We start from the raw sequence: 56,658 nt of genomic DNA on the forward strand, positions 1-56,658 counted from the left end.
GGCGGCCAAAGTTTTCCCGGTCAGGAAACGAGGGATGCGCGCCGATGGCCACGCCCGATGCCTGCGCCCATCGCACCGACTGCAGCATGGTCTGCGCGTCACCGGCATGAAAGCCACAGGCGATGTTGGCAGAACTGACCAGTTGCAGCAGTGCCTCATCGCTGGCGCAGCCCTCGCCGAGATCGGCATTTAAATCAATCTTCATTAAGCCCCCACATCATCTGATCCAGTGCGCGTTGCTGATGCTGGCGCGCCAGCATCGCCTCCGGCAGGGTGCAGTGAATAAAGTGAACAGGTTCACCCAGACGGATTTGCGCCAGGTGATAGAGATCGGCTTCGATAACCGAGGCAATGCGTGGATAGCCACCGGTGGTCTGGGCATCCGCCATCAGCACGATGGGCTGTCCGCTGGGTGGCACCTGAATCACGCCCGGCATGACGCCGTGTGACAGCAGTTCACGCGAATTTTCACGACTGAGTTGCCGCCCCTCCAGCCGGTAGCCCATCCGGTTACTTTGCGGGCTGAGTTTCCAGGCGGTGCGCCAGAATGCCTGCTGCGCGTCGCGGCTGAATTCGTGGTACTCCGGGCCGGGCAGCGCACGAATCCGGTTGCCCCACAGCAGTTGCCGCACCCCGGCTTTGCGGTCGAACGTCCGGGTCGGTTTGCCCAGCGGCAGGCGATCGCCATCCTGCAAGATTCGCCCTTTGAAGCCGCCAAAACCCGCTTTGAGATCGGTGCTGAGCGAGCCGAGCATCTCCGGCAGATCAAAACCGCCCTGCACCGCCAGATAGCTGCGCATGCCGCGCTTCGGCATTGCCAGCGAGAGTACCTGCCCTTTTTTTACTGCAGTGCGCCAGCCTGTCCAGACCGGCTGACCATCCAGCTCCGCCTGACAGCCCGCCCCCGTCAGCGCAAACCAGCCATTGCGGGTAAACTCCGCTTTAAACTGGCCCAGCACGATCTCCAGCACCGCGCTGTGGGGCGCATTGCCCACCAGCACATTGGCGGTAAACATAGCAGGATAGTCGAGCACGCCGCCGGGGCTGATGCCATACTGCCGCCAGCCAGTGCGACCGGCATCCTGAATCGTGGTGGCCAGTCCGGCTCGCAGAATGTTTAACATACGCCCTCCTGTTGCGGCACAAAGCGCACGCGGTCGCCGGGACGCAGCAACACAGGCGGTTGCTGGCGCGGATCGAACAGCGCGGTGGAGGTATGTCCGATCAGCTGCCAGCCACCGGGCGAGGCCAGCGGATAGATGCCGGTCTGGCTGCCACCGATGCCGACCGATCCGGCGGGCACCGCGACTCTGGGTTCAGCACGGCGAGGCGTGTGCAGACGGGAATCGAGTCCGCCGAGATAGGGGAAACCGGGCTGGAAGCCGATAAAAAACACCACATATTCGCTGCTGCTGTGCAGCTCAACCACCTGACGGGGCGTCAGTCCGGCATGTTCCGCCACTACGGTCAGATCGGGGCCAGTGGAGCCGCCATAGATCACCGGGATCGACACCTCCCGCGACGCGGGAAATTCCGCCTCACTCTCCTCCCACCAGCGCTGAAGACGCTCTATCGCATCCAGCGCATTCTGCTGGGGATCGCGCAGGATCAGGGTGATGTTGTTCATGCCGGGGATCACTTCCTGCACGCTCTCATGATCGCGCAGCCGCTGATTGAGTCCCCAGATGCGTTGCTGGCTCTCCAGTGAAACCGGCGGTTCCAGCTCCAGCACGACAGCGCGTTCCCCTGATAAATAACACCGTGCTCGTTGCAACCGCTACCTCCCGCTCAGTTGAGATCGCGCCTGACCGTGCCGCCAAAAGCAGCGGTTCGGCCAGTGCCTTATCTACATAAAGCAAACAGTTATGCGAAAGTGACAGGAAGATGTCAATCAATAAGCTCCGCTGCAGGCGCGCAGCAGCGTGGGTTCTCATCGAAGAATAAGGGCCTGCGCAGGCGTACAGCAGCAGGAATAGCGTCAGGAAATAAGGCCCTGCGCAGGTGCGCAGGACCGGGAAGGGCATCAGGCAGGGTTAGGAATATCGATGAAGGTTACGTCCAGATTGTGGTGCTGCGCCAGCCACTCGCCCAGCGCTTTTGCGCCGCCCCGCTCGGTAGCATGGTGCCCTGCGGCAAAGAAGTGCAGCCCCTGCTCACGCGCACTGTGGATGGTCTGTTCAGAAACTTCACCGGTAAGGTAAGCATCGACGCCTGCGGCCGCAGCCTGGTCGATAAAGCCCTGCCCGCCTCCGCTGCACCAGGCAATACGGCGAATCAGGGCCGGCGCGTTGTCACCGCAATGCAGCGGCTGACGTCCCAGCCGCTCCCCGATTCGGCTGGCCAGCTGTTCGCCGGAGAGCGGCTCTGCCAGTTCCCCATGGAAAACGAGCGGCATCACTTCACCCTGAATCTCAATATCCAGCAGTTTTGCCAGCTGCGCGTTGTTGCCCAGTTCCGGGTGCGCATCAAGCGGCAGGTGCCAGCCGTAGAGATTGATATCATTCGCCAGCAGGGTCCGCAGACGGCGGCGCTTCATCCCTTTAATCGCGGCCGGTTCGCTTTTCCAGAAATAGCCGTGATGGACAATTATCGCATCGGCCTCGCGGGCGACTGCCTCATCGAGCAATGCCTGACAGGCTGTGACACCGGTGATAACCCGCTTAACCTCACTGCGTCCCTCAACCTGTAAACCGTTGGGGGCATAATCGCTGAAGGTATGGCTGTTGAGATGCTGATTAATCAGCGCCTCCAGTTCGTAATGATTCATTCAGGCTCCTGCGAGGCCTCAGGCGGCGCTTTTGGCGCGCTCAAAGGCGTCTAATGTCTTTTTACGTGCAGCCTTATGATCCACGATTGGCGCCGGATAATCGAGTTTCTTATGATGCTTCTCCGCCCAGCGGTGCGGCTGGTGAATATCGCTGTCGGGGACATCGGCCAGTTCCGGCAGATAGTGGCGGATAAAATCGCCCTGCGGATCGAAGCGCTCGCCCTGGGTCGTCGGGTTAAAGATTCGGAAATAGGGTGCGGCGTCCGTCCCGGTTGACGCGGCCCACTGCCAGCCGCCATTGTTCGCCGCCAGATCGCCATCAATCAGCTGCTGCATAAAATAGCGCTCCCCTTCGCGCCAGTCGATCAGCAGATCTTTCACCAGAAAGCTGGCGGTGATCATGCGTAACCGGTTATGCATCCAGCCCATCTCCTTCATCTGCCGCATCGCAGCGTCAACGATCGGAAAGCCCGTTTTCCCCGCTTTCCAGGCGTCGAAATGGGCCTCATTGCGCTGCCATTCCACCCGGTGCGTCCAGTCAACAAAGGGCTTATGGCGGCACAGAGACGGATAGGCGACCAGCAGATGCCGGTAAAATTCGCGCCAGATGAGCTCATTCAGCCAGGTAAATGCGCGGCTGTTGTCCAGCGCATCGGGATGTTCATGCAGGACACGATGCAGACACTGGCGGGGTGACAGAACGCCTGTTGCCAGATAAACCGACAGACGGCTGGTCGCATCCAGCGCGGGCAGATCGCGTTTGTCGGGATAGTCCAGCACCGGCTGTTTAGCGAAGTGGCGCAGACGCTTCAGCGCCGCGGTTTCGCCTGGCGGAAAAAGATCCCGGTCAAACTCGCCTTTGGGGTAGTCAAATGCAGGAATTGCCTGAGTCTTCAGCGGTGCGCCTTCACGCGCTTTTGGCGCAGGGACGCACTCCGGCAATCCCTGCTGGAGACGTCGGACAAAGGCTTTGCTGAAGGGCGTGAACACCTTATACATGGAGCGGTCGCCGCTCTGTACGCTACCGGGTGCCAGCAGCAGACTGTCATCAAATCCCTGACAGATAACCCCCGCCTTGTCGAGACGCTTTTCAGCTTCTGCATCACGCTGACGCTCATTGACCTCATACTGATAGTTATAGAAAAGCTGGTCGACCTTCTGCTTTTCACAAAACGCTGCCAGAGCATCAATGCTGTCGCTGAAAGTGTTACACGCCTGGTAGTGCAGTCTGATGCCCCGCTCTGCCAGCGCATCCTGCACTTCCAGCAGGCTGGCGTGGATAAAGGCAGCCTGTTTAGGTGACATCTCATGCTGTTGCCACTGTTCCGGCGTCGCCATGAAGAGCGCAATGACGTTCGCCTTGCTGTCGCGACAGGCGGCGTGCAGCGCCAGATTATCGTTGATGCGTAAGTCGTTACGCAGCCAGACCAGATGGGTGGTCATACGCCTCCTGAATTACTGTCCGTAGCGTAAGCACAAGGCTTCGGGATAGGGGTCAAAATAACGTTGCTGAGCCAGCCACGGATGCGGGAACTCCGCCATGTAGTGCTTGAGGATGGTGATCGGCACCAGCAGCGGCTGTGTCCCCTGGCGATAGCGGTCAATCAGCGTGGCCAGCTCCTGACGCTGTGGCGAGCTGAGCTGACGGCGGAAATAGCCCTGCACGTGCATCAGGACATTGGTGTGATTGCGACGTGACGCGGGACGAGACATCAGCGCCATCATGCGGTTGCGGTATTCAAACGCAAAGGCGTCCAGCGAATCCCACTGGCTCATGGAAGCGACAAAAGGTCCCAGCTCGCGATATTTCTCCTGCGAGTGCGCCAGCATCATCAGCTTGTAGCGGCTATGGAAGGCGATCAGCCCGTGGCGGGTCAGTCCCTGTTGCCACATCTGATTAAACTCATGCAGCGCGCAGATGCGGCCGATGAAGTTTTCACGCAGCGCCGGATCGTGCAGGCGACCATCTTCTTCCAGCGGCAGCCAGGGCATTTCGCGCTGCAGAAATTCAGCGAAGATGCCGGTGCCGACTTTGCGGTTGTTGTTGGTGTCAGGTTCATAGACCCGCACACGCTCCATGCCACAGCTGGGGGATTTGGCACACAGGATGTAGCCCGAAAGATGATGCAGCGATTTTACCCGCTCTGCTGACCAGTCACGCATCTGGCGGGTGACTTCTTCCCCGCCATCTTTGCTGAAGCAGAGATGCAGCTCATCATCATCGCCCTGCTTCACCAGCCGTAATGCCGGACGCGGTGTAGGCAGGCCAATCGCCATTTCAGGACAGATCGGCTCAAAACGGACAAAGGGCGTAAGATCCTGGGTCGCAAAAGTAAGACGCTTATGGCCACCATCAAACCTGACGCTATCGCCGAGCAGGCATGCACTGATTCCAACGGGGATTTTATTGCTCATACTTGTACAACCTCTGAAATCTTGTAGAGGTTTAAGTGTAGCGTAAAATGGTCAGGAAGACAGCGTTAAAGCAACAGGTTGCTCTCATTATTGTAGAAAAAAAGTAAAAAAAAGCCCGGTCTGCTGACCGGGCCTGTTTGCTGACAGGAGGCTTTACCAGAAGACGCCGCCTGCTGCTTCTGACTGGGCCAGCCAGACCGGTTTGGCGCTGGTTTTACACCAGATGCGGTGCAGATAGCTGTAGAAACGGGCGCGATCCTGGCGAAAAAGCATGACAGGAAGCGCCATAACGCCGAGAAGAACCACCAGCGTGCGGCGTGCAATAATTTTGTAGCGTGGATAAGCCTGATACATGGTTTTTCCTCCCGGCGAGCGAAACGGTGCGAATGTGATCTGTGTCTGACTTTACGCCAGATTGTGTAATTTTACTACTCATCTGACCACTTAATTACCGCTATTTTTGCTGTTTAAGAATCAGCCTGTAATTAAGTTACAGATAAGTTACCTGCTGGTTACTAAAGAGGTGGAAGCAACTGATAGATGAAGCCGCCGGACGGCAGCCAGAAATATTGATAAAGTAGCGCTTCGGCACCCCGTTAAGGCAGGTATTGCGTGACCACGGTTTTGATCGTTGAAGATGAAAAAGAGATCCGTCGCTTTGTCCGGCTCGCACTGGAGAGTGAAGCCCTTAAAGTTTTTGATGCAGATACGCTGCAGCGCGGACTGATTGAGGCAGCGACCCGTAAACCCGATCTGGTTATCCTGGATCTGGGCCTGCCGGATGGGGATGGCACCGATTTTATCCGCGATCTGCGCCAGTGGAGCGCCATGCCGGTGATTGTGCTATCCGCGCGCAGTGATGAGCAGGATAAGATCGCGGCACTGGATGCCGGTGCGGATGACTATCTGACCAAACCCTTTGGCATCGGCGAACTGATGGCGCGCGTGCGGGTTGCGCTGCGCCGTCATAGCAGTCAGCAGCCCGACGCCCGGGTTCATTTTGCCGATGTCAGTGTCGATTTTGCCGCACGACGGGTGCAGCGCGGCGACAGTGAGGTTCACCTCACTCCTATTGAATTTCGCCTGCTGAGTATTCTGCTGAACAATGCCGGGAAGGTGCTGACACAGCGGCAACTGCTGAGCCAGGTCTGGGGACCGAATGCGGTGGAACACAGCCACTATCTGCGCATCTATATGGGACATCTGCGTCAGAAGCTGGAAGCCAACCCGACACAGCCTGCGCATCTGCTGACAGAAACCGGCATCGGCTACCGTTTTATGCCATGAAAAAAGGCGCCAGAGGCGCCTTCTGATACTGACAGAATCGGGCAGGTATCGCTGTAAGACGGAGCCTGCTCAGGGAACAGGGTCAGATCGGAAAGACGCAAAACCGTCATCCCTGACTGCTCGGCCCGCGCCTTCCCTGGCGCGGGACGCTTTCCTCTTCTGACCCTGTCCCCTGCGCATCAGGTTAATCCGTTGCGGCAGGATATGCCCTGATGCGAGTAAGGGAGCAGTCTGAGGCGCCCGCGGCGCCTTTTCATTGCCCGACGGATCAGGCGTTTTTCAGCACTTCGCTGACAATCTCTACTGCTTCTTTCTCGATCTGCGCGCGGTGTTCTGCGCCCAGGAAGCTTTCACAGTAAATCTTGTAGGCGTCTTCAGTGCCTGACGGACGGGCCGCAAACCAGCCATTCTCCGTCATCACTTTCAGACCGCCAATGGATGCGCCATTGCCCGGTGCTGCCGTCAGGCGAGCGGTGATCGGGTCACCTGCCAGTGTATCCGCGCTGACCATCTCAGGAGAGAGCTTCGACAGCGCCGCTTTCTGCGCGGAAGTCGCTGATGCCTGCAGACGGTTGTAGCTCGGCGCACCAAAGCGTGCAGCCAGCTCATCGTAATGCTGCTGAGGGTTTTTACCGGTCACGGCAGTAATCTCAGCCGCCAGCAGACACATGATGATGCCATCTTTGTCCGTTGACCACGGCGTACCATCGAAACGCAGGAATGAGGCACCCGCGCTCTCTTCGCCACCGAAGCCGAAGCTGCCGTCATACAGACCATCAACAAACCACTTGAAGCCGACCGGCACTTCCACCAGCTTGCGACCAATGTCATTAACCACACGGTCAATCATGGCGCTGGAAACCAGGGTTTTGCCGACGGCAACGTCCTGGCCCCACTGCGGACGATGCTGGAACAGGTAGTTAATCGCCACAGCCAGATAGTGGTTTGGATTCATCAGACCCGCCGGGGTCACAATGCCGTGACGGTCATAATCGGGATCGTTACCGAATGCCAGATCAAACTTGTCGCGGTAAGCCAGCAGGCCTGCCATGGCGCTTTCAGACGAGCAGTCCATGCGCACCACGCCATCTTTATCCAGATGCATAAAGCGGAAAGTCTGATCGACCGCGTCATTGACCAGCGTCAGATCCAGCTTGTAGTGTTCCGCAATGCGCTGCCAGTAGGCGATACCTGAACCACCAAGCGGATCAACGCCCAGCTTCAGGCCCGCTTTCTGGATAGCCGGGAAATCGATAATTTCGGCCAGGCCTTCAACGTAAGGCTGAATCAAATCTTTCTCGACCACATGACCGCTGGCCAGTGCCTGCTCCAGTGGCAGACGCTTAACCTCTTTCAGGCCATCTTTGATCAGCTGATTAGCGCGATCTTCCACCACTTTGGTGACGTTGGTATCAGCCGGTCCGCCATTAGGTGGGTTGTACTTGATGCCGCCATCTTCCGGTGGGTTATGGGACGGCGTAATCACGATGCCGTCAGCCAGCGGGCCACCCGATTTGTTGTGCTCAAGGATCGCATTTGAGATGGCAGGGGTCGGCGTATAGCCATTGTCCTGCTGCACAATCACGTCAACGCCATTCGCTGCCAGCACTTCCAGCACCGACAGGATTGCCGGCTCAGAGAGCGCATGCGTATCTTTGCCGACGTAGCAAGGCCCGGTGATGCCGTTCTTTTTACGCTCTTCCGCAATCGCCTGTGCAATCGCCAGAATGTGCATCTCGTTGAAGCTTTGACGCCCTGCACTGCCGCGATGGCCAGAGGTGCCAAATTTCACCGCATGTTCCGGGTTCGCCACATCGGGCTGCAGGACATAATATTGTGACGTTAATTGTGCAACGTTAATCAAATCGCTCTGCTGGGCGGGTTGCCCGGCACGTGGGTGATTGGCCATCGGCGCTGCTCCCTGACGCTTAAGTTTTAGATGGTGCCGCAAACTTTTTCGGTGAGTTCCGCAGGGAACTGCATCGACAGCATGATGTGTTCGATCATGCTGCATTTACGGCCGGTATTGGTGTTGGTGATCACCCAGTACGGCGTGCCGGGCACATGCTTCGGCTTAGTATGGGTGCCATTCTGCAACAGCGTATGCTCATCACCTGCAAAGTAGACGCGGGTGCGGCCCTGCAGCGATGCAGTGGCCTCAGCAAAGGCTGCGGTATCAAGACGATAGAGCGTTGACAAAACGAGCATAAAGCGATTGACCGCCCGCTTCTGCTCCGCATATTCATCGGAGAGCAGCAGCTCACGCATCGCGCGCACACGATCCTGCGGGCGCGAACCCACAGACGCAGACGGCGCCTCTTTCGCTGCATCTTTTGAGGCAGGCTGAGCCGGCGAAGCGGGTGCCGTCTGACCGGCCGTAAACTTCAGCATACGACGCAGAATGTCAGATGCGCTTTCACCAATGTGCTGCGTGTGGCTGGCAATATAACGGTAGAGCTCTTCGTCAACTTCGATCGTTTTCATCTTATTCCGTACGGTTCTTTCTCATGACAGAACCACCTCTTTCCTGAAAAGCCCTGAGTATAGTCAGACAATTCAACGGATGTGCGGGTTCTAACATGAGGATTATAAAGTTAAATTCAGGCGGGTTGTTAGCAATCAAACGGTTTACGGGCAAAAGTCAGAATATGTCCTAATGCCGCCGGAACCGGCGCGCCTGAAAAGGTGAAACCATGATAACCTAAGCTCAGGTCTCAAACTTAAGAACTTTGCTATGATTTTGAACGCCCGTCTGCAAACTGAACAATCCCCTGCTGATTCTCTGCCCATCCTGCTTATTCACGGTCTGTTTGGCAGTCTGGACAACCTCGGCGTGCTGGCCCGTGGCCTGAAAGATGCCGGGCCGCTGCTGCAGGTGGATGTCCGTAACCATGGACTCTCGCCGCGATCGGAGGAGATGAACTACGCTGTAATGGCGCAGGATATGGTCGATACGCTGGATGCGCACGGCATCGATCGCGTCGCGGTCATCGGTCATTCGATGGGCGGTAAAATCGCCATGACCATGAGCGCGCTGGTGCCGGATCGCATTGAGCGGCTGGTGATGATCGATATCGCACCGGTCGATTATCAGACCCGGCGTCACGACCTGATCTTTGCCGGTATTCGCGCCGTCTCAGAGGCAGGTGTGACGCTGCGCAGCGAGGCGGCCCGCATTATGCGGCCGGTGATTGAAGAAGAAGGGGTCATTCAGTTCCTGCTGAAGTCATTTCATGACGGGCAATGGCGCTTTAACGTGCCGGTGCTGTGGGATAACTACCCTACCCTTTCTGGCTGGCAGCCTGTTCCGGCCTGGCCTCATCCGGCTCTCTTTATCCGCGGCGGCGACTCCAGTTACCTGGATAACCGCTATCGCGATGCGTTACTTCAGCAGTTCCCGGCGGCGCAGGCCCACGTGATCGGCGGTGCAGGCCACTGGGTGCATGCTGAGAAGCCCGATGCCGTTTTGCGCAGTGTGCGGCGCTTTTTTGCGCTTTAAAAGCAAATAGATGGCAGTAAAGGTTTAGGATTGGCGTCCGGAGTAAGCGTGCAGTATGATGGCGCGCTAAAATTTTGCCGCAGGTCGATTTTTCTGCGGCAACGGCCAATAATTTATAATCTGCGCGGTGAGCGTCTGGCGCCCGCACCCATTCAGTTTTACTAAGCCATGGCAAAAGAACACACTGACCGCACGACGCTCGATCTGTTTGCTGATGAGCGCCGCCCGGGTCGCCCCAAAACCAGTCCGCTTTCGCGTGATGAACAGCTGCGCATCAATAAGCGCAATCAACTGAAACGTGACAAAGGGCGCGGACTGCGTCGTGTCGAACTGAAAATGAACAGTGAGGCCGTCGATGCACTCAATTCGCTGGCCGCGCAGCGTAATCTCAGCCGCAGCGAACTGATTGAACAGATGCTGCTGGCGCAGCTCAAACTGGATTGATGCGGGCAAATCGCACGCAGGAGCAAATGTCGAGGCTTTAACCGTTCCGCGGGTTTGTCTCGTCTGCTATTATTCGCAGAAATGTGCTGCGGCACACATCTCATTATCAGGATTTAAGAGGTTATTTTACTCATGGCACTCGTAGGCATCTTCTTTGGCAGCGATACCGGCAACACCGAAAACATTGCAAAAATGATCCAGAAACAGCTGGGTAAAGATGTTGCAGAAGTGCATGACATCGCGAAAAGTACAAAAGAAGACCTGGAAGCGTTTGATATCCTGCTGCTGGGCATCCCGACCTGGTACTACGGTGAAGCGCAGTGCGACTGGGATGACTTCTTCCCGACGCTGGAAGAGATCGATTTCAACGGCAAGCTGGTTGCCCTGTTTGGCTGTGGCGACCAGGAAGATTACGCTGAATATTTCTGTGATGCGATGGGCACAATCCGCGACATTATCGAGCCGCACGGCGCCGTTATCGTGGGTCACTGGCCAACAGAAGGCTACCATTTCGAAGCCTCAAAAGGTCTGGCTGATGAGACGCACTTCCTGGGCCTGGCCATTGACGAAGATCGTCAGCCTGAGCTGACCAGCCAGCGCGTCGATCAGTGGGTTAAGCAGATTTTTGATGAACTGCAGCTGAAAGAGATCATCGAAGCCTGATGCGCCCCGCCTCAATGTGAGCGCCAGCTCACATTGAGGCAATGGAATTTCCTATAGAAATAATAGCCACATTTTTTTAACTTTCTTCGTTTAATCTGTAGAATACCCGCATCGATCTTCCGCGTATTAGCTCAGGCGGTATGACGCAGTGATGTGCTGAAAGACCTCTGCCAGAATCCTCCCCGGCCCGGTGAAGCTTCCCCCATCGCCCATGATGATTCACGGCCCTCAGGTTTTCATTTCATCCCCTGAGCTCTATAATGAGACGCAAATGCGAATGAGCACAGATCGACATTCAAGGCGACAAGCCACAAAAGTGAATATTAGTAACAGGACAAAATCCGCATGACTGACAACAACACCGCATTAAAGAAGGCTGGCCTGAAAGTGACACTGCCCAGACTGAAAATTCTGGAAGTGCTTCAGGAACCTGAGTGCCATCACGTCAGCGCGGAAGATTTGTATAAACGCCTGATCGACATCGGCGAAGAGATTGGCCTAGCCACCGTTTACCGCGTGCTGAACCAGTTCGACGACGCCGGTATTGTGACCCGTCACAACTTTGAAGGCGGCAAATCCGTTTTCGAACTGACGCAGCAGCATCACCACGATCACCTGATCTGCCTGGACTGCGGCAAGGTTATCGAGTTCAGCGATGAATCCATCGAAACGCGCCAGCGTGAAATCGCGACCCGCCACGGCATCAAGCTGACCAACCACAGCCTCTATCTGTACGGACACTGTACGCTGGGCGACTGCCGTGAAGATGAGACCCTGCACGACCAGTAATCTGGCGGGCGGAAATAAAAAAACCGGTTACGTGACCGGTTTTTTTTCGTCTGTGCTCTGCTGAACCCTCAGGCCACCAGCGTCTCCTGCAGATAACGCCAGCGTGGATTCGAGCTGCTGCAATCCAGAATCGCCAGCGAAATACGGCTCTGGTTATTGCCATTCAGCATCTGCATTTCACGATACTGCACGGTGATCTCATTTTCGTGATGAGAGAGTATGACGTGCTCACAGGTCGCAATTCGCATCCCTTCCCGCTGCCCCTGCAGCTGTCGGAACAGCTCTTCGACCGCGTTAAGATCGTACTCTTTACCTTTTGGCGTCACCATGCGGAAATCAGGATGGAAAAAGGACATCATCAGCTCAAAGCTGTCATCCGATCCGGCAGGCTGATTAAAAATACGTTCAATGAGCTGATGTAAAACGACGACACTGTGTTTGGCTTCCTGAGCGAGGACTGGCATTTTTTTTCCTTATATAACCCGCTTTGCTACCTCTTAGAGCGCATAGCCTACCTGAAAGCGGACAATTCACATCCTGAAATTGATTAATTTTTTTAAACTCAGATTTCTCTCACAAGGCACTCTGAGCAGGATTTGCGTTAAGCCAGAATAAACGTCGGCAATTCTCAATACAGGGGCAATAAAAAAGGGCGATTAATCGCCCTTTTGTCATTTTATGAGGTCAGCCCTAAACGATTATTCGCCCGTTTTAGCCCAGGTGTCGCGAAGCCCCACGGTGCGGTTAAACACCAGCTGCGTCGGTTTAGAGTAAACGCTGTCGGCGCAGAAATAGCCCTCACGCTCAAACTGGAACGGGGTGGCCGCTTCCACATCGCGCAGGCTCGGTTCGACAAAGCCATTTTTGATGCTCAGTGAATCAGGGTTGATCACCGCCAGGAAATCTTCAGCCGCGGCCGGATTCGGCACGCTGAACAGCCGGTCATAGAGGCGGAACTCGGCAGGCTGCGCATGATCCGCAGACACCCAGTGAATCACCCCCTTCACCTTGCGGCCATCGGCCGGATCTTTGCTCAGGGTATCCACGTCGCTGGTGCAGTAGATGCAGGTAATGTTGCCCGCTTCATCTTTGGCTACCCGCTCTGCACGGATCACATAGGCGTTGCGCAGACGGACTTCTTTGCCCAGAACCAGACGCTTATATTGTTTGTTCGCCTCTTCGCGGAAATCTGCACGGTCAATCCAGATCTCACGGCTGAACGGCACTTCACGCGTGCCCATCTCCGGTTTACCCGGATGGTTAGGCATGGTGATGACCTCGTTGTGACCGGCGGGCAGGTTTTCGATCACCACTTTCAGGGGATCGAGTACTGCCATCGCGCGTGGCGCATTTTCGTTCAGATCATCACGGATGCAGGATTCCAGTGACGCCATCTCGACGATGTTATCCTGCTTGGTCACGCCAATACGACGGCAGAACTCACGAATAGAAGCCGCGGTGTAACCACGACGGCGCAGACCTGAAACGGTCAGCATGCGCGGATCGTCCCACCCTTCTACATGCTTCTCGGTCACCAGCTGAGTGAGTTTGCGTTTTGACATCACCGCATACTCCAGATTCAGGCGCGAGAACTCATACTGGCGCGGATGAACCGGAATCGTGATGTTGTCCAGCACCCAGTCATAAAGACGGCGGTTGTCCTGGAACTCCAGCGTACAGAGCGAGTGCGTAATGCCTTCCAGCGCATCGGAAATGCAGTGGGTAAAGTCATACATCGGGTAGATGCACCACTTGTTGCCGGTCTGGTGATGTTCCGCAAACTTGATGCGGTAAAGCACCGGATCGCGCATAACGATGAAGTTCGAAGCCATATCGATTTTGGCGCGCAGACAGGCCGTGCCTTCCGCAAAGCCACCGTTTCGCATTTTTTCAAACAGCGCCAGGTTCTCTTCCACGCTGCGATCGCGATACGGGCTGTTTTTGCCCGGCTCTTTCAGGGTGCCACGATATTCGCGAATCTGATCCGGGCTCAGCTCATCAACGTAAGCCAGCCCTTTGGTAATCAGCTCAACGGCATAGTTGTAGAGCTGATCAAAATAGTCTGATGAGTAGCAGACTTCACCGCTCCACTCAAAACCCAGCCACTGGACGTCACGCTTGATGGATTCAACGAATTCCATATCCTCTTTAACCGGATTGGTATCGTCGAAACGCAGGTTGCATTGCCCCTGATAATCCTGGGCGATGCCAAAATTCAGACAGATCGATTTCGCATGACCAATGTGCAGATAGCCATTGGGCTCCGGCGGAAAACGGGTATGCACGCTGCTGTGCTTACCGCTCGCCAAATCTTCGTCAATGATCTGACGAATAAAGTTAGTTGGGCGGGCTTCAGCCTCACTCATCTCAAAAATCCTCAATACGAATAACGGGTGATTTGTACCACGAAGTAACGGAGTATGATCCACAAAGCGTCTGAGGGAAACAACCGTTTGTTAAGCCTTTAAAACAAAAAAGGCAGGAATCGCTTCCTGCCTGTGGGGTTCTGTTGCGGGGATTAGCCTTTCACTTCATACAGCGGGGTTTCACCTGCGACGACCGGACCGTGGGCCAGGAGTGTCAGACCCGCGAAATCTTCGCTATTGCTGACCACCACCGGACTCACCATTGAGCGGGCATTCGCGTTCAGGAATTCAAGATCCATCTCCAGCACCGGCTGACCGGCTACCACGCTGGCTCCCTCTTCCGCCAGCCGGGAGAAGCCTTTTCCGTCCAGCGCCACGGTATCGAGTCCCATGTGAACCACGATCTCGACACCGTTGTCGGTTTCCAGACAGAACGCATGATTGGTATTGAAGATTTTCACCAGCGTTCCGGCAATCGGTGCCACAACCCATTTGTCGCTGGGTTTGATGGCCAGCCCGTCGCCTACCGCTTTGCTGGCAAAGGCTTCATCCGGAACCGCATCCAGTGCCACGACCTCTCCCGTTACCGGTGCCAGCAGCGTCGCAATAACGCGCTTCTCGCTGTTCAGCACGGCCTGCGGTTTAACCTCCGGCTCTGCCGCTGGCGTCGTACCGGAAGCAGCAGCAGCGACCGGGCCTTTGGCCAGCACTTTTTTCATGGCGGAGGCGATGCCTTCGGCCTGGGTGCCGACAATGATCTGCACGCTCTGTTTATTCAGACGGATAACGCCGGACGCGCCCAGACGCTTCGCCACGCTCTCATTAACCTGAGCGGAATCATTCACGTTCAGACGCAGACGGGTGATGCAGGCGTCAATGCTGGTCAGGTTAGCGGAGCCACCGACCGCACCGATGTAGCGACGTGCCAGGGATTCCGTGGCGCTTTCACCGTTATCACTGTTGTCCACGTTGACGTCATACCCATCGCTTTCATCACCGGCCACCGCCAGCTCGCGGCCAGGGGTCAACAGATTGAATTTTTTGATGGTGAAGCGGAAGACCACGTAATAGATAACGAAGAACACCAGCCCCTGCGGGATCAGCATGTACCAGTGGGTCGCCAGCGGGTTACGGGTGGAGAGGAACATATCCACCAGCCCGGCGCTGAAACCAAATCCGGCGATCCAGTGCATGCTGGCGGCGATGAAGACAGAAATACCGGTCAGTACAGCGTGGATCAGATAGAGCACCGGTGCCACGAACATGAAGGAGAACTCCAGCGGTTCGGTGATCCCGGTAAAGAAGGCGGCAAACGCAGCGGCCAGCATGATACTGCCCACTTTGACGCGATTCTCAGGACGCGCGCAGTGATAGATAGCCAGCGCAGCACCAGGCAGACCAAACATCATGATCGGGAAGAAGCCCGCCTGATAGCGACCGGTAATGCCCACGGTGGCCGACCCATCCGCCAGTGACTGTGCACCGCCGAGGAATTTAGGAATGTCATTAATTCCGGCCACATCGAACCAGAACACGGAGTTCAGCGCGTGATGCAGACCGACCGGGATCAGCAGACGGTTAAAGAAGGCGTAAATACCGGCTCCGACCGAGCCAAGCTTCTGGATATGCTCGCCAAAGCCTACCAGACCATTGAACACCACCGGCCAGATATACATCAGGATAAAGGCGACGAAGATCATCAGGAACGAAACGAGAATCGGCACCAGCCGGCGTCCGCTGAAGAAAGAGAGCGCCTTAGGCAGTTCGACGTGGCTGAAGCGGTTATAGACTTCTGCCGAGAGAATACCGACCAGAATGCCGACAAACTGGTTTTCGATTTTGCCAAAGGCAGCAGGCACCTGAGCCAAAGGAATTTTCTGAATCATTGAGACAGCGGCTGGTGAGCAGAGCGTGGTGACCACCAGGAAGCCGACAAAGCCGGTGAGGGCCGCCGCGCCATCTTTATCTTTCGACATGCCGTAGGCGATACCGATCGCAAACAGGACTGACATATGCTCAATAATCGCCGCACCGGACTTAATCAGCAACGCTGCCAGCGCGTTATCTGCACCCCAGCTGACGGGATCGAGGTAGTACCCTACCCCCATAAGTATCGCTGCCGCTGGCAGGGTGGCAACCGGCACCATCAGTGCCCGCCCTACCTTCTGTAAATAACTTAACATGGACCTTCCCCCTATGAGCCTGACTTGTCGCTTTGCGCCGCTTAATGTTGTTATGTCAGCTGCAAAGATTGTGAATACACTGCATGTCACGCAGCGAAGTGTAATGACAAATTAATTCGCCTCGCAAATTAAAACCCCGACATATGTGACTTTTATCACTAAAAAACATCGGGTCACACTGCAACATCTGGCTATGAATGCAAACTTATTTTATGATCCGAAATATCGAATTGCGCTCCGGCCGTGGCGAGAATAGAAAATCTGTTCAGGCTGATGATTTACGCAACGGTTCAGCGATCCCCTTTCCATTTCAAATGAGGTGAAACATGAGACTGATTCCTTTAGCGACGCCAACCCAGGTCGGCAAATGGGCCGCCCGACATATCGTTAACCGCATTAACGCGTTTAACCCGACGGCGGAAAAACCTTTTGTCCTGGGTCTGCCTACCGGCGGTACGCCACTGGAGGCATACAAACACCTGATTGATATGCACAAAGCGGGCCAGGTCAGTTTTAAGCATGTTGTGACGTTCAATATGGATGAATATGTGGGCCTGCCAAAAGAGCATCCGGAGAGCTATCACAGCTTCATGTATCGTAATTTCTTCGATCACGTTGATATTCAACCGGAAAATATCAACCTGCTGAATGGTAATGCACCCGATATTGACGCAGAATGTCGTCAGTACGAAGAGAAAATTCGCGCGCTGGGTAAAATTCACCTGTTTATGGGGGGTGTCGGTAACGACGGCCATATCGCCTTTAACGAACCGGCTTCATCGCTGGCTTCGCGAACCCGCATTAAAACCCTGACCCATGATACCCGCGTAGCGAACTCTCGCTTCTTCAACGGCGACGTTGACCAGGTGCCTAAATACGCGCTGACGGTCGGCGTCGGCACGCTGCTGGATGCAGAGGAAGTGATGATTCTGGTTACCGGCCATGTTAAAGCGCAGGCCCTGCAGGCGGCGGTTGAAGGCAACGTCAACCATATGTGGACCATCAGCTGCCTGCAGCTGCACGCAAAATCGGTGGTGGTGTGTGATGAGCCGGCCACCATGGAACTGAAAGTGAAAACCGTGAAATATTTCCGCGAAATGGAAGCGGAAAATATGAAAGGCGTGTAACAGAACATTGTCATGCCCTGCTGTTACGCTGCGTGACAGCAGGCCAGGACGGGAGAAGAGAGATGTACGCATTAATCAACGGTCGCATCTACAGCGGTCATGAGATTCTGGATAACTACGCGGTCGTGGTTGACGGGACGCAGATTGCGCACGTCTGCCCGCGTGAAGCGGTTGCGGCGGATGTTGAATTGCGGGATGTGGCGGGTGCCATCATTGCGCCAGGCTTTATCGATCTCCAGCTTAACGGCTGTGGTGGCGTGCAGTTTAATGACGACATTGATGCGCTCAGCGTTGAAACGCTGGAGATCATGCAGCGCGCCAATGAGAAATCGGGCTGCACCAGCTTTTTACCGACGCTGATCACCAGCAGCGATGCCCTGATGAAGCGGGCCATCGAAACCATGCGCGCCTATCTGCAAAAACATCAGCATCAGGCGCTGGGTCTGCATCTGGAAGGCCCGTGGCTCAGCAAGGCGAAGAAAGGCACCCACGATCCGGCGCTGATTCGCCTGCCGGATGCGGCGATGGTGCAATATCTGTGTGACAACGCCGATGTCATCACCAAAGTGACGCTGGCGCCGGAAAATGCCGGTCGCGAGGTGATTCGACAGCTGACTGACGCCGGGATCATTGTGTCTGCCGGTCACTCCAGTGCAACGTATGAAGAGGCGAAAGCGGGCTTCTCGGCTGGCGTGAGTTTTGCGACACACCTCTACAACGCGATGCCCGCCTTTGCCGGTCGTGAACCGGGGCTTATCGGTGCGCTGTTTGATTCGCCTGATGTATACTGCGGCATTATTGCGGATGGTTTACATGTACATTACGCTAACGTGCGCAATGCTAAACGCATAAAAGGCGACAAGCTGGTGCTGGTAACGGATGCCACCGCACCAGCGGGCGCGGCAATCAGTGAGTTTATTTTTGCTGGCAAAACAATCTATTATCGTGACGGGCTCTGTGTTGACGAAAACGGCACACTCAGTGGTTCAGCCCTGACGATGATTGAAGCGGTACGGAACAGCGTCGAGCATGTGGGTATCGCACTGGACGAAGCATTGCGCATGGCATCACTCTACCCGGCACGGGCGATGGGCGTGGAAAAACAGTTAGGCTCGATCGAAGCAGGAAAAATCGCGAACCTGACTGTGTTTACGCGCGACTTTAAAATCATTAAGACGTTTGTCAACGGAGACGACGTCCTGAGCGAGTAAGCACTGAATGACCACTGGCGGCCAGTCACAAATAGGAAATGTCGATCTTGTTAAGCAACTTAATAGCGCAGCGGTTTACCGGCTGATTGATCAACAGGGGCCGATATCGCGCATTCAGATTGCCGAACTTAGTCAGCTCGCCCCCGCCAGCGTCACGAAAATTACCCGCCAGTTGATTGAGCGCGGCCTGATCAAAGAGGTAGACCAGCAGGCATCTACCGGTGGTCGCCGCGCTATCTCGATTATCACTGAAACCCGCCACTTCCAGACCATCGGCGTCCGGCTCGGCCGTCACGATGCCACCCTTACGCTGTTTGACCTCAGCGGCAAATCGCTGGCGCAGGAGGATTATGCGCTGCCGGAACGCACCCAGGAGACGCTGGAGCATGCGCTGTTTAATGCCATCAGCGGCTTCATCGAGCAGCACCAGCGTAAAATCCGCGAGCTGATCGCCATTTCCGTGATCCTGCCCGGCCTGGTCGACCCGATTAACGGCGTGATTCGCTATATGCCGCACATCGCTGTCAGCCACTGGCCGCTGGTCGCCAGCCTGAAGAAACGCTTTAACGTCACCAGTTTTGTGGGTCACGATATCCGCAGTCTGGCGCTGGCCGAGCACTACTTCGGTGCAAGCCGCGACTGTGCTGACTCAATTCTGGTGCGGTTACACCGGGGGACCGGTGCAGGCATTATCGCCAACGGCCATATTTTTCTCGGCAGCAACGGTAACGTCGGCGAGATCGGCCACATTCAGGTCGATCCGTTAGGCGAACGCTGCCACTGCGGTAACTTTGGCTGCCTGGAAACCATTGCCGCCAATGGCGCCATTGAAAACCGTGTGCGTCACCTGCTGAATCAGGGCTACCCCAGTGTGCTGACGCTGGAGGCGTGCCAGATGCCCCACATCTGTAAAGCGGCGAATCAGGGTGATGCCCTGGCCTGTGAAGTGATCGAGCATGTGGGGCGCTATCTCGGCAAGGCGATTGCCATCGCCATCAACCTGTTTAATCCACAAAAAGTGGTGCTGGCGGGAGAGATTACCGAAGCAGAAAAAGTGCTGCTGCCCGCGATTGAGGGCTGCATCAATACCCAGGCGTTAGAGGCCTTCCGTAAGCATCTGCCGGTTGTTCGTTCGACACTGGATCATCGTTCTGCGATTGGTGCCTTTGCGCTGGCTAAACGTGCCATGCTTAACGGCATTCTGCTGCAACACCTTCTGGAAGATTAAGCTCACCCGCTGCTGTGGCGGGCCACACCGGATCTGACTATGACCATAAAAAGCGTAATTTGTGATATCGATGGCGTGCTGATGCACGACAACACGGCCGTTCCCGGCGCACAGGAATTTCTGCAGCGCATTCTGGCCAAAGAGATGCCGCTGGTGGTGCTGACCAACTACCCTTCGCAGACTGAGCAGGATCTGGCTAACCGTTTTGCCTCAGCAGGCGTTGAGGTGCCCGATTCCGTCTTCTACACCTCGGCAATGGCCACCGCGGACTTCCTGCGCCGTCAGGAGGGCAAAAAGGCGTATGTGATTGGTGAGGGGGCGCTGATTCATGAACTCTACAAAGCGGGCTTTACCATTACCGATGTGAATCCCGACTTTGTGATTGTCGGAGAGACCCGCTCCTTTAACTGGGACATGATGCATAAAGCGGCCTTCTTTGTTGCCAACGGCGCTCGCTTTATTGCCACCAATCCCGATACCCATGCGCGTGGTTTTATTCCCGCCTGTGGCGCACTCTGTGCGGGGATTGAGAAGATATCCGGCCGCAGCCCCTTTGTTGTGGGCAAACCAAGCCCTTACATCATGCGTGCCGCGCTGAACAAAATGCAGGCTCACTCCGAAGAGACGGTCATCGTCGGCGATAACCTGCGCACCGATATTCTGGCCGGTTTCCAGGCGGGTCTGGAGACGGTGCTGGTGCTCTCTGGCGTTTCCACCCTGAGCGATATTGACGCGATGCCGTTCCGCCCGGACTGGATTTACCCCTCTGTTGCCGATATTGACCTGTTCTGATTCAGTTTGCTTATGACGCATCGGGCTGAATTGTGATGCGTCTCCCCTTTTTCTCCGCTTTCCCCCCCTGTTTGCCGCCTGATTTTTGCTCAAAAAATGCATTTCATTGCGGATCCAACAACAAATAAGCTCTTAAATTATCGTTTATTCAATTTTATCGTCATGTGATCAATATTTTTATCAGTAAATCACGATTCCTCTTGCATTGACGGCACCAAATAGCGCATTTTCTTATCTATCACGCAGCGTCAGGCTGCCGGACAAACCTAAAAGATAACATCGCCGTAAGGTGAGCTCAGGAGTCAGTTATGTGTTCAATTTTTGGTGTGCTGGATCTGAAAAGCGATCCTGTTGAGCTGCGCAAAAAGGCGCTGGAATGTTCACGCTTAATGCGTCATCGCGGCCCGGACTGGTCAGGCGTCTACGCTGATGACCATGCCATCCTCGCGCATGAACGTCTCTCAATTGTTGACGTTAACAACGGCGCACAGCCGCTGTACAACGCCGACCACACTCATGTCCTGGCAGTCAACGGCGAAATTTATAACCATCAGGCGCTGCGCGCGGAACTCAGCGATCGCTATGCGTTTCAGACCGGTTCTGACTGTGAAGTGATTCTGGCGCTCTATCAGGAGAAAGGGGTCGACTTCCTTGATGACCTGGAAGGCATGTTCGCCTTTATCCTCTACGATAGCGTCAAAAACACGTATCTGATTGGCCGTGACCATATCGGGATTATCCCGCTCTATATGGGTAACGATGAGCATGGCAACCTCTATGTCGCGTCAGAAATGAAAGCGCTGGTGCCGGTCTGCCGTTCGATTAAAGAGTTTCCGCCGGGAAGCTACCTCTCCAGCACCGATGGCGAAATCCGTCGTTACTGGCAGCGTGACTGGATGGAGTACAAAAACGTTGAACACAACACCACCGATGCGGCCGGCCTGAAGCATGCGCTGGAAGAGTCTGTGAAAAGTCACCTGATGTCAGATGTGCCTTATGGTGTGCTGCTGTCGGGCGGTCTGGACTCCTCCATCATTTCCGCCGTGACCAAACGTTTTGCGGCAAAGCGTGTTGAAGACCAGGATAAAAGTGATGCGTGGTGGCCACAGCTTCACTCCTTTGCTGTCGGGCTGGAAGGCTCACCCGATCTGAAAGCGGCGAAAGCCGTGGCGGAACATCTGGGCACCGTGCACCATGAGATTCATTTCACCGTGCAGGAAGGTCTGGATGCAATTCGCGATGTGATTTATCACATTGAAACCTATGACGTCACCACCATCCGTGCCTCCACGCCGATGTACTTAATGTCGCGTAAAATCAAGGCAATGGGCATCAAGATGGTGCTGTCAGGCGAAGGCGCAGATGAAGTGTTCGGCGGCTACCTTTACTTCCATAAAGCCCCCAACGCTAAAGAGTTCCACGAAGAAAACGTGCGTAAACTGCAGGCCCTGCATATGTTCGACTGTGCCCGCGCCAACAAAGCGATGTCCGCCTGGGGCGTTGAGGCCCGCGTGCCGTTCCTGGATAAAAAATTCCTGGATGTGGCGATGCGTATCAACCCTGAAGATAAAATGTGTGGCAGCAACGGCAAAATGGAGAAGCACATTCTGCGTGAATGTTTCTCCTCCTACCTGCCGGAAAGCGTGGCGTGGCGTCAGAAAGAGCAGTTCTCAGATGGCGTCGGTTACAGCTGGATTGACTCGCTGAAAGAGGTGGCTGCGAAGCAAATCAGCGACCAGCAGCTGGCAACCGCTCACTTCCGCTTCCCGCACAACACGCCGGGGTCGAAGGAAGCCTATCTCTACCGTGAGATCTTTGAAGAGCTGTTCCCGCTGGCCAGCGCCGCGGAGTGTGTGCCAGGCGGTCCATCAGTAGCCTGTTCGTCAGCCAAAGCGATCGAGTGGGACGAGGCGTTTAAAAACATGAACGATCCATCAGGTCGTGCCGTTGGTGTGCATCAGTCAGCCTATCAATAAGCCGACTGAGCACGGTCAGAATGGGCCCGCTGCGGCCCATTTTTTTGACGATCAGCGTTGTATTCACTGAAAAATTGCCGAATAAACCGCCATGCTGGTTATAAGCCACGCAAACAGCCATAACCAGGCAAAAATCGGTAAAAAAATTGTTGACGCTGTCAGGTCAACTCCGCATAATGCGCCCCGCAACGCCGATGAAGGTAACGCGAAAAAAAGATGGCTACGTAGCTCAGCTGGTTAGAGCACAGCACTCATAATGCTGGGGTCACAGGTTCGATTCCCGTCGTAGCCACCATCTTTTTTTGCGGGAGTGGCGAAATTGGTAGACGCACCAGATTTAGGTTCTGGCGCCGCAAGGTGTGCGAGTTCAAGTCTCGCCTCCCGCACCATTTCATTATTCGGCAGCGTGGATGGGATATCGCCAAGCGGTAAGGCACCGGTTTTTGATACCGGCATTCCCTGGTTCGAATCCAGGTATCCCAGCCAATTTTGATGATTCTCGATGCTGAGAACGGACGAATGGGATATCGCCAAGCGGTAAGGCACCGGTTTTTGATACCGGCATTCCCTGGTTCGAATCCAGGTATCCCAGCCATCATTAAAATGCAGTACAATTTGGCTACGTAGCTCAGCTGGTTAGAGCACAGCACTCATAATGCTGGGGTCACAGGTTCGATTCCCGTCGTAGCCACCATATAATTGGGGTGTCGCCAAGCGGTAAGGCACTGGTTTCTGATACCAGCATTCCGGGGTTCGAATCCCTGCACCCCAGCCATACAAAGACAATTTGAAAAACACCATTATTGGGGTGTCGCCAAGCGGTAAGGCACTGGTTTCTGATACCAGCATTCCGGGGTTCGAATCCCTGCACCCCAGCCAAATTGCACAACAGGCCCGCTTTTGCGGGCTTTGTTGTTTTTGTCCTCTGCCTTTCTGACGGCTGACCCACCCTGCGGCGAGCCAGACCGCCTCTCTGTTACAATCCCAGCGCGTAGCGCAGCACCTGCCGCTTCAGTATCCCGGAATGCTCGGCGGCGATCAGGCCGAGATTTCGTGCAAACCGCAGCGGAGCCAGCTGATTGCTGAAGGCGAAGTAGAAGAGATCCATCCCCCCCTGCATCAGCATGTTGTCGCGGCGGCGCTTGCGGTGATAACGCTGCAGCACCCGCTCAGAGGCCCACTCTTCCGCCGCATCGCGCGCGCTGACCAGCACATCAATCAACGCATCAATATCGCGATAGCCCAGATTGACGCCCTGCCCGGCCAGCGGATTGATGGTGTGCGCCGCATCGCCAACCAGCGCCAGCCCCGGCAGCACATACTGCGAAGCGTGACGGCGCACCAGCGGGAAACTGCCCGCCGCGTGGGCTTTAAAACGTCCCAGCCGCGCCGGGAAGTGACTGGCAATCTCTTTTTCCAGCTGAGCCATCGGCATCGCCTGAAGCTGACGCACTCTTGCCGGTGCGTCATACCAGACCAGCGAGGCCCGGTTGTCATACAGCGGCAAAAAGGCGCGTGGCCCCTGAGGCGTGAAGTGCTGCCAGGTAGCATCGCCTGCCGGATGTTCACAGGTCACGCTAATCAGTAAACAGGACTGCGCATAGCTCCAGCCATGAATCCCGATGCCGGCCATCTGCCGCACCTGCGAATTGGCCCCATCGGCGCCGATCACCAGCCGGGTATGCAGGGTCACGCCATCGCTCAGGTCGACGCGCCAGCCGCCGTTTTCCGGCTGCAGATTTTCCAGCGTGGCCGGGCAGTAGCAGTTCACATCCCGCGACTGCATCTCTTCCCACAACGCGCGCTGAAGAACGCTGTTCTCGACCATGAAGCCCAGCTCCGGCAATCCCAGCGAGGCGGCATCGAAACTCACCTGCGCCGTCTGCCACTCCCAGGTTTCCAGCCTGCGATAAGGGGCGCTTCGCATCGCTTCCACCCGCGGCCAGACGCTGAGCTGCTTCAGTAACGCCACCGAGGAGGAACCGATCGCTGAAATGCGCAGATCGGGATCGCTGTCGGCATCAAAGGGGGCAGGCTCGGCGCGTTCAATGACCGCCACGCGAAAACGCTGCTGCGTCAGTCCGCAGGCCAGCGCAGCACCCACCATGCCTCCCCCGACAATCACCACATCAAACTGATTATCCTGCATTGCTTCTATCCTTCTCTTAATCCCGTCCGCCTGCGCAACACGGGTCTGAATACAGCAAAGTGTACCGGAAAACCGGAGGGCTGACAGAAAAGCCCGCAGGCTGGTCACAACCGCATCAAAGCATTACAATACGCGCCCCGCACTTCACTGCACTGAATCAATGGCTAGCGCGATGACAAAAAAACTGCATATCAAAACCTGGGGATGTCAGATGAATGAGTATGATTCATCGAAGATGTCTGATCTGCTGAACAGTACGCACGGCTATACGCTGACCGAGGTCGCTGAAGAAGCGGATGTTCTGCTGCTTAACACCTGCTCTATCCGCGAAAAAGCGCAGGAGAAGGTTTTCCACCAGCTGGGGCGCTGGAGAAAGCTGAAAGAGCGTAATCCGGATGTGATCATTGGCGTGGGCGGCTGTGTGGCGTCACAGGAAGGAGATCATATTCGTCAGCGAGCGCCCTGCGTGGACATCGTATTTGGCCCGCAGACCCTGCACCGCCTGCCGGAGATGATCAACACCGTGCGCGGCAGTAAAAGCCCGGTGGTAGACATCAGCTTCCCGGAAATCGAAAAGTTTGACCGCCTGCCGGAACCCCGCGCAGAAGGTCCGACAGCCTTTGTCTCCATCATGGAAGGCTGCAACAAATATTGTACGTTCTGCGTGGTGCCTTACACCCGTGGTGAGGAAGTGAGCCGTCCGTGTGACGACATTCTGCTGGAGATTGCTCAGCTGGCGGCGCAGGGCGTGCGCGAAGTGAACCTGCTGGGTCAGAACGTCAACGCCTGGCGCGGTGCTTCCTTTGATGGCGACACCTGTACCTTCGCTGAGCTGCTGCGCCTGGTCGCCGCCATCGACGGTATTGACCGCATCCGCTTCACCACCAGCCACCCGATTGAGTTCACGGATGACATCATCGATGTCTACCGTGATACACCGGAGCTGGTGAGCTTCCTCCATCTGCCGGTGCAGAGCGGCGCAGACCGCATTCTCACGCTGATGAAACGTGCCCACACGGCACTGGAATATAAAGCGATTATCCGCAAGCTGCGCGCGGCGCGTCCCGATATTGAGATCAGCTCTGACTTCATTATCGGTTTCCCGGGTGAAACCCAGCAGGATTTCGAGCAGACCATGAAGCTCATCGCCGACGTGAATTTCGATGTCAGCTTCAGCTTTGTCTACTCAGCCCGTCCCGGCACGCCCGCCGCTGACCTGCCGGATGATGTCAGCGAAGAGGAGAAGAAGCAGCGTCTGTGGATCCTGCAGGATCGCATCAACCAGCAGGCGCAGGCGATCAGTCGCCGCATGCTGGGCACCGTGCAGCGTATTCTGGTTGAAGGCATCTCCCGCAAGAACGTCATGGAAGTCTCTGGCCGCACCGAAAATAACCGCGTGGTCAACTTTGAAGGCTCACCTGAGATGATCGGCCGGTTTGTGGATGTTGAAATTGTCGATGTCTACACCAACTCCCTGCGCGGCAGGCTGGTGCGCACCGAAGATGAGATGGGCCTGCGCATGGCCCAGAGCCCGGCGTCTGTGATTGCCCGCACCCGCAAAGAGAACGACATCGGCGTGGGTCTCTTCCAGCCGTGATACCGGCTTTATTGTGCGGCAGCGCGCTTCGCGCTGCCGCCCGTTTCACATTGCGACACTTGCTTTCTGAAGCTGTTGCCCAAATATCTCTCCTTAAGCTTGCGCCCAGGCGTTACGGCATAAATAATTTCGTTATGGTGCATCCGGTTAAGCTCAACGGTGCGTCAGACACACCCCATAACTGGCCCTGAGTGACCCAAAGGATTCGTTTGAATATCGAAACTCGTGAAATCGCCCTTGAACCGGCTGATAACCGTCGTCTGATGAGCCTGTGCGGGCCGTTCGATGACAATGTGAAACAGCTTGAGCGCCGACTGGGTATTGAGATCAATCGTCGCGACAACGTCTTTAAGCTGGTTGGACGCCCTCTGTGCGTCAATGCCGCCGCCGATATCCTGAAAACGCTCTATGTGGATACGGCGCCCGTGCGCGGCGACATTCCGGATATCGAGCCGGACCAGATTCATCTCGCTATCAAAGAGAGCCGGGTGCTGGAACAAACCGCCGACAGCGTGCCGGAGTACGGTAAAGCGGTCAACATCAAGACCAAACGTGGCGTTATCAAACCGCGCACGCCGAACCAGGCGCAGTACATCGCAAATGTCCTCGACCACGATATCACCTTTGGTATCGGCCCGGCCGGTACCGGTAAAACCTATCTGGCCGTGGCCGCCGCGGTGGACGCGCTGGAGCGTCAGGAGATCCGTCGCATCATGCTGACCCGTCCGGCGGTAGAAGCGGGTGAAAAACTGGGCTTCCTGCCCGGCGATCTGAGCCAGAAAGTCGACCCCTATCTGCGTCCTCTCTACGATGCGCTGTTTGAAATGCTCGGTTTCGAGCGGGTTGAAAAGCTGATGGAGCGTAACGTCATTGAAGTGGCCCCGCTGGCCTACATGCGTGGTCGTACCCTGAACGATGCGTTTATCATTCTTGATGAGAGCCAGAACACCACCATCGAACAGATGAAGATGTTCCTGACGCGTATCGGCTTCAACTCTAAAGCGGTCATTACCGGCGACGTGACCCAGATTGACCTGCCGCGCCACGTTAAGTCCGGCCTGCGTCACGCCATTGAGGTGCTCTCTGATGTAGAGGAGATTAGCTTCAACTTCTTCCACAGCGAGGATGTGGTTCGCCATCCTGTCGTGGCCCGCATTGTCACCGCCTATGAAGCCTGGGAGGCGGCCGATCAGACCCGGCGTGACCAGCAGGCTGAAGAGCGCAAACGTGAAGCACTGGCGGCGCAGAGCGCAACCCAGGAGAGCAAATGAGCGAAGTGATTCTCGACCTGCAGGTCGCCTGTGAAAACAGCGCAGGGTTGCCGGATGAAAGCCAGTTTCATCGCTGGCTCTCGGCGGCGGTTGCCCCTTTTCAGCCCGACAGCGAAGTCACCGTCCGTCTGGTTGATGAAGCCGAAAGTCATGAGCTTAATCTGACCTATCGCGGTAAAGACAAGCCGACTAACGTGCTCTCCTTCCCGTTTGAAGCCCCGCCGGGTATTGAGCTGCCGCTGCTGGGCGATCTCATCATCTGCCGTCAGGTGGTTGAGCAGGAAGCGGCTGAACAGGGTAAAAGCGTGGAGGCGCACTGGGCCCACATGGTCGTGCACGGCACGCTGCATCTGCTGGGATATGACCATATTGATGACGACGAAGCCGATGAAATGGAAGGGCTGGAGACCGAGATAATGCTTGCTCTTGGGTATCCTGATCCGTACATTTCGGAGAAAGAAGACGCCTGAATCCCGCATTCAGGCTATCCGGCTGTCAGTGCATGTGGCTGACAGCCCCCATTCCTCAGCAGAGAGATCTTTAAAAACCGCCATGAGCGACGACCATTCTCAAAACAGCGATGCACCCAGTAGTAAAAAGGGATTTTTCTCCCTGTTAATCAACCAGCTTTTTCACGGCGAACCCAAAAACCGTGATGAGCTACTGGAGCTGATCCGCGACTCGAACAACAAAGAGCTGATTGACCAGGACACCCGCGACATGCTCGAAGGGGTACTGGATATTGCGGAGCAGCGCGTGCGTGACATCATGATCCCGCGCTCGCAGATGATCACCCTGAAACGGAATCAGAGCCTTGAAGAGTGTCTGGATGTCATCATCGACTCCGCGCACTCCCGCTTCCCGGTGATCAGCGAAGATAAAGATCATGTGGAAGGTATCCTGATGGCGAAAGATTTACTGCCGTTTATGAGCAGCGAATCTGAACCTTTCAGCATTGAAAAAGTGCTGCGTCCTGCGGTGGTGGTGCCGGAAAGTAAGCGTGTGGATCGGATGCTGAAAGAGTTTCGCTCCCAGCGTTACCACATGGCGATCGTGATTGATGAGTTTGGCGGCGTCTCCGGCCTGGTGACCATTGAAGATATCCTGGAACTGATCGTCGGTGAGATTGAAGATGAGTATGACGACGAAGAAGATCGTGATATCCGTCAGCTCAACCGCCACACCTTCACGGTGCGCGCGCTGACCGCCATTGAAGATTTCAACGAGGTGTTTGGCACGCAGTTCAGTGATGATGAAGTCGACACCATCGGTGGCCTGGTGATGCAGGGCTTCGGCCATCTGCCTGCACGCGGTGAAAGCATCGAGATTGAAGGTTACCAGTTCAAGGTGGCGATGGCGGACAGCCGACGCATCATCCAGGTTCATGTGACTATTCCGGAAAACGCGCCACAACCTCAACTGGAAGACGAATAAGTCTATGGCTTTCGCCTCACTTTACCCGCGTCAGCGGGTTCGCCTGCTGCTGGCTTTAATAACGGGTGCGTCTGGCACCCTCGCCTTCTCCCCCTACGATTTCTGGCCCGCCGCACTGCTGTCACTGTGCGGTTTACAGCTGCTGACCCTTAACCGTTCCACTCCGCAGGCCAGCGCCATCGGCTTTGTCTGGGGGCTGGGCCTGTTTGGCAGCGGCGTCAACTGGGTTTACGTCAGCATCGCCACTTTTGGCGGTATGCCCGGCCCGGTAAACGTGTTTATTGTGGCGCTGCTCGCCGCCTATCTGGCGCTCTATCCGGCCCTGTTTGCCGGTGTGCTGAACCGCCTGTGGCCTCGCACTTCGCTGTGGCGACTGGCGCTGGCCGCCCCGGCGCTGTGGCAGATCACCGAGTTTCTGCGCGGCTGGGTGCTGACCGGCTTTCCGTGGCTGCAGTTTGGTTACAGCCAGATCGACGGACCGCTGAAGGGTCTGGCACCGCTGGCGGGCGTTGAAACCCTGACCTTCCTGCTCATGGTTATCGCCGGGCTGCTGGCTTATGCCCTGCAGCAGCGCAATGTCAGAAGTCTGATCGCCGCGCTGCTGCTGCTGGCGCTGCCGTGGCCGTTGCGCTACCTCCAGTGGGTTGAGCCGATGCCCGAACGCACCGTCGAGGTGGCGCTGGTTCAGGGCAACATTCCGCAATCCATGAAGTGGGACCCGCAGCAGCTGCTTAACACGCTGCGCATTTACACCGGCCTCAGTCAGCCGCTGATGGGCAAAGCGCCGATCATTATCTGGCCGGAGTCAGCGATAACCGATCTGGAAAGCAACCAGCAGCCCTTCCTGCGTTCGCTGGATGATGAGCTGCGTCAGCGCGGCAGTTCGCTGGTCACCGGTATTGTTGACTCCCGGCTGGAGCAGAACCGCTATCACGACTACAACACGGTCATCGTGCTGGGCGGCAAAGCGCCGTACAACTACTTCAGTGGCAACCGCTACCAGAAAAATCATCTGGTGCCGTTTGGTGAATTTGTGCCGCTGGCCGATCTGCTACGTCCGCTGGCTCCGTTCTTCGATTTACCGATGTCCGCGTTCAGCCGGGGCAACTATCTCCAGCCGCAGCTCAGCGTGGCGGGATATCACCTTACTACGGCGATCTGTTATGAGATCGTGCTGGGTGAACAGGTGCGGGCCAACTTCCATCCCGATACGAACTTCCTGCTGACCGTTTCTAATGATGCCTGGTTTGGTCACTCGATCGGCCCGTGGCAGCATTTCCAGATGGCGCGGATGCGGGCGCTGGAACTGGGTCGTCCGCTGTTGCGCAGCACTAACAATGGCGTCACGGCCGTGGTGGATGCGAAAGGCGATGTGGCGTCAATTCTGCCGCAGTTCACCCGCGATGTCCTGACCAGCAAAGTCACCCCGACCCAGGGGGAAACGCCCTACGCGAAGGCGGGCGTCTGGCCGGTGTGGTCTCTGACGCTGCTGGCTGCGGTGATTGCCCTGCTGCGTCGCCGTCGATAACCGCCTGGATGCCGCAAGGCCAGCGGTGAGCCCCAGCCAGCGCAGGGAACATGGTCAGGCAAAAACCGCCCTCTCAGCCCCCCACCCGCGTCGTTCATGACGCGGGTCGCTTTCCGCCTCTGCCCCTGTTCCCTGCGCTTTTATCTGACGCTTTACTGCCAGATTCATCTGGCTTCGGGTGTGTCAGCATTCTGAGGCTTCGTTTTTTATTTTTTTCCCCCGATATAACTCACTCTCCTGACCGCATACTCTGCTGCCTTTCTCGCTCTTAACCGCTTTCTGGCACGATGATTGCTAAATATTTCAGTGTTTTTCACAAACAGGCTGATTGCAGGCGCTGACAGCGAGCCGGTTGCACCAAAACCATCCGCACCGCTGCACCGTTACCGCGCAGCGCGGGATATTTGCCTTTTTTTGGTGCGTATCACCTCGCAAAACAGAAACTTTTTTGTTTCATTGCGTTAACAATCCGCTATGTTAGTGACTCTTCTGCGCCCGTTTTAAGCGCAGAAAGAGCCCGGACGCAGCAAATAACAGACACAACATCATAATCAGCGCAGGTTATAGCCTGTGCCTTTTTCATACGAAGGAGTTGGAACATGCAACTACGCAAAGTGGCATTATCTCTTCTGCTGATCAGCGCAGCGGCGGGAGCGGCCCAGGCGGAAGATCTCAGCGGCACCCTGAAAAAGATCAATGACAATGGCGTTATTGTGGTCGGGCATCGCGAATCATCAGTTCCCTTTTCTTATTATGACAACCAGCAAAAAGTGGTGGGCTATTCACAGGCCTATTCCAACGCCATCGTGGACGCCATCAAAGCAAAACTGAACAAGCCGGATCTGCAGGTCAAGATGATCCCTATCACCTCTCAGAACCGTATTCCGCTGTTGCAGAACGGCACCTACGATTATGAGTGTGGCTCGACCACCAATAACCTTGAGCGCCAGAAACAGGCAGCCTTCTCTGACACCATTTTTGTCATCGGCACCCGTCTGCTGGTGAAGAAAGGTGGCCCAATCAAAGATTTTGCTGATCTGAAAGGCAAAACTGTCGTTGTGACCTCCGGCACCACCTCTGAAGTGCTGCTGCATAAACTCAATGACGAGCAGAAAATGGATATGCGCATCATCAGCGCAAAAGATCACGGCGACTCTTTCCGCACCCTGGAAACCGGTCGTGCCGTGGCCTTTATGATGGATGACGCGCTGCTGGCTGGCGAACGCGCGAAAGCGAAAAAACCGGACAACTGGGAAATCTTAGGCACGCCGCAGTCCAAAGAGGCCTATGGCTGCATGCTGCGTAAAGATGATCCACAGTTCAAAGCCCTGGTGGATGAAACCATCGCTAAAGCCCAGACCTCCGGTCAGGCTGAAAAATGGTTCGACACCTGGTTTAAACAGCCGATTCCGCCTAAGAACCTGAACATGAACTTTGAACTGTCTGAAGACATGAAAGCACTGTTCAAGACGCCGAACGATAAAGCACTGAATTAACAACAAAATACCCAATGAATTTCAGGTTGCATTACGGTGGTCAGAGAGTGAATCCCGATGCGCTTACGCAGGTAAGTGATTCGCGTGAATCAACGCAGCCAGCAACATTGCAGCCTGAAAGACGGCGGGTATAACAAGGGCGGCCCGGCTGCCCTCTCGATTGCTGAAACCGCGGCATGGACAGACAGACTGACACGGGTCGTTCCCCTGCGTCAGAAGATAAAACGCCGTTCATCAATCTTCAGGGTAGCTTCGCTACCCTTTTTTTCCGGAGCTCGTTATGGGTATCGATTGGAACTGGGGCATCTTTCTCGAACAGGCCCCGTTCGGTAACACGACCTACCTTGGCTGGCTGTGGTCCGGTTTTCAGGTGACGATTGCCGTCTCCTGCTGCGCCTGGATTATTGCCTTCTTCGTGGGTTCATTTTTCGGCATTCTGCGCACCGTGCCTAATCGCCTGCTGGCCACCATTGGCACCTGCTATGTCGAACTGTTTCGTAACATCCCGCTGATCGTCCAGTTCTTCTTCTGGTATCTGGTCGCGCCTGAACTGGTGGGCGAGAAGCTCGGCATGTGGTTTAAGTCGGAGCTGGATCCCAACATTCAGTTTTTCCTCTCCTCCATGATCTGTCTTGGCCTCTTTACCGCGGCCCGCGTCTGCGAGCAGGTCCGTGCTGCCATTCAGTCACTGCCGACCGGGCAGAAGAATGCGGGTCTGGCAATGGGATTAACCCTGCCGCAGACCTACCGCTATGTGCTCCTGCCGAATGCGTATCGCGTGATTGTCCCGCCGATGACGTCGGAAATGCTGAACCTGGTCAAGAACTCGGCTATCGCCTCCACCATTGGTCTGGTCGATATGGCCGCGCAGGCGGGCAAACTGCTCGACTATTCGGCCCACGCCTATGAGTCCTTTACCGCCATTACGCTCGCCTACGTCGCGATTAACCTGGTGATTATGTTGTTGATGAGTCTGGTCGAGCGCAAAGTCCGGCTGCCAGGCAATGCGGGAGGCAAGTAATGTACGAGTTTGACTGGAGTTCCATTGCTCCCAGCCTGCCCTATCTGCTCAACGGCCTGGTGATTACGTTTAAAATCACCCTGACCGCCGTGGTCTTCGGGATTCTGTGGGGCACGCTGCTGGCGGTAATGCGTCTGTCGAGCTTTAAGCCGATCAGCTGGTTCGCCAAAATTTATGTCAACCTGTTCCGCTCCGTGCCGCTGGTGATGGTGCTGCTCTGGTTCTATCTGGTGGTGCCGAGTTTTCTGCAGCAGGTGCTGGGGCTATCGCCCAAAACCGATATCCGGCTGATTTCAGCCATGGTCGCTTTCTCGCTGTTTGAAGCGGCTTACTACTCTGAAATTATTCGCGCCGGCATCATCAGTATCTCACGCGGCCAGGGTAACGCCGCGCTGGCGCTCGGCATGACGCCGTGGCAGTCGATGAGACTGATCATCCTGCCGCAGGCGTTTCGCGCCATGGTTCCGCTGTTACTGACCCAGGGTATCGTGCTGTTCCAGGATACCTCACTGGTCTATGTCTTAAGCCTGGCGGACTTCTTCCGCACCGCGTCCACCATTGGTGAGCGCGACGGGACCCAGGTGGAGATGGTTCTGTTTGCCGGTCTGGTCTACTTCGTGATCAGCCTGAGTGCATCGCTGTTGGTCAGCTATCTGAAAAGAAAAAGGACGGTTTAAATGATTAGCCTGAAAAATGTTTCTAAGTGGTATGGTCACTTTCAGGTGCTGACCGACTGCTCAACCGAGGTCAAAACCGGTGAAGTGGTGGTGGTGTGCGGGCCGTCCGGCTCCGGTAAATCGACGCTGATCAAAACGGTTAACGGACTTGAGCCGATCCAGCAGGGTGTGATTGCGGTGAATGGCACCGAGGTGAACAACAAAAAAACCAACCTGGCGCAGCTTCGCAGTCAGGTTGGCATGGTATTTCAGCACTTCGAACTCTTCCCTCACCTGAGCATTATCAACAATCTGGTGCTGGCGCAGGTGAAAGTGCTGAAGCGCGACAAAGCGGCAGCACGGGAGAAGGGGCTGAAACTGCTGAAGCGAGTGGGTCTGGCCGCGCATGCTGAGAAGTTTCCCGGTCAGCTTTCCGGGGGCCAGCAGCAGCGTGTGGCGATTGCGCGGGCACTCTGCATGGACCCCATCGCGATGCTGTTTGATGAGCCGACCTCCGCACTGGACCCGGAAATGATCAATGAGGTGCTGGATGTCATGGTCGAGCTGGCCCAGGAGGGGATGACAATGATGGTGGTAACCCATGAGATGGGCTTCGCCCGCAAGGTAGCCAATCGCGTCATCTTTATGGATGAAGGGAAAATTATCGAAGACACCAATAAAGATGACTTCTTTAATAATCCGCAGTCTGACCGCGCCAAAGATTTCCTCGCCAAAATCCTGCACTAATCCCGGCCATTATGCGGGTCACCACCGGTGGCCCGCCTCACGCATGCGATGACGCTATCAGGGTTCAAAAGGCTGACGCTGAAACTGATCGTGGCCGCACTCCGGACAGCGTGACAGCGTTTCAGGCGTGTAGATTGCCCGGGTAAACTGGCACTTTTCACACACCAGATTCCCCAGCCCCACCACTTCCCCGCTCTGATAGACCCCATGATGATGCAGATCCTGGAAGACCTCGCGCCACTCCAGCTGACTCTTATCGGTAATATCTGCCAGCTCTTTCCAGACGCTCTCACGGATGATGCGCATAAAGAGCGAGTCTGCGACCGGTTCTTCGACGTCGCTATAGCTGCGCGCAAACTCTTCCAGATCGCGTCGGACCGCGCGCAGTACCTGATCAATCTCCTCTTCCGTCATATCGTTGCGCGCCAGCAGCTGGCTTCGCCGTCCGTCAATCAGCGCATCCGGGTTACGATCGCCCTGACGCAGACGGTCGGTCAGTACGGCTAACGACTCGCGATATTCCTGAGCCACTTTATTCATTTTGTTCTCCTTTTATGCAGACTCTCGCTGAATTAAGTTTAGTCGCAATGTTGCTTTTGCCGTGTCGTCTGTACAGGGAATTACAAAAGGGTGAAGGTTCTGACGCTTTCGGCAGAAATCGCGCCAGCAAAAGTGGGAAGTGTTGTTGATATGCGGCCTTATGGGTATGCTATGCGGATCTTAAAGCCAGAAAAATGTTATTCACAAAGGACCACAGGCAGCCATGCAAGAGCAATACCGCCCGGAAGAGATTGAATCCCGTGTGCAGCAACACTGGGATGAAAACGAAACGTTTAAAGTGACTGAGCAGGAAGGTAAAGAGAAATATTACTGCCTTTCAATGTTGCCCTATCCTTCTGGGCGCCTGCACATGGGCCACGTTCGTAACTACACCATCGGCGACGTAATCGCGCGTTATCAGCGTATGCTCGGCAAAAACGTACTCCAGCCGATTGGCTGGGATGCTTTCGGCCTGCCTGCAGAAGGCGCGGCGGTGAAGAACAACACCGCGCCGGCCCCGTGGACCTACGACAACATCGCCTACATGAAGAACCAGCTTAAACTGCTGGGCTTTGGCTATGACTGGAGCCGTGAACTGGCGACCTGCCAGCCTGAGTATTACCGCTGGGAACAGTGGTTCTTCACCAAACTCTATGAAAAAGGCCTGGTCTATAAAAAAACCTCGGCGGTGAACTGGTGCCCGAACGATCAGACCGTACTGGCTAACGAGCAGGTGATCGACGGCTGCTGCTGGCGCTGCGACACTAAAGTTGAGCGCAAAGAGATCCCGCAGTGGTTCATTAAAATCACCGATTATGCGGAAGAGCTGCTGAACGACCTGGATACGCTGGACGAGTGGCCTGAGCAGGTCAAAACCATGCAGCGTAACTGGATTGGTCGCTCAGAAGGCGTTGAAATCACCTTCGACGTGGCTGACAGCGAAGAGAAAGTCACTGTCTACACCACCCGCCCGGATACTTTTATCGGCGCCACCTATGTGGCCGTGGCCGCAGGCCATCCGCTGGCGACTCAGGCGTCGGTGAACAATCCGGCGCTGGCCGACTTTATCGCTGAATGCCGCAACACCAAAGTGGCTGAAGCCGATATGGCGACCATGGAGAAGAAAGGCATGGCGACCGGCCTCTCGGTTGTCCACCCGCTGACCGGCGAACACCTGCCTGTCTGGGTCGCTAACTTCGTCCTGATGGAATATGGCACGGGTGCCGTGATGGCGGTTCCGGCGCACGACCAGCGCGACTGGGAGTTTGCCACTAAATATGACCTGCCCATTAAGCCGGTTGTCCTTAACCTGGATGGCAGCATTCCTGACGTCAGCGCGGCGGCGATGACCGACAAAGGCGCCCTGTTCAACTCTGGCGAATTTAACAGTCTGGATCATGCGGCCGGTTTTAACGCCATCGCAGATACCCTGGCGGCCAAAGGCGTGGGCGTGCGTAAAGTGAACTACCGTCTGCGCGACTGGGGCGTTTCCCGTCAGCGCTACTGGGGTGCGCCTATCCCGATGGTCACGCTGGAAGATGGCACCGTAATGCCTGCACCAGAAGATCAGCTGCCGGTGATCCTGCCGGAAGATGTGGTGATGGATGGCATTACCAGCCCGATCAAAGCGGATCCGGAGTGGGCAAAAACTACGGTAAATGGCCAGCCTGCGCTGCGCGAAACCGATACCTTTGACACCTTCATGGAGTCCTCCTGGTACTACGCACGTTACACCTGTGCCGACTACAAAGAGGGTATGCTGGACCCGGCTGCAGCGAACTACTGGCTGCCGGTCGATCAGTATGTCGGCGGTATCGAGCACGCCATCATGCACCTGATGTATTTCCGCTTCTTCCACAAGCTGCTGCGTGATGCGGGCCTGGTGAACTCCAGCGAGCCGGCTAAACGCCTGCTGTGCCAGGGTATGGTGCTGGCTGATGCCTTCTACTACCTCGGCGACAACGGCGAACGCAACTGGGTTTCACCGGTTGACGTTGAGGTTGAGCGTGACGAGAAAGGCCGCATCGTGAAGGCCGTGGATAAGCAGGGTCGCGAGGTGATCTACGCGGGCATGAGCAAAATGTCGAAGTCGAAAAACAACGGCATCGACCCACAGCTGATGGTTGAGCGTTACGGCGCGGATACCGTGCGTCTGTTTATGATGTTTGCCTCACCGGCGGATATGACGCTGGAGTGGCAGGAGTCTGGCGTTGAAGGCGCAAACCGCTTCCTGAAGCGTGTCTGGAAACTGGTCTACGAGCACACCCAGCTGGGTGCGACCGTGGCACTGGACGTGGAGAGCCTGAACGATGAGCAGAAATCGCTGCGTCGCGACCTGCACAAAACCATCGCCAAAGTAGCCGATGATATTGGCCGTCGTCAGACCTTCAACACCGCTATCGCGGCGATTATGGAGCTGATGAATAAACTGGCCCGCGCGCCGCAGGAAAGCGAGCAGGATCGCGCCCTGATGCAGGAAGCGCTGCTGGCGGTCGTTCGTCTGCTCTATCCGTTTACCCCGCACGCCAGCTACGTTCTGTGGCAGACGCTGGGTGGCGAAGGCTCCATTGATGAAGCGACCTGGCCGGTTGCGGATGAAGCCGCTATGGTTGAAGATTCACTGCTGGTTGTGGTGCAGGTCAACGGCAAAGTGCGTGGCAAGATCACCGTCGCCGCCGATGCAACACAGGAACAGGTTCAGGCACGCGCTGCCCAGGAGCATCTGGTGGCGAAATACCTGGACGGTGTGACTATCCGTAAAGTCATTTATGTACCGGGCAAACTGCTTAACCTGGTCGTAGGTTAAGTTCAGGAGGAACTGTGCGACATCCGATTATCAGGCTGTTTGTCATGCTGGCGGTGGTCATTACCGCCGGCTGTGGTTTTCATCCGCGTGGCACCACACAGGTGCCCAGCGAACTGAAAACCCTGATTGTTTCAACCGGCGATCCTTATGGACCCCTTGCGCGTACTGTGCGTCAGCAGCTGCGTATCAACGATGTCACTATTGTTGAAGACACTAAACAGAACCGCACCGATATTCCGACGCTGCGTCTGGGTCCTGAGGTGTCGGGGCGTAACACCGCCTCGGTCTTTATCAGCGGCACCTCTGCGGAGTATCAGCTGGTCATGACGCTAACAGCGCAGGTCCTGCTGCCGGGCAAAGGCATCTACCCAATCAGCACCACGGTCTATCGTTCATTCTTCGATAACCCGAACGCGGCGCTGGCAAAAGATGCCGAGCAGGATCTGATTACACAGGAGATGCGTCAGCGTGCGGCCGAACAGCTGATACGTAAGCTGCTGACCGTGCATGCCGCACAGATCAACAACAAAGAGACCTTACCGGCGTCCGTGATTCCGGTGCCGGGCCAGGTTTCAAAGGAAGCGCCCACTTCCTCTGCCACCAGTCTGCAATGATCAGGATTTATCCTGAGCAACTCAGCGCGCAGCTCCGTGAGGGGCTGCGCGCCTGTTATTTATTAACCGGAAACGAACCGCTGCTGTTGCAGGAGAGTGCCGACGCCATTCGCGCCGCCGCAACCGCGCAGGGATTCCAAGAACATTTCAGTTTTACGCTGGATGCGCAGACCGACTGGGAAAGCCTGTTTGTCAGCTGCCAGTCACTGAGTCTGTTTGCCCAGCGTCAGACCCTCACGCTGCAATTCCCCGACAATGGCCCTAACGCCGCAATGGCTGAGCAGCTGGTTAAGCTGTCACAGCTGCTGCACGCCGATATCCTGCTGGTCTGCCGGATGGCAAAACTGACCCGCGCGCAGGAAAACAGCGCCTGGTTTAAAGCGCTGTCCGCCTCTGCGGTCATGGTGCCCTGCCAGACGCCAGAGCAGGCGCAACTGCCCCGCTGGGTGGTAAATCGGGCCAGAGCGCTGAAGCTGTCTGTGGATGACGCCGCCGTGCAGCTGCTCTGTTACTGCTACGAAGGCAATCTGCTGGCGCTTGCTCAGGCGCTGGAGCGGCTCTCACTGCAGTGGCCTGACGGCAAACTGACACTGCCGCGGGTGGAAGAGGCAGTCAGCGATGCAGCGCACTTCACCCCTTTCCACTGGGTGGATGCGTTACTGGCAGGCAAAAGCCGCCGCGCCCTGCATATCCTCCATCAGCTGGAGAAAGAGGAGAGCGAGGTGGTGATTCTGCTGCGTACGCTGCAGCGCGATATGCTGACGCTGCTGCATCTGCAACGTCATCAGGCACAGCAGCCGTTGCGCACGCTGATGGATCAGCAGCGGATCTGGCAGAATCGCCGCGCGCTGTTTACCGAGGCGCTGCAGCGACTCGACGCTGCCCGTCTGCAGCGCGCGATCCATCTGCTGAGTCAGATTGAGGTGACGCTGAAGCAGGATTATGGACAGCCGGTGTGGCCTCAGTTACAGACCCTGACGCTGCTGCTCAGCAGCCGGGCTTTTCCGACGAGTTTTGCGCATGTCTGAGTTGCAGGCGCTGTTTGGCGGCACGTTCGATCCGATTCATTTCGGCCATCTGCGGCCTGTCGAAGCGCTGGCGCAGCAGACCGGTCTGCAGCGCGTGACGCTGCTGCCCAATAATGTCCCTCCCCATCGTCCACAGCCGGAAGCCAGTGCGGCCCAGCGGGTCGACATGCTGCGCTGTGCTATCGCCGGTTTGCCGCTGTTTGATATTGATACCCGTGAGCTGGCGCGCGATACGCCCTCCTGGACCGTGACAACCCTGGAGGCCTGGCGCGCCGAACGCGGTGTCGCCCAGCCGCTGGGATTTATCATTGGTCAGGACTCCTTACTGAGCTTAGCCAGCTGGCATCGCTGGCAGGATCTGCTGTCACTCTGTCATCTGCTGGTGTGCCAGCGGCCGGGCTATGCCACGCGCTTTGAGGCGCCAGAGATGCAGCAGTGGCTCAATGAACACCTCGCCGGCGATATCCGGCAGCTGCACCAGCAGCCTGCGGGCCATATCTGGCTGGCAGACACGCCGCTGTATAACATTTCGGCAACCGAAATCCGCCGCCGCCGCCATCAGAACCTGCCCTGCGACGACCTGTTGCCCCCGGCGGTGATCGACTATATCGACCGCGAAGGCTTATATCGCGACTGATCCGGGCATGCTATACTGCGCCGCTTAATTTTCTGGCTGCACTTTCCGGGCTCGCAGCCGGCCCGATACCATCAGATTCAGAGGGGAACCTTTTGCAAGGTAAAGCACTCCAAGAGTTCGTTATTGATAAGATTGATGATCTCAAAGGTCAGGACATCGTGACCATCGACGTTCAGGGCAAATCCAGCATCACCGATTTCATGATCATCTGCACCGGCACCTCTACGCGTCATGTGACCTCGATCGCAGAGCACGTTGAGCAGGAATCCCGTTTAGCTGGCCTGATGCCTTTAGGCATTGAAGGTAAAAGCGCGGCGGACTGGATCGTGGTTGATCTCGGTGATGTCATCGTGCACGTGATGCAGGAAGAGAGTCGCCAGCTGTATGAGCTGGAAAAACTCTGGGGCTAATCGGTGAAACTGCAACTTGTTGCCGTCGGCACGAAAATGCCCGACTGGGTGCAGACCGGTTTCATGGAGTATCTGCGCCGCTTCCCGAAAGATATGCCACTTGAGCTGACCGAAGTCACCGCGGGGAAACGCGGCAAAAATGCTGATATCAAACGCATTCTTGAAAAAGAGGGTGAAGCGATGTTAGCGGCGGTCGGCAAAGGAAATCGCATCGTCACGCTGGATATTCCCGGTCATCCGTGGGAAACCCCGCAGCTGGCGCAGCAGCTTGAACGCTGGAAACTGGATGGCCGCGATGTCAGCCTGCTGATTGGCGGGCCTGAAGGCCTGGCCCCCGCCTGCAAAGCGGCGGCAGAGCAGAGCTGGTCCCTGTCAGCATTGACGTTGCCCCATCCGCTGGTGCGCGTGCTGGTTGCGGAAAGTCTGTATCGAGCCTGGAGCATCACGGCAAATCATCCTTATCATCGTGAATGACCGATCAGCCCACACCAGACATGACAAGTAGCGGATGAAATTACAAAGCAACGCCTTTCGCGATTACAGCGCCGAACAGAAACTCTTTGTCCGTCGGGCGTTTTTCGCCTTCGTCGGTATTTTGCTGCTCTCTTCAATCCTGGTGGTGAACCTTTACCATCTGCAGATCCTTCGCTTTGATGATTACAGTACCCGCTCCAACCAGAACCGCATAAAACTGGTGCCTGTCGCGCCCAGCCGCGGCATTATCTACGATCGTACCGGCACGCCGCTGGCGCTGAACCGCACCATCTATCAGGCTGAACTGGTGCCGGAAAAAGTCGATAACCTGCAACAGACGCTGGAGAATCTGCGCCCGATCCTGGAGCTGACGGATGAAGATCTGGAAAACTTCCAGAAAGAGCGTAAACGCTCGCGTCGTTTTACCTCCATTCCGGTGAAAACCGCGCTGAATGAGGTGCAGGTCGCTCGCTTTGCGGTCAATCAGTACCGCTTCCCCGGCGTGGAAGTGAAAGGCTATCAGCGCCGCTACTACCCATACGGTTCCACGCTGACGCATGTGGTCGGCTACGTATCCAAAATCAACGATCGTGATGTGGCCCGCCTCGATAAAGAGGGGATCTGGCCAAATTACGCCGCGACCCACGATATCGGCAAGCTGGGCATCGAAGCCTATTATGAAGATCTCCTGCATGGCAAAACCGGCTTTGAGGAGGTTGAGGTCAATAACCGTGGCCGGGTCATTCGCCAGCTGCATGAGGAGTCGCCTCAGGCGGGCCGCGATATCTATCTGACGATCGATCTCAAGCTGCAGCAATATATTGAAACCCTGCTGGCGGGCAGTCGCGCAGCGGTGGTCGTCAGCGATCCGCGCACCGGCGAAATCCTCGCCATGGTTTCCACCCCCAGCTACGACGCCAACTTATTTGTCGACGGGATTTCCAGTAAGGATTACCGCGGCCTGCTGGAAGATGAAAACCGCCCGCTCTATAACCGCGCGATCCAGGCTGCCTACCCTCCCGCCTCAACGGTCAAACCCTATGTCGCCGTCTCCGCCATGAGTGCCGGGGTGATTAACCGCAACACCAGTGTTTTCGATCCTGGCTGGTGGCAGCTTCCCGGTTCCGAAAAGCGTTTCCGCGACTGGAAGAAATGGGGCCATGGTCGTCTCAACGTCACCAAAGCGCTGGAAGAGTCTGCTGATACCTTCTTCTATCAGGTCGCCTATGACATGGGTATTGACCGCCTCTCTGAATGGATGAACAAGTTTGGCTACGGCAGCCGGACCGGTATCGACCTGCCGCAGGAGAGCGCCGGCAATATGCCGACCCGAGACTGGAAGATGAGACGCTTCAAAAAGCCGTGGTATCAGGGTGACACCATTCCGGTGGGAATCGGCCAGGGCTACTGGACGGCCACGCCGCTGCAGATGAACAAAGCGATGATGATTCTGATTAACGATGGCATCATTCGTGTGCCGCATATCCTGCGCGCCACCCGTGAAGGCCGGACGCTGGTGCCCTATCGCCAGCCGCCTGCCGCGCCGATTGGCGATATCCATTCCGGCTACTGGGAAATCGCCAAAGATGGCATGTATGGCGTGGCAAACCGCCCTAACGGCACCGCGCACAAGAGCTTTGCGGATGCGCCCTATAAAATCGCCGCCAAGTCCGGTACGGCACAGGTCTTTGGCCTGAAAGAAAATGAAACCTATAACGCCCACAGAATTGCTGAACGATTACGCGACCATAAGTTAATGACCGCGTTTGCTCCCTATGACAAACCTCGGGTTGCCGTGACCATTATTCTGGAAAACGGTGGCGCCGGTCCGGCTGTCGGCACCGTCATGCGCCAGATTCTGGATCACATCATGTTAGGTGATAATAATACAGTCCTGCCGGACGCCGCCCCGGTGCCGCCCGGTTATGAAGGTGAATAAACATGTCGATGCAAGATAGTCCGCAGAAACGATCAATCTGGATGCGCATCCACATCGATCCGCTGTTTATGCTGATCATCCTCGGCCTGCTGACCTACAGCGCCGTGGTGATCTGGAGTGCCAGTGGTCAGGACCCGGGCATGATGGAGCGTAAACTGGGTCAGATCGCGATGGGTCTGGTGATCATGATTGTGCTGGCGCAGGTGCCACCACGTGTCTATGAAGGCTGGGCACCTTACCTCTATATTGTCTGCGTGATCCTGCTGGTGGCGGTAGATGCCTTCGGTCAGATCAGTAAAGGCGCACAGCGCTGGCTCGATCTCGGCTTTGTCCGTTTTCAGCCCTCGGAGATTGCCAAGATCGCGGTGCCGCTGATGGTCGCGCGCTTTATTAACCGTGACGTCTGCCCGCCGACGCTAAAAAATACCGGTATTGCGCTGGTGCTGATCTTCGTGCCTACCCTGCTGGTGGCCGCGCAGCCCGACCTCGGTACCTCCATCCTGATTGCCGCCTCGGGTTTGTTTGTGCTGTTCCTGTCAGGGATGAGCTGGAAACTGATTGGCGTGGCGGTGCTGCTGGTGGCCGCCTTTATCCCGATCCTGTGGTTTTTCCTGATGCACGACTATCAGCGCGATCGCGTCATGATGCTGCTCGACCCGGAAACGGATCCGCTGGGTGCCGGCTATCACATCATTCAGTCGAAAATCGCCATTGGCTCGGGGGGACTGCGCGGCAAAGGCTGGCTGCAGGGCACCCAGTCTCAGCTGGAGTTTTTGCCGGAACGTCACACCGACTTTATCTTTGCGGTTCTGGCCGAAGAGTTAGGCCTGGTGGGCGTGCTGCTGCTGCTGACCCTTTATCTGCTGCTGATCATGCGTGGACTGGTGGTGGCCGCGCGGGCGCAGACCACCTTTGGCCGGGTCATGGCGGGCGGTTTAATGCTGATTTTATTCGTTTATGTTTTCGTTAACATTGGCATGGTTAGTGGTATCTTACCGGTGGTTGGCGTACCGCTGCCGCTGGTCAGTTATGGCGGCTCCGCGCTAATCGTGCTTATGGCGGGATTTGGCATCGTGATGTCGATCCACACTCACCGAAAAATGTTATCTAAAAGTGTCTAAGAGGCTGCAGATGCGTAAGGAATGGCTTGGCGTTGCACTGGCATCACTGGTTCTGGCGGCCTGTACCACGCCGGAACCCCAAAATACGGCGCCGCCGCAACCGGCATACAATGGACCAGTGGTAGAGATTCCGGGCGTTGAGCCACGTTATGAGCCGGTTAATCCGGGCACCAGCCAGGATTACAGCGTCAACGGCAAAAATTATCGCATCGTTAAAGATCCCTCCAACTTCAGTGAAGTCGGTCTGGCCACCTGGTACGGTGAAGAAGCGCAGGGCAACCGCACCGCCATCGGTGAAACCTACGATCCCGATGCGCTGACAGCGGCCCACCCTACCCTGCCGCTGCCGAGCTATGTGCGCGTCACCAATATTGCCAACGGTCGTCAGATTGTGGTGCGGGTGAACGATCGCGGTCCTTATACGCCGGGTCGTATTATCGATCTCTCCCGCGCCGCCGGTGACCGCCTGAATATCTCGAACAATTCGCGGGTGCGGGTCGACTTTATCAAGGTCGCGCCTGACGGCTCACTCTCCGGTCCTGGCACCATCGGCACCGTCGTAGCGAAACAGAGTTACGCCCTGCCCGCCCGTCCGGACCTGAGTGGTGGCGCAGTCATGAATGGCGGCAGCGCAGCGGCTGCTCAGCCGCCTGCGCAGAATGTGGACGCTATCAGTAACAGCACGCTGCAGAGCAGTGACAGCATGGGTGCACCGGTGCAGAGCAGCGGCTTTCTTGGCGCGCCTCAGCCTTTAGCGAGCGGCGTGCTGGAAGGCAGTGAACCGCCCGCTGCCGCCGTTGCCGCACCGGCTGCGGTCGCTGCTCCCGCCGCCGCCAGCGCCGCGCCTGCGGCCAGCCGGGGAACCGCAGCGGGCTATGTCGTGCAGGTCGGCGCGCTGAACGATCCGGCGCGTGCACAGCAGATGATGAAAAGCCTGAGCCAGCGTTATGGTGTGCCCGGGAAAGTCGAAGACGCAGGCAACAATGTTTATCGCGTGCAGCTTGGCGGGTACGCTACCCGCGCCGAAGCCGCCGCGCTGCAACAGCGCCTGAGCAGTGAAGGCCAGACCGCTTCATTTATTACTAATACGCGTCGCTGATCCGTTTGTCAGACCGCTGCACGTTACGTCTGCTAACAACCCAATCATTTCACCCAATGCCAGCGCCCCTGGCATTGGGTATGATAAGTGACTTTTTTAAACCTCAAACTCACGGATGTTGTAGTCCTACACATGAACACGCTGAAATCCTCTCGTTTGCTGAAACGCCTGACAGTGGGATCACTGATCGCTTTCTCCCTCAGCCATGCTGCTATCGCTGATGACGTCAATCTCAAGACCATGATTCCGGGCGTTCCGGACATTGATGCCGAAGCGTATGTCCTTATCGACTACAACTCGGGCAAAGTGCTGGCGGAGAAAAATGCCGATGCACGCCGCGATCCTGCCAGTCTGACTAAGATGATGACCAGCTACGTCATCGGTCAGGCCGTGAAAGCCGGTAAAATTCATCAGGACGATATGGTCACCATCGGTCAGGATGCCTGGGCCACCGGTAACCCGGTGTTTAAAGGCTCCTCGCTGATGTTCCTGAAGCCAGGCGACCGCGTACCGGTTTCTCAGCTGACCCGTGGGATTGTGCTGCAGTCCGGTAACGACGCCTGTGTAGCGATGGCTGACTATGTTGCCGGCAGCCAGGACGCGTTCGTTAATCTGATGAACAACTACGTCAAAGCACTTGGCCTGCAGAATACCCACTTCGGCACGGTGCATGGTCTGGACGCTGAAGGTCAGTACAGCTCCGCGCGCGACATGGCGCTGATCGGTCAGGCGCTGATCCGCGATGTGCCGGAAGAGTACGCCATCTATAAAGAGAAAGAGTTCACCTTCAACAATATCCGTCAGATGAACCGTAACGGTCTGCTGTGGGATACCAACCTGAATGTGGATGGGATCAAAACCGGTCACACCAATTCGGCAGGTTTTAACCTGGTGGCATCAGCGACAGAAGGCCAGATGCGCCTGATTTCTGCCGTGATGGGCGGGCACACCTTTAAAGGCCGTGAAACGGAGAGCAAGAAACTGCTGACCTGGGGCTTCCGTTTCTTTGAAACCGTCGCGCCGCTGAAAGCAGGTAAAGAGTTCGCCTCTGAGCCGGTCTGGTTCGGCGATAATGACCGCGTGCAGCTGGGTGTGGAAAAAGATGCCTACCTGACCATTCCACGTGGCCGTATGAAAGATCTGAAGGCAAGCTATGTGCTGAACAACACAGAACTGCATGCCCCGCTGAAGAAAAACCAGGTCGTCGGCAGCATCAACTTCCAGCTGGATGGCAAAACCATCGAACAGCGTCCGCTGGTGGTACTGAATGAAATTTCCGAAGGCGGTTTCTTTGGCCGTATCGTTGATTACATCAAGCTGATGTTCCATCACTGGTTCGGTTAAGCGTGACGGGTGATTGAAAAATCACCCTTCCGCCCCCATTACACGATATTATGATGCTCCCGCTCAGGCGGGAGCCTGTTTTTTATGCACCGGAGTCAATATGAAAACCAAACTGAATGAGCTGCTCGAATTTCCTACCCCGTTTACCTACAAAGTAATGGGTCTGGCGCAACCGGAGCTGGTTGATCAAGTGGTTGAAGTGGTGCAACGTCATGCGCCCGGCGACTACAGTCCTGAAGTTAAGCCGAGCAGCAAAGGCAACTATCACTCGGTTAACATCACCATCAACGCAACCCACATCGAACAGGTCGAGCGCCTGTACGAAGAGCTGGGCAAGATCGAAATTGTCCGGATGGTGCTGTAATTTACGGGTCGGCAAGGCGCCTGTGCCTGACGGTTTGCCGACATTATCCAGCGATTCTTCTTTAGCGGATTCTCGTTTTGTCAGTTGAAACCCTTCTCGTCCGTCAGTCCGGTCTGCGCGACTGGCAATCTGTCTCCGATGCCATGCACCACTACACCGACCAGCGCGATGAACAGAGTCGCGACGAAATCTGGCTGGTCGAACATCCGCCGGTCTTTACCCAGGGCCAGGCAGGAAAAGCGGAACATCTGCTGATGCCGGGAGAGATTCCGGTGGTGCAGAGCGACCGCGGTGGCCAGGTGACCTATCACGGTCCGGGACAGCAGGTGATGTATGTCCTGATCGATGTCAAACGCCGTAAGCTTGGCGTCCGCCAGCTGGTTACGATTCTGGAAGAGACGGTGATTGCCACCCTGGCGGAATCTGGCGTCAGCGCCCGCGCGCGTGCCGATGCCCCTGGCGTCTACGTGGGTGAAGAAAAGATCTGCTCACTGGGATTACGCATCCGCAAAGGCTGCTCGTTTCACGGTCTGGCGCTGAATGTAGCGATGGATCTCTCCCCCTTTCTGCGGATTAACCCCTGCGGCTACGCCGGCATGAGCATGACCCAGTTAAGTCATTTCCGGCCGGGCGTTACGACAGAACAGGTTCGTTCACCGCTGGTCAGCGCGTTTGCGCGGCTGGCCGGTTACGACCATGTTGAGTGGACCACGGATGATCTGCCGGTTCAGCCTTAGCGCTGAATGCGAATTTACAAATATGTAACTTTTCCGCGCTGACGGTGGCTGCTTCCCGGGCCCTGAGATGATATAATTTTTGCACTTTTTTCAAATAAAGTTGAAAGCACCCTTCCCGGTTTGAATGGGAACGCTTTCAAATCGCAATCCGACCGGAACCTGCTGATTTATGAGTAAACCAATTCAGATGGAACGCGGCGTCAAATATCGTGACGCAGACAAAATGGCGCTGATCCCGGTGAAAACCGTGGCTGTTGAACGGCAGGAGATGTTGCGTAAGCCGGAATGGATGAAAATCAAGCTGCCAGCTGACTCCAGTCGTATTCAGGGCATCAAAGCGGCGATGCGTAAAAACGGGCTGCACTCGGTCTGTGAAGAGGCCTCCTGCCCTAACCTCGCCGAATGCTTTAACCACGGCACCGCCACCTTTATGATCCTGGGCGCAATCTGTACCCGCCGCTGTCCGTTCTGCGATGTGGCCCATGGGCGTCCCAACGCGCCTGATGCCGGTGAGCCCGCAAAGCTGGCGCAGACCATCGCCGACATGGGACTGCGTTACGTCGTGATCACCTCGGTTGACCGTGACGATTTGCGTGACGGTGGCGCTCAGCATTTTGCCGACTGCATCAGCGCGATTCGCGAAAAAAATCCGACGATCAAAATTGAGACGCTGGTGCCGGACTTCCGCGGCCGTATGGATCGCGCGCTGGAGATCCTCACCGCGACGCCACCGGATGTGTTCAACCACAACCTGGAAAACGTACCGCGCGTCTATCGTCAGGTTCGTCCCGGCGCTAACTACGAGTGGTCGCTGAAGCTGCTGGAGCGTTTCAAAGAAGCGCACCCGGATGTCCCGACCAAATCAGGTCTGATGGTGGGTCTGGGCGAAACGAATGCCGAAATCATTGAAGTGATGCGCGATCTGCGTCGCCACGGCGTCACCATGCTGACGCTGGGTCAGTATCTGCAGCCGAGCCGTCACCATCTGCCGGTTCAGCGTTACGTCAGCCCGGCCGAATTTGATGAGATGAAAGAAGAAGCGATGGCGATGGGCTTCACGCATGCGGCATGTGGTCCGTTTGTCCGCTCTTCCTATCATGCCGATATGCAGGCGAAAGGGATGGAAGTGAAGTAATTCCCGTTTTGCTGCTGCATAAAAACAAAAAACCAGACTGCTGACAGTCTGGTTTTTTTATGTGTGCCTGAAATAAAAAGTAACAGTTATTTGCTGCAAATAACCGATTAATCTTTATGAACGACGCGTTCTGCAGGCACGTCTTCAGCCGTATTTCGGGTTGCACTGGTATCTTCATCTTTCATGGCTTTCTTGAAGCCCTTGATTGCGGAGCCCAGATCGCCACCCAGCGAGCGCAACTTGTTGGTACCAAAAAGCAGTACGATAAGCGCACCGATAATCAGCAGCTTGGCAATACTGATACCTTCCATATTTAACCTTTCAACTTTATCGAATAACGGTGACTGTTATTTACGCGCAGATTGCCTGTCACCACAAGCAGAATCTGTAACAGAGTAAGATCTGACACTCCTGCCGCAAGCGTATCCGCCTCAGGCTCTGTTTGTTTCACTCTCCGTCGAGTTCAGGCCGGGCAAAACGCCGGTTCTCCAGCACCGGCAGTACCTGACGGGCATAGGCAAGACGTTCAGGATCGAGGTCGGCAAACAGCAGTGCGGGCGCTTCCGCCGCGTTTGCTACTGCGACCCCAAACGGGTCCACCACCAGACTGTTGCCGATATTGCGCGGACCACATTCGCCCGCCGCCACCATATAGCAGGTGTTCTCCAGCGCTCGGGCGCGGGTCAGCAGTTCCCAGTGCATCTCTTTCAGCGGGCCTTTCACCCAGGCGGCAGGCAGCACCAGGACGTCGGCACCGTCCAGCGCCAGCCGCCGTGCCATCTCCGGAAACCGCACGTCATAGCAGGTCATTAAGCCCACCTTCATACCGGCCACCTCAATCAGCGGAGGAATGACCTGGCCGGGATTGACCCGCTGCGACTCCTGCATCGTGAAAGCATCATAGAGATGCAGTTTTTCATAGACGGCGATGATCTCACCCTGTCGGAAGGCAACCAGCACGTTAAGCGCTTTCTGCGCGCCGTCGGGAACATGCAGACAGAGGATCGTCGTCAGGGCACGCTCTTTGCTGGCTGCCAGCAGCTGGCTCAGGAAAGGGCCATCCAGCGGCTGCGCCGCTTTCAGCACGATATCGGGATCGGTAATGTCCCGCGCCAGCACGCCTTCCGGCAGGACCAGCAGATCGGCTCCCCCTTCCGCCGCCCGCTGCATCAGATCCAGACAGACAGCGGCGTTTTCCTGCCATTCACGACCGACGGCAAACTGCCCTATTGCCACTCTCATCATTGTTCTTCTCCTGCTGTCGCCGTCAACAGCCTTCCGGTAACCCTGTCAGAGGGATTCGCTCAGGCTGCCCCTGTTCACAGCCCTCATTGAGCAACGCCGCGGCATTCTGCTCTCCGGTCGGGCTGAGGGAGCATCGTAACCTGAACACACCGGGAAAGTCTGCCGGAGAGAGCCTGTCAGCTCAGACGGGCGCCTGAAGGATGTGCGCAGGGCAACCGTTTCTGCTGCCTGTCTGGCGCGGAGAAAGCAGAAAGCACTGACCACCGGCCGCTCTCCTGCGGGAGGCTCACCCGCCGGATGAAAATTAACTCGCCAGGGATTTAATATGATAACGGGGTGATTCGGCAAAGCCTTCACGGCCGTAGAAGAGATTCGCTTTCAGGCGCGACTGGTGGCAATGCACCTCCATGCGATCGCAGCCACGACGCGCGGCCAGCGCCTCAGCATGCTGAAGCAGCTGCTGCCCCATCCCTTTGCTGCGCTCGCCTTCGGCAATGCAGAAGTAGCTGATGCGGGCAAAGTCACCGGCCAGCGCCAGCTGTGGAATGAAATGCAGGGAAAGAAACCCCAGCACCTGGTTATCCTGTTCCGCCACTAAGAGTGCTTCACTGGGATCGCTGCATAACTGCGCCAGGCGCTGCTCAATAAAACCTTCGGTGCCGCCGTAGCCTAATTCGCTGAGCAACGCACTCAGCGCAAAACTGTCTTTTAACTCTGCCTGCCGTATATTCATCCTGCCTCCTCACCCACCGGGATCTGTCACTCTGTTATAACGCGTTGCCCGCAAAAAAGCGGCACTTCAGCTTGTTATAAATATGTTACGAGGATTTATTGTGAAGCGTCGCGCAGTTTGTGCGGCAGACAAGCCAGCAGCGCAGGATAGACAGGAGAAGGTGACGCGCAGATGACAGGCATAAAAAAACCCGCCATCAGGCGGGTTTTTAGAATTCTGACTGTTAACTTACAGGCTGATAACGTTAGCAGCAGATGGGCCTTTAGCACCGTCGGTGATTTCAAACTCAACGCGCTGACCTTCAGCCAGAGTTTTGAAGCCGTTGCTCTGGATTGCAGAGAAGTGTACGAATACATCTTTGCTGCCATCTTCAGGAGTAATGAAACCGAATCCTTTAGATTCATTAAACCACTTAACGTTACCTTTGATCTTAGACATCTATATTACCTTTACATGAAAAATGGACACTAAACTGTGTCGGCATCTAGTACAGCAATTGCGGAGGGATTTGTCCAGCACGATTTGATGAAAAAGTGATAAATATCGACTTTCTGTGCATCCATCACACTTTCCTGCTTTCCGACTTGCGAAATCGGTTTCAGCAGCTAGCGAACGCCTTTCCTCTTCTTCGCGCTAACACGCTGGAAAGTCATGCCTTTTTTGAATTTCAACTTAACAGGCGCTGTGGCTGAAAAAGAAAAATCTTATTGAGACCCGTTCCTGTTCTCTCTGACGATATGGCGCGTAAAAACGCCCTTTTTTTTCTCTGCCGGGTCAGCCAGGCGTCTGACGCTGGTGCAATTTTCAGGGGGCTGAAAGCCATGACACGATAAAAAATCACTTAATGCAAAAAAATTGCGATTAGTTAACCGCCAGTTTGCCTTTCTTTCCGACAAAATTGAGCCTGCCGTGCCGTTTATCCGCGCCAGGACAGGCCATCTGCGGGCGTTTTAGCCAATAGATGACAATCTTTGATCATGATCAATGAAGTGGTTTTTACAGGCCGGATTCGCATTTGGCAGCAAACATTCATGCTCATAAGACACTACTTTTCTCATCGCAGTCCGGAATAATATTGCATAGCAATAGATTAAGTCTGCTTAACCGGTCAGGGAACGCGATCAGCACAGTGTCAGTCCAAAGGAGGTCATACGCAGGATGGTGATGAAAATACGCTGTAGTCAGTGTGGAAGCGCCCGGTTCGTTTTTGCTGATTACAAAGAGGGCCAGCGCACCTTTCATGGTGCCTGTTGCGCATGCTGTCGAAAACAGCTGGGCTCGCGGGATCTACTGCCGAATACGCCAATGGACCCGATTACACAGTGTCTGTTGGCCAGCCAGAAAACGTTTCGGGCACCTGATTAGGTGCCCGCTGTCGCAGAATCTTTAACAGAAATCAGAAAATCAGTTTGAACACCCCTGTCAGGGTCAGTAAGCCCACGATAAAAATGATCGCGATAATCCACAGAATAATTTTCATTTCCTTTTCCCTCGCTGGTTAAACAGGTTTCCTGTAAGCAGTATAGTCAGAAAACCAGGCTCTGCCGCTTCACTAAGTCGTTAACCGGTTACAGGTTCATCAACTTTTGCTTTTATTTGCATTCTGAGAGTGCGATCGCAACCCCATCTTTTACCCGCCCTCTTTCTTCGTTTTACAGACGACTCCTGGCTAAAATTCAGGCGGCAAGGCAGATCTCAATCTCAATAGTGAGGAGATTGACATGAGTTGTGAGGAGATCGTATGAGCACGATTAATACCAGTATGGGCCGCTACAGCCTCAAGGCTAAAAACAGCGGTAACCACATCAAAGGTTCTTTCGCCATCAACGATGAGGGCGGCACTCAGCTCACGATGCAGGAGTTTGAAGAGCACTACCTTGATGATGTGGTGAATAATGTCATCTATCCCGTCACTGGCGGCAACCGCGAAATTGCGCGTGCGCTTCGGGAACAGATGGTGAAAGCCGGTTTTGAAGCGCCTCATTAAGCGGGCAGCGTTAACTGTTATCACCCATGGGCCGCATAGCGCGGCCCTCTTTATGAGCGCCATCCTCTTTCAGAGAGCCAGCAGAGGGCCGCTGGCAGGCGGTGCCAGCGGCAGGGGATCAGATTACCCAGGAGAGCAGCAGACAGCCCACCAGGCCGCACACGGAGATAATGGTTTCCAGCGCCGACCAGGAGCGAATGGTCTCACCTATCGTCAGGTTGAAATACTCCTTGAACAGCCAGAAGCCAGGGTCATTAACGTGAGAGAAGATGACGCTGCCGGACCCTACGGCGATCACCATCAGTTCCGGGCTGGCACCACTGGTGACAATCAGCGGGGCCACAATGCCACCAGCGGTAATCGCCGCCACCGTTGCCGAACCCAGCGCGATACGCAGCACCGCCGCAATAGACCAGGCCATAAAGATGGGTGACAGCTGAGTCGAGTGCATCATGCTGGCGATATATTTATCCACCCCGCTGTCGACCAGAACCTGCTTAAAGGCCCCGCCGCCACCGATGATCAGCAACATCATAGCGATGATTTTGATCGAGTCGGTCAGGGTATCCATCACCTGTTCCATTGAGCGGCCGCGGTTAAGGCCAAACGTGAAGATGGCAATCAGTACGGCAATCAGGGTGGCCATGACCGGGTCGCCAAAGAACTCGGCATACGGCAGCAGCACATGCCCTTTTGGCAACAGCATCTCTGCCACCGCACGCAGGGCCATCAGCACCACCGGCACCAGGGCCGTCCAGACGCTGACCCCAAAGCTGGGCATTTCTGCTTCGGTGAACGTTTTCGGGTTATAGAGTCCCTGCGGAATCGGTTTGTCGATGCCCTTCAGGAAGCGGGCGTAAACCGGGCCCGCCAGAATCACCGTAGGAATACCCAGCAGGGTGCCAAACAGCAGCGTTTTGCCCATGTCGGCATTGAACAGCGTGGCGATGGCGGTCGGGCCGGGATGCGGTGGCAGAAAGCCATGCGTAACGGACAGTGCAGCCGCCATCGGCACGCCGACATAGAGCAGCGGCACGCGCGCCGACGCCGCCACGCTGAACACCAGCGGCAGCATCAGTACAAAGCCAACTTCATAGAACAGTGCAAATCCGACGATAAAACCGGTCAGCACCAGCGCCCACTGAATGTGCTTTGTGCCAAATTTTTCGATCAGCGTGGTCGCGATACGCTGCGCACCGCCGCAGTCGGCCAGCAGCTTACCCAGCATGGCACCAAAGCCCATGATCAGCGCCAGGCTGCCGAGCGTGCCGCCGACCCCCGCTTTGATAGACGTAATTACTTTATTGACCGGCATGCCCTGCATCACGCCGACAGCCAGCGCCACCAGGATCAGCGCGATAAATCCATTAAGCTTAAAGCGAATCATCAGCAGCAGCAGTAACGCGACGCCGATCGCCACATAGAGTAATGGCATAGGTTTTCTCCACCTTGCGCACTGAATGGAATCCAGTGTCGGTTGTTATCATGGTCCCCTGAGGGCTGTAAAACAGTGCGCCTGTAAGAATTTTATACATCCGGACAAACGCTGTTACCGATAACATGTTAAGGGTAACATCCGCAGTAAAGCACCACCCCGCCGGGGTGAATTTCTGTTTTGCGAAGATGATCAACTTTTTACCGGGACGTTATCAGAAAGTTTGCCAGTGCCGGCTGCGCGCTTTTCGTTACACTCAGATTTTAGTGAAATGTAAAAAGGATGCGCTGGTGAGTGTGAATCTGAGTGAGCTGTACAGTAATCAACGAACCCTCTTTGGCCGCGGCAGCCTCGATAAACTGGTGCCGCTGCTGGCCGCCCGGTCACAACCTACGCTGCTGTTTTGCGGGCAATCCTTTCTGCAGGGCGCGGCGTATGAACGGATTAAAGCTGACCTGAACGCGCAGATTATCGGCTATGAAATTGTCAGCCATGAAGCCTCTCCTGCTGAGATAGATGGCTGGGTGGCACGCTGGCGGGGTCATGTGGATCGGGTGGTGGCCATCGGCGGGGGCAGCGTGCTGGATGCGGCTAAAGCGTTCAGCGCGATGATGCAACATCCGTTGCCGACGGCCCGCTATCTGGAAAAGGTGGGCGACAGCACGGTTCAGCCAGTCACGTTACCGCTGATTGCCATTCCGACGACGGCCGGGACCGGCAGTGAAGTGACGCAGAATGCGGTGGTGACCGACCAGCGCGATATTCAGATCAAAGCCTCATTGCGCCACCCGGTTTTTGTCCCGGAAGTGGCTATTCTCGATCCCGATCTGCTGAAGGGGGCACCTGATCACGTGCTGGCGACCTGCGGGATCGATGCCTTTACCCACCTGTTTGAAGCCTACCTCTCCGCGAAAGGTAATCTTTTCACTCAACAGCTGGCCGTGACCGGCCTGCGTCAGTTTATCCAGGCCTGGCCGGCGCTGAACAGTGAAGAGAGTGCGGGCGATGCGGCAAGAGAGTCGATGATGATGGCATCGTGGCTGGGGGGAGTTGCGCTGAGCAGCGCCGGTCTGGGGGTCATCCACGGTATTGCAGGCGAACTGGGCGCGATAAAACCGTTTCACCACGGCGAAGTGTGCGGGCGGCTGTTGTTCCCCTTCCTGGAGCTGCTGGCCGACAGCGATCATCCGCTGCAGCAGACACTGATGTCAGCGTTACATGGGCAGCTTTTCAGTGAAGCCACCGACTCACCCGCGCAGTTCCTCAAAACGTGGCTGCAGCAGCAGGCGATTCTGCCGTTCTGGCAGGGGGGGCCCACGCTGACGGGCGAAGAGGTGAAGTGGATTCTGGCGCGCGCCAACAGCAAAAATTCGCTGGTGAATTACAGCCGCGAACAGATGGAGACGATGATCGCCCAGGCCTGGCGCATCACGGCGTGAAGAGAGGCGGGCCAGATGACCCGCCTCTGCCCTTCCGAAAACCGCGTCTGCCCGTTACGCGGGCAGATTTGCGAATGGCCCCTCACCGGCCAGCATCTGCTCAATCACCTGCAGCACGCCCTCTTCGTTATTAGCAGGGGCAGCATAGCGTGCTGCCTGCTTCACCCGCTGTGGCGCGTTGGCCATGGCAAAACTGAAACCAGACTGCTTAAGCATCTCCAGATCGTTGCCGCCATCACCAAACGCCAGCACCTGGTCGTGTGTGATGCCCCAGCGCGTGGCGAGCAGATCCAGTCCATGCGCTTTATGATTGCCCGGCACAATCAGGTCAACGGAGCCGTGTCCGCTTGAGGTTGCGGCCACACGACCATGATGCAGCCGCTCGATATCCGCCATCAGCGGCTCGATAGCGTCGTCAGAGAGATTCAGTGCGAACTTGAACAACCGATCATGCTGCACCTCATCCAGATGCTGAATCGGCTTCAGGCGATGACAGTAGTGACGCATCTTTTTCAGCCAGCTCTCTTCCATGTCGTCGAAGTAGTACGCACTTTCGCGTCCACACAGCAGATAACGCAGGCCGGGATAGTTGCCGTTTTGCAGGGTGTTGATGACCGCTTCGACATCGCGGCGGTCAAAGGCGCCGCAGAACAGCTCCTCATCACGGTCGATAATCCATGCGCCGTTTTCCGCCACAAAGGCGATATCGCTGGCGACCTCCGGAAAAAAGGATTTGAGCTGGTAGTACTGATTACCGCTGGCCACGACAAATTTGATGTCGCGGGCGGTGAGTTGCTGGTAGCAGGCGAGAAACCGGGATCGATTGTACTGCTTGTTGTCGTCCAGAAAAGTGCCATCCATATCAACCGCAACCATCTTAACCGTCGTCATCATGACTCCTTACACAGGGAGAATGTCAGTGTGG

Annotated in this window: 55 protein-coding genes and 7 tRNA genes (1 of these 62 cut by a window edge); 41 read left to right on the forward strand and 21 right to left on the reverse strand. The window is 56.0% G+C overall.

All coding sequences use genetic code 11. The features are described 5' to 3' along the window. From pxpA to FJW00_RS14365, 7 genes are all read right to left on the reverse strand, one after another. Window positions 1–205, reverse strand: partial view of a 5-oxoprolinase subunit PxpA gene (pxpA, locus tag FJW00_RS14335; RefSeq protein ID WP_140924574.1) — the beginning only. 533 nt of this gene lie to the left of the window's left edge; only the first 205 of its 738 coding nucleotides appear in the window; it begins with the start codon at window positions 203–205; its stop codon lies off the left edge, out of view. Next, complete coding sequence (gene pxpC / locus FJW00_RS14340) at window positions 195–1,124, reverse strand: 5-oxoprolinase subunit PxpC (protein ID WP_058956307.1); 930 nt, start codon at window positions 1,122–1,124, stop codon at window positions 195–197. The genes pxpA and pxpC overlap by 11 nt, the downstream gene beginning before the upstream one ends. Continuing rightward, window positions 1,118–1,774 carry a 5-oxoprolinase subunit PxpB gene (pxpB, locus tag FJW00_RS14345; protein WP_046101422.1) on the reverse strand — a complete coding sequence of 219 codons (657 nt, stop codon included), beginning with the start codon at window positions 1,772–1,774 and terminating at the stop codon, window positions 1,118–1,120. The genes pxpC and pxpB overlap by 7 nt, the downstream gene beginning before the upstream one ends. A 249-nt stretch (window positions 1,775–2,023) precedes the next feature. Further along, window positions 2,024–2,767, reverse strand: coding sequence for a type 2 GTP cyclohydrolase I (locus tag FJW00_RS14350; protein ID WP_058956308.1), 744 nt, complete (start codon window positions 2,765–2,767; stop codon window positions 2,024–2,026). 18 nt (window positions 2,768–2,785) lie between these two features. After that, window positions 2,786–4,210, reverse strand: coding sequence for a deoxyribodipyrimidine photo-lyase (gene phrB, locus FJW00_RS14355; protein WP_058956309.1), 1,425 nt, complete (start codon window positions 4,208–4,210; stop codon window positions 2,786–2,788). Window positions 4,211–4,222: 12 nt separating this feature from the next. Next, window positions 4,223–5,182 (reverse strand): YbgA family protein, encoded by a 960-nt coding sequence (locus tag FJW00_RS14360; RefSeq protein ID WP_058956310.1) that lies wholly within the window; start codon window positions 5,180–5,182, stop codon window positions 4,223–4,225. 153 nt (window positions 5,183–5,335) lie between these two features. Beyond that, on the reverse strand, window positions 5,336–5,536 hold the full coding sequence (locus FJW00_RS14365) for a YbfA family protein (RefSeq protein ID WP_009091439.1): 201 nt from the start codon (window positions 5,534–5,536) through the stop codon (window positions 5,336–5,338). A 258-nt stretch (window positions 5,537–5,794) separates the two neighbouring features. Between FJW00_RS14365 and kdpE the strand changes: the two genes are divergently transcribed. Next, window positions 5,795–6,469, forward strand: a complete 675-nt coding sequence (gene kdpE, locus FJW00_RS14370; RefSeq protein ID WP_009091441.1) for a two-component system response regulator KdpE — start codon at window positions 5,795–5,797, stop codon at window positions 6,467–6,469. Window positions 6,470–6,737: 268 nt separating this feature from the next. Here kdpE and pgm read toward each other — a convergent pair whose 3' ends face one another. Then, a complete protein-coding gene (gene pgm, locus FJW00_RS14375) occupies window positions 6,738–8,378 on the reverse strand; it encodes a phosphoglucomutase (alpha-D-glucose-1,6-bisphosphate-dependent) (RefSeq protein ID WP_009091443.1) in 1,641 nt (546 codons plus the stop codon). A 26-nt stretch (window positions 8,379–8,404) separates the two neighbouring features. After that, the gene (gene seqA, locus FJW00_RS14380) at window positions 8,405–8,953 is read right to left on the reverse strand and encodes a replication initiation negative regulator SeqA (RefSeq protein ID WP_140924576.1); all 549 of its coding nucleotides are present in this window, start codon (window positions 8,951–8,953) and stop codon (window positions 8,405–8,407) included. A gap of 250 nt (window positions 8,954–9,203) precedes the next feature. Between seqA and ybfF the strand changes: the two genes are divergently transcribed. From ybfF to fur, 4 genes are all read left to right on the forward strand, one after another. Next, complete coding sequence (ybfF, locus tag FJW00_RS14385) at window positions 9,204–9,968, forward strand: esterase (RefSeq protein WP_009091448.1); 765 nt, start codon at window positions 9,204–9,206, stop codon at window positions 9,966–9,968. Between the two features lie 168 nt (window positions 9,969–10,136). After that, entirely contained in the window at window positions 10,137–10,412 is a 276-nt protein-coding gene (ybfE, locus tag FJW00_RS14390; RefSeq protein ID WP_009091450.1) for a LexA regulated protein, read from the forward strand. Window positions 10,413–10,544: 132 nt separating this feature from the next. Beyond that, window positions 10,545–11,075 carry a flavodoxin FldA gene (gene fldA / locus FJW00_RS14395; protein ID WP_009091452.1) on the forward strand — a complete coding sequence of 177 codons (531 nt, stop codon included), beginning with the start codon at window positions 10,545–10,547 and terminating at the stop codon, window positions 11,073–11,075. Window positions 11,076–11,420: 345 nt separating this feature from the next. Beyond that, entirely contained in the window at window positions 11,421–11,864 is a 444-nt protein-coding gene (gene fur, locus FJW00_RS14400) for a ferric iron uptake transcriptional regulator (RefSeq protein WP_009091454.1), read from the forward strand. Window positions 11,865–11,932: 68 nt separating this feature from the next. On the opposite strand, the gene FJW00_RS14405 is transcribed toward fur, so the two are convergent. The 3 genes from FJW00_RS14405 to nagE form a co-directional block, all read right to left on the reverse strand. Further along, a complete protein-coding gene (locus FJW00_RS14405) occupies window positions 11,933–12,328 on the reverse strand; it encodes a hypothetical protein (RefSeq protein WP_009091456.1) in 396 nt (131 codons plus the stop codon). A 234-nt stretch (window positions 12,329–12,562) separates the two neighbouring features. Continuing rightward, the gene (gene glnS / locus FJW00_RS14410) at window positions 12,563–14,230 is read right to left on the reverse strand and encodes a glutamine--tRNA ligase (RefSeq protein ID WP_009091458.1); all 1,668 of its coding nucleotides are present in this window, start codon (window positions 14,228–14,230) and stop codon (window positions 12,563–12,565) included. Window positions 14,231–14,382: 152 nt separating this feature from the next. After that, window positions 14,383–16,413 carry an N-acetylglucosamine-specific PTS transporter subunit IIBC gene (nagE, locus tag FJW00_RS14415; RefSeq protein WP_140924578.1) on the reverse strand — a complete coding sequence of 677 codons (2,031 nt, stop codon included), beginning with the start codon at window positions 16,411–16,413 and terminating at the stop codon, window positions 14,383–14,385. Between the two features lie 326 nt (window positions 16,414–16,739). On the opposite strand from nagE, the gene nagB reads away from it, so the two are divergent. The 12 genes from nagB to FJW00_RS14475 all read left to right on the forward strand — a co-directional run bounded on the left by nagB (window position 16,740) and on the right by FJW00_RS14475 (window position 23,626). Further along, window positions 16,740–17,540 (forward strand): glucosamine-6-phosphate deaminase, encoded by an 801-nt coding sequence (nagB, locus tag FJW00_RS14420; protein ID WP_009091462.1) that lies wholly within the window; start codon window positions 16,740–16,742, stop codon window positions 17,538–17,540. A 62-nt stretch (window positions 17,541–17,602) separates the two neighbouring features. Continuing rightward, complete coding sequence (gene nagA / locus FJW00_RS14425; RefSeq protein WP_140924580.1) at window positions 17,603–18,751, forward strand: N-acetylglucosamine-6-phosphate deacetylase; 1,149 nt, start codon at window positions 17,603–17,605, stop codon at window positions 18,749–18,751. 7 nt (window positions 18,752–18,758) lie between these two features. After that, window positions 18,759–19,979 carry a DNA-binding transcriptional regulator NagC gene (gene nagC, locus FJW00_RS14430; RefSeq protein WP_046101417.1) on the forward strand — a complete coding sequence of 407 codons (1,221 nt, stop codon included), beginning with the start codon at window positions 18,759–18,761 and terminating at the stop codon, window positions 19,977–19,979. Between the two features lie 39 nt (window positions 19,980–20,018). Beyond that, window positions 20,019–20,771, forward strand: coding sequence for an HAD-IIA family hydrolase (locus FJW00_RS14435; RefSeq protein WP_009091467.1), 753 nt, complete (start codon window positions 20,019–20,021; stop codon window positions 20,769–20,771). A 308-nt stretch (window positions 20,772–21,079) separates the two neighbouring features. Then, window positions 21,080–22,747: an asparagine synthase B gene (asnB, locus tag FJW00_RS14440; RefSeq protein ID WP_009091468.1), complete on the forward strand. Its 1,668-nt coding sequence runs from the start codon at window positions 21,080–21,082 to the stop codon at window positions 22,745–22,747. 218 nt (window positions 22,748–22,965) lie between these two features. After that, window positions 22,966–23,042, forward strand: a tRNA-Met gene (locus tag FJW00_RS14445). 9 nt (window positions 23,043–23,051) lie between these two features. Then, window positions 23,052–23,136, forward strand: a tRNA-Leu gene (locus FJW00_RS14450). Window positions 23,137–23,158: 22 nt separating this feature from the next. Continuing rightward, a tRNA-Gln gene (locus tag FJW00_RS14455) sits at window positions 23,159–23,233 on the forward strand. Between the two features lie 34 nt (window positions 23,234–23,267). Continuing rightward, window positions 23,268–23,342 (forward strand) — tRNA-Gln (locus FJW00_RS14460). Between the two features lie 22 nt (window positions 23,343–23,364). Then, window positions 23,365–23,441, forward strand: a tRNA-Met gene (locus tag FJW00_RS14465). Between the two features lie 6 nt (window positions 23,442–23,447). After that, a tRNA-Gln gene (locus FJW00_RS14470) sits at window positions 23,448–23,522 on the forward strand. A gap of 29 nt (window positions 23,523–23,551) precedes the next feature. Next, a tRNA-Gln gene (locus FJW00_RS14475) sits at window positions 23,552–23,626 on the forward strand. Window positions 23,627–23,723: 97 nt separating this feature from the next. Here FJW00_RS14475 and ubiF read toward each other — a convergent pair. Next, window positions 23,724–24,896 carry a 3-demethoxyubiquinol 3-hydroxylase gene (gene ubiF, locus FJW00_RS14480; RefSeq protein WP_140924582.1) on the reverse strand — a complete coding sequence of 391 codons (1,173 nt, stop codon included), beginning with the start codon at window positions 24,894–24,896 and terminating at the stop codon, window positions 23,724–23,726. Window positions 24,897–25,068: 172 nt separating this feature from the next. Here ubiF and miaB point away from each other — a divergent pair, with 172 nt between their 5' ends. From miaB to FJW00_RS14525, 9 genes are all read left to right on the forward strand, one after another. Further along, window positions 25,069–26,493, forward strand: a complete 1,425-nt coding sequence (gene miaB / locus FJW00_RS14485) for a tRNA (N6-isopentenyl adenosine(37)-C2)-methylthiotransferase MiaB (RefSeq protein ID WP_009091472.1) — start codon at window positions 25,069–25,071, stop codon at window positions 26,491–26,493. A 209-nt stretch (window positions 26,494–26,702) separates the two neighbouring features. Continuing rightward, on the forward strand, window positions 26,703–27,764 hold the full coding sequence (locus tag FJW00_RS14490; RefSeq protein WP_009091474.1) for a PhoH family protein: 1,062 nt from the start codon (window positions 26,703–26,705) through the stop codon (window positions 27,762–27,764). Further along, complete coding sequence (gene ybeY / locus FJW00_RS14495; RefSeq protein WP_058956316.1) at window positions 27,761–28,234, forward strand: rRNA maturation RNase YbeY; 474 nt, start codon at window positions 27,761–27,763, stop codon at window positions 28,232–28,234. Before FJW00_RS14490 ends, ybeY begins: the two co-directional genes overlap by 4 nt. 82 nt (window positions 28,235–28,316) lie before the next feature. Next, complete coding sequence (gene corC, locus FJW00_RS14500) at window positions 28,317–29,198, forward strand: CNNM family magnesium/cobalt transport protein CorC (protein ID WP_009091478.1); 882 nt, start codon at window positions 28,317–28,319, stop codon at window positions 29,196–29,198. Between the two features lie 4 nt (window positions 29,199–29,202). Beyond that, window positions 29,203–30,726, forward strand: a complete 1,524-nt coding sequence (lnt, locus tag FJW00_RS14505) for an apolipoprotein N-acyltransferase (RefSeq protein ID WP_009091480.1) — start codon at window positions 29,203–29,205, stop codon at window positions 30,724–30,726. Window positions 30,727–31,325: 599 nt separating this feature from the next. Continuing rightward, a complete protein-coding gene (locus FJW00_RS14510) occupies window positions 31,326–32,222 on the forward strand; it encodes an amino acid ABC transporter substrate-binding protein (protein WP_009091482.1) in 897 nt (298 codons plus the stop codon). Window positions 32,223–32,502: 280 nt separating this feature from the next. Then, window positions 32,503–33,243: an amino acid ABC transporter permease gene (locus tag FJW00_RS14515; RefSeq protein WP_009091484.1), complete on the forward strand. Its 741-nt coding sequence runs from the start codon at window positions 32,503–32,505 to the stop codon at window positions 33,241–33,243. Further along, entirely contained in the window at window positions 33,243–33,920 is a 678-nt protein-coding gene (gene gltK, locus FJW00_RS14520; protein WP_009091486.1) for a glutamate/aspartate ABC transporter permease GltK, read from the forward strand. Before FJW00_RS14515 ends, gltK begins: the two co-directional genes overlap by 1 nt. Further along, window positions 33,921–34,646, forward strand: coding sequence for an amino acid ABC transporter ATP-binding protein (locus FJW00_RS14525; RefSeq protein WP_009091487.1), 726 nt, complete (start codon window positions 33,921–33,923; stop codon window positions 34,644–34,646). Window positions 34,647–34,703: 57 nt separating this feature from the next. Here the strand turns inward: FJW00_RS14525 and FJW00_RS14530 are convergent, their stop codons facing one another. Next, window positions 34,704–35,186 (reverse strand): zinc ribbon-containing protein, encoded by a 483-nt coding sequence (locus tag FJW00_RS14530; RefSeq protein WP_046101412.1) that lies wholly within the window; start codon window positions 35,184–35,186, stop codon window positions 34,704–34,706. A gap of 223 nt (window positions 35,187–35,409) precedes the next feature. On the opposite strand from FJW00_RS14530, the gene leuS reads away from it, so the two are divergent. The 13 genes from leuS (at window position 35,410) to lipA (ending at window position 48,894) form a co-directional block, all read left to right on the forward strand. Further along, complete coding sequence (gene leuS, locus FJW00_RS14535; protein ID WP_046101411.1) at window positions 35,410–37,992, forward strand: leucine--tRNA ligase; 2,583 nt, start codon at window positions 35,410–35,412, stop codon at window positions 37,990–37,992. Between the two features lie 14 nt (window positions 37,993–38,006). After that, window positions 38,007–38,606 carry an LPS assembly lipoprotein LptE gene (gene lptE / locus FJW00_RS14540; RefSeq protein WP_009091493.1) on the forward strand — a complete coding sequence of 200 codons (600 nt, stop codon included), beginning with the start codon at window positions 38,007–38,009 and terminating at the stop codon, window positions 38,604–38,606. Continuing rightward, window positions 38,603–39,634, forward strand: coding sequence for a DNA polymerase III subunit delta (gene holA, locus FJW00_RS14545; RefSeq protein WP_009091495.1), 1,032 nt, complete (start codon window positions 38,603–38,605; stop codon window positions 39,632–39,634). The genes lptE and holA overlap by 4 nt, the downstream gene beginning before the upstream one ends. Then, complete coding sequence (gene nadD, locus FJW00_RS14550; RefSeq protein ID WP_140924584.1) at window positions 39,627–40,271, forward strand: nicotinate-nucleotide adenylyltransferase; 645 nt, start codon at window positions 39,627–39,629, stop codon at window positions 40,269–40,271. Before holA ends, nadD begins: the two co-directional genes overlap by 8 nt. Before the next feature lie 92 nt (window positions 40,272–40,363). Continuing rightward, a complete protein-coding gene (rsfS, locus tag FJW00_RS14555; protein ID WP_009091499.1) occupies window positions 40,364–40,681 on the forward strand; it encodes a ribosome silencing factor in 318 nt (105 codons plus the stop codon). Between the two features lie 3 nt (window positions 40,682–40,684). After that, window positions 40,685–41,155, forward strand: a complete 471-nt coding sequence (gene rlmH, locus FJW00_RS14560) for a 23S rRNA (pseudouridine(1915)-N(3))-methyltransferase RlmH (protein ID WP_009091501.1) — start codon at window positions 40,685–40,687, stop codon at window positions 41,153–41,155. A gap of 34 nt (window positions 41,156–41,189) precedes the next feature. Beyond that, a complete protein-coding gene (mrdA, locus tag FJW00_RS14565) occupies window positions 41,190–43,094 on the forward strand; it encodes a peptidoglycan DD-transpeptidase MrdA (RefSeq protein ID WP_009091503.1) in 1,905 nt (634 codons plus the stop codon). Between the two features lie 8 nt (window positions 43,095–43,102). Continuing rightward, window positions 43,103–44,215, forward strand: coding sequence for a peptidoglycan glycosyltransferase MrdB (mrdB, locus tag FJW00_RS14570; RefSeq protein WP_033736585.1), 1,113 nt, complete (start codon window positions 43,103–43,105; stop codon window positions 44,213–44,215). Window positions 44,216–44,225: 10 nt separating this feature from the next. Then, the gene (rlpA, locus tag FJW00_RS14575) at window positions 44,226–45,314 is read left to right on the forward strand and encodes an endolytic peptidoglycan transglycosylase RlpA (protein WP_046101408.1); all 1,089 of its coding nucleotides are present in this window, start codon (window positions 44,226–44,228) and stop codon (window positions 45,312–45,314) included. A 132-nt stretch (window positions 45,315–45,446) separates the two neighbouring features. Continuing rightward, a complete protein-coding gene (gene dacA, locus FJW00_RS14580) occupies window positions 45,447–46,658 on the forward strand; it encodes a D-alanyl-D-alanine carboxypeptidase DacA (protein ID WP_009091510.1) in 1,212 nt (403 codons plus the stop codon). 100 nt (window positions 46,659–46,758) lie between these two features. Next, a complete protein-coding gene (gene ybeD / locus FJW00_RS14585; RefSeq protein WP_009091513.1) occupies window positions 46,759–47,022 on the forward strand; it encodes a DUF493 family protein YbeD in 264 nt (87 codons plus the stop codon). A 77-nt stretch (window positions 47,023–47,099) separates the two neighbouring features. Then, complete coding sequence (lipB, locus tag FJW00_RS14590) at window positions 47,100–47,759, forward strand: lipoyl(octanoyl) transferase LipB (protein WP_046101407.1); 660 nt, start codon at window positions 47,100–47,102, stop codon at window positions 47,757–47,759. Between the two features lie 169 nt (window positions 47,760–47,928). Beyond that, window positions 47,929–48,894 (forward strand): lipoyl synthase, encoded by a 966-nt coding sequence (lipA, locus tag FJW00_RS14595; protein WP_009091517.1) that lies wholly within the window; start codon window positions 47,929–47,931, stop codon window positions 48,892–48,894. Window positions 48,895–49,001: 107 nt separating this feature from the next. Here lipA and tatE read toward each other — a convergent pair whose 3' ends face one another. From tatE to FJW00_RS22805, 5 genes are all read right to left on the reverse strand, one after another. Then, window positions 49,002–49,205 carry a twin-arginine translocase subunit TatE gene (tatE, locus tag FJW00_RS14600; protein WP_009091518.1) on the reverse strand — a complete coding sequence of 68 codons (204 nt, stop codon included), beginning with the start codon at window positions 49,203–49,205 and terminating at the stop codon, window positions 49,002–49,004. Window positions 49,206–49,341: 136 nt separating this feature from the next. Then, the gene (locus FJW00_RS14605) at window positions 49,342–50,136 is read right to left on the reverse strand and encodes a deaminated glutathione amidase (RefSeq protein ID WP_140924645.1); all 795 of its coding nucleotides are present in this window, start codon (window positions 50,134–50,136) and stop codon (window positions 49,342–49,344) included. A 307-nt stretch (window positions 50,137–50,443) separates the two neighbouring features. After that, window positions 50,444–50,872, reverse strand: a complete 429-nt coding sequence (locus tag FJW00_RS14610; protein WP_009091522.1) for a GNAT family N-acetyltransferase — start codon at window positions 50,870–50,872, stop codon at window positions 50,444–50,446. Window positions 50,873–51,100: 228 nt separating this feature from the next. Continuing rightward, entirely contained in the window at window positions 51,101–51,310 is a 210-nt protein-coding gene (gene cspE / locus FJW00_RS14615; RefSeq protein ID WP_006118399.1) for a transcription antiterminator/RNA stability regulator CspE, read from the reverse strand. A gap of 958 nt (window positions 51,311–52,268) precedes the next feature. Beyond that, a complete protein-coding gene (locus FJW00_RS22805; RefSeq protein ID WP_019105993.1) occupies window positions 52,269–52,352 on the reverse strand; it encodes a small membrane protein YohP in 84 nt (27 codons plus the stop codon). 261 nt (window positions 52,353–52,613) lie between these two features. Here FJW00_RS22805 and FJW00_RS14625 point away from each other — a divergent pair, with 261 nt between their 5' ends. Beyond that, window positions 52,614–52,859, forward strand: coding sequence for a hypothetical protein (locus FJW00_RS14625; protein ID WP_009091526.1), 246 nt, complete (start codon window positions 52,614–52,616; stop codon window positions 52,857–52,859). 118 nt (window positions 52,860–52,977) lie between these two features. Here the strand turns inward: FJW00_RS14625 and gntT are convergent, their stop codons facing one another. Next, window positions 52,978–54,294: a gluconate transporter gene (gene gntT, locus FJW00_RS14630; protein ID WP_009091528.1), complete on the reverse strand. Its 1,317-nt coding sequence runs from the start codon at window positions 54,292–54,294 to the stop codon at window positions 52,978–52,980. A 290-nt stretch (window positions 54,295–54,584) separates the two neighbouring features. On the opposite strand from gntT, the gene FJW00_RS14635 reads away from it, so the two are divergent. Further along, on the forward strand, window positions 54,585–55,733 hold the full coding sequence (locus tag FJW00_RS14635) for an iron-containing alcohol dehydrogenase (RefSeq protein WP_140924586.1): 1,149 nt from the start codon (window positions 54,585–54,587) through the stop codon (window positions 55,731–55,733). A gap of 54 nt (window positions 55,734–55,787) precedes the next feature. Here FJW00_RS14635 and FJW00_RS14640 read toward each other — a convergent pair whose 3' ends face one another. Beyond that, the gene (locus tag FJW00_RS14640) at window positions 55,788–56,624 is read right to left on the reverse strand and encodes a Cof-type HAD-IIB family hydrolase (protein WP_140924588.1); all 837 of its coding nucleotides are present in this window, start codon (window positions 56,622–56,624) and stop codon (window positions 55,788–55,790) included. Between the last annotated feature and the right edge of the window lie 34 nt (window positions 56,625–56,658).

The sequence above is a fragment of the Pantoea anthophila genome (assembly GCF_006494375.1).
Classification (GTDB): Bacteria; Pseudomonadota; Gammaproteobacteria; order Enterobacterales; family Enterobacteriaceae; genus Pantoea; species Pantoea anthophila.

Bases quoted from the DNA above. Each gene is read 5' to 3' on its own strand.
- FJW00_RS14405 (WP_009091456.1), bottom strand. From the start codon at position 12,328: ATGCCAGTCCTCGCTCAGGAAGCCAAACACAGTGTCGTCGTTTTACAT.
- lnt (WP_009091480.1), top strand. From the start codon at position 29,203: ATGGCTTTCGCCTCACTTTACCCGCGTCAGCGGGTTCGCCTGCTGCTG.
- ybeY (WP_058956316.1), top strand. From the start codon at position 27,761: ATGAGCGAAGTGATTCTCGACCTGCAGGTCGCCTGTGAAAACAGCGCA.
- miaB (WP_009091472.1), top strand. From the start codon at position 25,069: ATGACAAAAAAACTGCATATCAAAACCTGGGGATGTCAGATGAATGAG.
- mrdA (WP_009091503.1), top strand. From the start codon at position 41,190: ATGAAATTACAAAGCAACGCCTTTCGCGATTACAGCGCCGAACAGAAA.
- FJW00_RS14625 (WP_009091526.1), top strand. From the start codon at position 52,614: ATGAGCACGATTAATACCAGTATGGGCCGCTACAGCCTCAAGGCTAAA.
- pxpC (WP_058956307.1), bottom strand. From the start codon at position 1,124: ATGTTAAACATTCTGCGAGCCGGACTGGCCACCACGATTCAGGATGCC.
- cspE (WP_006118399.1), bottom strand. From the start codon at position 51,310: ATGTCTAAGATCAAAGGTAACGTTAAGTGGTTTAATGAATCTAAAGGA.
- FJW00_RS14360 (WP_058956310.1), bottom strand. From the start codon at position 5,182: ATGAGCAATAAAATCCCCGTTGGAATCAGTGCATGCCTGCTCGGCGAT.
- ybeD (WP_009091513.1), top strand. From the start codon at position 46,759: ATGAAAACCAAACTGAATGAGCTGCTCGAATTTCCTACCCCGTTTACC.
- glnS (WP_009091458.1), bottom strand. From the start codon at position 14,230: ATGAGTGAGGCTGAAGCCCGCCCAACTAACTTTATTCGTCAGATCATT.
- gltK (WP_009091486.1), top strand. From the start codon at position 33,243: ATGTACGAGTTTGACTGGAGTTCCATTGCTCCCAGCCTGCCCTATCTG.
- FJW00_RS14640 (WP_140924588.1), bottom strand. From the start codon at position 56,624: ATGACGACGGTTAAGATGGTTGCGGTTGATATGGATGGCACTTTTCTG.
- corC (WP_009091478.1), top strand. From the start codon at position 28,317: ATGAGCGACGACCATTCTCAAAACAGCGATGCACCCAGTAGTAAAAAG.
- FJW00_RS14365 (WP_009091439.1), bottom strand. From the start codon at position 5,536: ATGTATCAGGCTTATCCACGCTACAAAATTATTGCACGCCGCACGCTG.
- FJW00_RS14435 (WP_009091467.1), top strand. From the start codon at position 20,019: ATGACCATAAAAAGCGTAATTTGTGATATCGATGGCGTGCTGATGCAC.
- FJW00_RS14350 (WP_058956308.1), bottom strand. From the start codon at position 2,767: ATGAATCATTACGAACTGGAGGCGCTGATTAATCAGCATCTCAACAGC.
- holA (WP_009091495.1), top strand. From the start codon at position 38,603: ATGATCAGGATTTATCCTGAGCAACTCAGCGCGCAGCTCCGTGAGGGG.
- ybfF (WP_009091448.1), top strand. From the start codon at position 9,204: ATGATTTTGAACGCCCGTCTGCAAACTGAACAATCCCCTGCTGATTCT.
- nagB (WP_009091462.1), top strand. From the start codon at position 16,740: ATGAGACTGATTCCTTTAGCGACGCCAACCCAGGTCGGCAAATGGGCC.
- nagA (WP_140924580.1), top strand. From the start codon at position 17,603: ATGTACGCATTAATCAACGGTCGCATCTACAGCGGTCATGAGATTCTG.
- FJW00_RS22805 (WP_019105993.1), bottom strand. From the start codon at position 52,352: ATGAAAATTATTCTGTGGATTATCGCGATCATTTTTATCGTGGGCTTA.
- tatE (WP_009091518.1), bottom strand. From the start codon at position 49,205: ATGGAAGGTATCAGTATTGCCAAGCTGCTGATTATCGGTGCGCTTATC.
- FJW00_RS14515 (WP_009091484.1), top strand. From the start codon at position 32,503: ATGGGTATCGATTGGAACTGGGGCATCTTTCTCGAACAGGCCCCGTTC.
- FJW00_RS14525 (WP_009091487.1), top strand. From the start codon at position 33,921: ATGATTAGCCTGAAAAATGTTTCTAAGTGGTATGGTCACTTTCAGGTG.
- FJW00_RS14530 (WP_046101412.1), bottom strand. From the start codon at position 35,186: ATGAATAAAGTGGCTCAGGAATATCGCGAGTCGTTAGCCGTACTGACC.
- seqA (WP_140924576.1), bottom strand. From the start codon at position 8,953: ATGAAAACGATCGAAGTTGACGAAGAGCTCTACCGTTATATTGCCAGC.
- pgm (WP_009091443.1), bottom strand. From the start codon at position 8,378: ATGGCCAATCACCCACGTGCCGGGCAACCCGCCCAGCAGAGCGATTTG.
- rlpA (WP_046101408.1), top strand. From the start codon at position 44,226: ATGCGTAAGGAATGGCTTGGCGTTGCACTGGCATCACTGGTTCTGGCG.
- phrB (WP_058956309.1), bottom strand. From the start codon at position 4,210: ATGACCACCCATCTGGTCTGGCTGCGTAACGACTTACGCATCAACGAT.
- FJW00_RS14605 (WP_140924645.1), bottom strand. From the start codon at position 50,136: ATGAGAGTGGCAATAGGGCAGTTTGCCGTCGGTCGTGAATGGCAGGAA.
- mrdB (WP_033736585.1), top strand. From the start codon at position 43,103: ATGCAAGATAGTCCGCAGAAACGATCAATCTGGATGCGCATCCACATC.
- fur (WP_009091454.1), top strand. From the start codon at position 11,421: ATGACTGACAACAACACCGCATTAAAGAAGGCTGGCCTGAAAGTGACA.
- fldA (WP_009091452.1), top strand. From the start codon at position 10,545: ATGGCACTCGTAGGCATCTTCTTTGGCAGCGATACCGGCAACACCGAA.
- lipA (WP_009091517.1), top strand. From the start codon at position 47,929: ATGAGTAAACCAATTCAGATGGAACGCGGCGTCAAATATCGTGACGCA.
- nagC (WP_046101417.1), top strand. From the start codon at position 18,759: ATGACCACTGGCGGCCAGTCACAAATAGGAAATGTCGATCTTGTTAAG.
- FJW00_RS14610 (WP_009091522.1), bottom strand. From the start codon at position 50,872: ATGAATATACGGCAGGCAGAGTTAAAAGACAGTTTTGCGCTGAGTGCG.
- ubiF (WP_140924582.1), bottom strand. From the start codon at position 24,896: ATGCAGGATAATCAGTTTGATGTGGTGATTGTCGGGGGAGGCATGGTG.
- FJW00_RS14510 (WP_009091482.1), top strand. From the start codon at position 31,326: ATGCAACTACGCAAAGTGGCATTATCTCTTCTGCTGATCAGCGCAGCG.
- nagE (WP_140924578.1), bottom strand. From the start codon at position 16,413: ATGTTAAGTTATTTACAGAAGGTAGGGCGGGCACTGATGGTGCCGGTT.
- nadD (WP_140924584.1), top strand. From the start codon at position 39,627: ATGTCTGAGTTGCAGGCGCTGTTTGGCGGCACGTTCGATCCGATTCAT.
- ybfE (WP_009091450.1), top strand. From the start codon at position 10,137: ATGGCAAAAGAACACACTGACCGCACGACGCTCGATCTGTTTGCTGAT.
- dacA (WP_009091510.1), top strand. From the start codon at position 45,447: ATGAACACGCTGAAATCCTCTCGTTTGCTGAAACGCCTGACAGTGGGA.
- asnB (WP_009091468.1), top strand. From the start codon at position 21,080: ATGTGTTCAATTTTTGGTGTGCTGGATCTGAAAAGCGATCCTGTTGAG.
- gntT (WP_009091528.1), bottom strand. From the start codon at position 54,294: ATGCCATTACTCTATGTGGCGATCGGCGTCGCGTTACTGCTGCTGCTG.
- leuS (WP_046101411.1), top strand. From the start codon at position 35,410: ATGCAAGAGCAATACCGCCCGGAAGAGATTGAATCCCGTGTGCAGCAA.